Below are 57,671 nucleotides of genomic sequence, written 5' to 3'. Positions count from 1 at the left end.
CGGCGCCTGGGCGAGACGCGGCGGATCATCGTCGCGGCCCCCGGCTACCTCGCCCGCCACGGGACGCCGCGGGACCCGCGCGAGGTGACGGCGCATGCCATCATCCGGTTCTCGGCCTTCGAAGGGGCTGAGGAATGGCGCCTGTATCGCGATGGCCTGGAGGAACGCGTGCCCATCGCCCCGCGGCTGGTCACCAACAGCGCCGATGCGGCGCTTTGCGCGGCCGAGCGCGGAGGTGGCCTGACCATGGTCCTGGCCTATCAGGCGCGTGAGGCCCTCGCCGCCGGCCGCCTGATCCGAATCCTGGGCGACTTCGAGGCACCCGTGCTGCCCATCCAGATCGCATGGCCCGCGGCAAGGCTGATCCCGGCCAAGTTGCGCGCCTTCATCGAGACGGCCACCGACAACTGCGATTGGCACTTTGGCTGATCGGGCGAGCCTGATCGCGGCCAGACGGATCAGCGGCATGCGCACCGAGGTCGCGCGCCAGCAAATGAATTCAGCCTGCCCTCGAGGATCACGCTGGGCCAGTCGCGGGAGTGCCAACGTGCATCCACACGGCTTTGGGCGTGTTCAGATCGGGGCGCGACGTATATCGCGAGCTCGGCCGCAGCGGCGGTTCGAAGCCGGGCGTACTCCCTTCGCCATCACTCCGGTAGAGTGGTGCGCTGAGGTGCCGCACGTACCGCGCCCGCACAGCTTCGTCACGATGAAGCAAGCGGTGCCTCGACGCTTCCACGTGGTATCCCCCGTGTACCTCCAGGAGCCACGCTGCGGGCAGCGCAGGAGACGGATGTCGACGACCCCCGGATCGTCGCAGGGATGAATGCAGTCGTCGGGACGGGGCTGCTCAGAGCGGAGAGGGTTGGGGAGGTGCACAAGTGATCTCGGCCCCTCCGCAGATAGGCGCGCCACGACGACAGTCGCGTCAAAGTACAAGCATCAATCCCCTGCTCCCGAGCCGGGCGTGTGAACGCAGCGTAAAGTTAGACTTGGATCGCGCGCCCGGCGACGCGACCCTCCTCCGCCAGTCGCTGCCACCTGTGACCCAGGTTCCTGATCACGACCGAAACCCCGGATCCGATACCGATGCTGACGGCGTAGCCGAGCGCATACGGCGGGAGAAAGCGGACCCAGTAGTCGACGAACAGTTGCCACAGATTGCGGCTTCCTAACTCTGCGAGTTCGATCACGAGCATTGTCAGGCACCCGACGACAAGGCCGACACACGTCGCCAAGACCGCGGTACGCATCTCCTCAACCGGTGTCGACGGTAGGGACGGCCTCAGCAGGCCGGCCGCTGCCGCGGTCACGATCAACCCCGACCACCAGAGCGCAATTCGGCGAAGCGCGCTGCCGTCTCGGAACATGGCAGATGCTTCGTCATAACCCGGCTGCCCTATCGCGACCGCCAACAGGATCGCACTCAGGCTCACCCGCCAACCGAACATAAGGCCCACAATGATCGCGCCATGGAGCCAGATGCCAAACGGCATGGCGAGCGGCGGCGTAGGCATCGCGAAGGACGCAAGCAGGATCATCGTCGCGCCCGCGATCGCAAGAGGAAGAGTCAGCCCCCTTCGTGCGAGGCTCACTTGCAGCTCGATGAGCCTGCCCATCGCGGCCGTACCGCCGCGCTCGATGATCTGCCAAAGCGGAATCGTGAGGCTCACGCCGACCGCAGCGATGGTCGCAGTGGCGATGTCGGCGGCGATGTCCAACCGGTTCGTCTCGATCTCCGGCAGATGTGCAGACAGCCAGTCCGGCAGCGGGCTCATCAGCGGCCCGACAAGTGGTAGGGCAAGCATCACGTTGCCCGCCAGCCAGAGTAGGATCTGGCCAACGGGAATAGCGACGAATAGCGCAGCAATGCGCACTCCGAGCCGCAGATTCCGATACCGCTCCAGGCAGCGCAACCCGCTCCAGATGGCAAGCACCGAGATCATGAGGCTAAGCGTCAGGCCAAGGTGCCCGCTGGCTCCAACACCCAACACGGCCTCGCGCCAGATGAACCCAAGCGTTCGCACAGCCTCAGCCGCAAATAGATAGAGACCGTAGAGGCCCGCCATCAGAAGGGCGAACGCCAGCAGCTTGCCTAGCGCCTCGCCCCCTGCTCCTGCGACGCCCGCGCCGCTCGTTGGCGTGCCGGAGTTGCCAGGCGAGGTCGCCGACGCGGCCTCGATCGCTCGCCATGACGCTTCGGCGTGCTCGCGCTCAGCGACCCGGCTGTCGTAGTTCGCGACAACCTGCGATGAGGCGCCATGCTGGCTGATCAGCCGCCCTCGCTCCATGTCGGACATCAGGTCCCCCGCAACACTTGAGCCGGCGCGATCGTCGGCGGGTTTCCGGACGCGCGAAGCGCTCTGCTCGGTCGTCTTCCCAGTTCATGCCAGCCACAGGCTTCGCGTGGCTGACGCGCATTCCAAACCGAAGCAGTGGGCAGGCGGTCTGCCGGTCCAGAGGCGGTCATCGTCTCACCGCACGCAGTTGGACAGGTGGCGCTGAAACTCCCCGATCGACGAGCGCGGCGAAAACCGGATCACATGCGCGTTGTGGCGCGCGTCCCACACCCGCAGGATGACCCGGTCCGATCCCGACAGCATGTTCAGCAGCCAGGCGGAGTCCCAGGTTGTGGAGGCACGCTGCACCGAGGGCTCGAACATCCCGGCTAGTCCAATAAATCCTCCGACGCCGAACGGGTCGATGGCCGTGGTCGGATGCCGGTCGAGGATCTGCCAAATGAGACGCTGAACCACGCGATCGTCGAAGTTGATCTCCATCAGTGCCGCACGCAAACGGCTTTCGGACAACTCGTTGCGCAGGGGCAGACTGCCATTGGCAAACAGGAGTTCGAGGCGCGGACCCGCGCAGCGGGCCTGGATCATCTGGCCACCGGGACCGCCGCCTTCTGCAGGGTCAGCGGCGAGGTTGGCATATTGCGTCACCTCCCGGGTGACCGGATCCTGCGAGCGACCGAATCGCCAGCGAGTCGAACCGGAGGCCGCTGGCTGCGCAGGGCGCGCGGCGTTAACTTGCGGCGCGGGCCGGGGCGCCGTCGCCGCATCACGCAGCTTTAGCGTGGCGCGCTGCGCGGTCGGCATCCGCGAGGCGGTTCGGAGCGCGAGTTCCAGCTGCCGGACGTCCTCCGTAAGGATCGCCGCATCGCGCCCCTGGCCGCTGACGCGCAAGGCGAGCGCTTGCGTCCGAAGCTGCTGGTCCGCGTCAGTCGTCGGCCGCCAGGCCTCGATCGCCGCGCGGCTGAAGGGCAGAATCTGGACGATGTCGGCGGTCTTCTCGACGAAGACGTAGAGATAAGCGTCCTCATCGCCGACCGGCATTGCATCCAGTTGCCCGAACTGCGTCGCGCTGAAGCGAATTGCGAGGACGGAAGGACTGCCTGGTAGCGCGAAGTAGCGCGCCTGCATCACGATTTCTGTCGGCGCACTGCCGCGTGCCGCCGTGTTTCGAATGACGATCCGATGGCCCCCGGCGTCATCTACACGGATGGTCACGAGTTGAACGATGGCAATCGCCATCTGATTGACAAGATTGTTCGAGGAGGGGCTCAGGTGCTCGAAGCCAACGTGGCGAAAGGGAAGGCTCGGCGTCGCGTCAGGGAAATCGAAGCCGCGATTAGATCCACTGACCTGCAGGCACGCGGCTAAGGGGAATGTGAGGACCAACGCGGCAAATAGTGCGCGGGCGGTGCGGGCGATAATGCCGCGAACTCGTACCATCGGTCGCCTCCGTTCATTCCACGTTGTTGCGCGGACGATGTCGGGCGTTATTGCCGGCGGTGAGAGGCTAACGGGCATTAGACGTCGCGGTAAACTGTCAAGTGCTGGCTATGCGGCATACCGCGTGAAATACTTCTGATTCGAGATTTGTTGAGCAAGAACACACGGATTGGTTGCAACGAGAGCCGCAAGCACAATCATTTACGGCCAACGACTAGCGATATCTCGAGTAGCTTCGACTTGCTGAATTGATGCTCGTCGACTCCCACGCCGATGGCGCGGGTCGGCATGTTGCGGCACACGATCGTGCTGGTAAGCGGCTGCGGCGCAGAGATTTCCGATTGCCTGTTCCCGAGCGTGACGGAGGTCCTCGCCGAATTGAAGCAGCAGGCGGCGGTGGAGCTCGTCAACAGGAGCGCTATCCTCTGTCTGTATCACGCAAAAGGCTTGTCTAGCGGCATGTTCGAGACCTTGGTGCATGCAGATTGGAGCATGAGCCCGAAGAAGCGCTGGGCGGCACGCGCTCGTCGCGTTGCTGGAAACTGGCAGGTCGAAGACCCCTATCCGGTCGGAAGTTGCGCGGCGCTGCTCGACCACTGCTTTGGGGCGATCGCTGATGGACCAGTCCTGGTCGGCTTCGATTTTCCCATTGGTGTGCCCGCCGCGTTCGCGGCAAACGCAGGCATCACCAGCTTCCGGGACGCCCTACCACTACTCGGCGAAGGCAGGTGGAAGGATTTCTTCCACGTCGCGGAAACGCCCGGTGACATCTCACTGGAGCGACCATTCTACCCGCGGTCATCCGCCAAGGGAGCAACACGCGCCGCGCTCGTCGCTGCCTTGGGAATGAGCCGCTACGAGGAGCTTCTCCGCATGTGCGAGCGGCGGACGAGCGTTCGACGAGAAGCATGCAGCCTTTTCTGGACACTCGGCGGCAACCAGGTCGGAAGAGCCGCGATTTCCGGCTGGCGGGAGATCGTCGCGCCAGCCTTGCTGCGCGGCGCTCGGATTTGGCCGTTCGACGGCAACCTCGCAGATCTCGCGAAGACGGCGGCTGTGGTGATCGCTGAGACATACCCCGCCGAGGCCTATCGCATGATCGACGCGGGCTTCGCCGCAACCGAAAGCAAACGGCGTGTCGAAGACCGTCGGAGAAAAAGCACAGCGCATCCTGGATTGGGCAGCGCGACACGACGTGAAGCTATCAGCCAGTGCTCATGCCAGCATCCTCGACGGATTTGGATCCAAGTCCAACGGCGAAGACAAGTTTGACGCCCTGTTTGGCCTGATCAAGATGATCGAAGTTGTCGATGCGCGGCGCCCAGAGGCGACCGAGCCGCAGCGGGAGACGGTGGCGGTGGAAGGTTGGATCCTCGGTCGCTGACACTCGTCGCGCATTCCGACAGGCGCCGCACAACACGTGCGACAAGGTGCTTACTGCGTTGCGATGGCTGGGTGTGCAGCCGGATGCGACGCTCGGCGTTCCCGTCACGATGCGCCAAGCCTTCGATGCGGACCGGCGCGTCATCGGCGAGCGCATCCACGCGCAGACTGTCACGTCATGAGAGAGGCTGTTCAGTATCCTGCGCGCCGGAGTCGCCGATGCCGACTATCGCACCGCACATGACCTTTGTGACGTCGAACTACTGGACGACGGCGTGCGCGCACGACTCGCCAATGGCGTGACCGAACAGGGCGACCTGCTGGTCGCAGCCAACGGCTTCCGTTCGACCGTCCGTAGCCTGCTTATGCCTGCGACCGAGCCCGTCTACGCGGGCTACGCCGGCTGGCGCGGCTTGACGGACGAGGCGGAAATGGTGGCGCGCCTTGGTTCCGGCTTCTTCGCCAGGTTCGGCTTCGACCTTGCCTGCTCGTACCAGATGGTCGGCTATCCGGTCGCTGGAGTGGAGAATGATCTGCGCCCGGGCCACCGGCGCTACACCTTCGTCTGGTATCGACCGGTCGACGACGAACGGCTGAGGGAACTCCTCACGGACGCGAGCGGCCAGGTGCACGGCTTTCCATCCCGCCGCCGCTGATCCGTGCGGGGTTGCTGGCCGAGATGCGCAACACCGCCGAGCGGGAACTCTGCCCGCAGCTCCGGGAAGTCATCCGCCTGACGGCGCAGCCCTTCTTTCAGCCGATCTACGACGTGTGATCGGAGCGACTGGTGCAGGGCCGCGTTGCCCTCATTGGCGATGCGGCCTTCGTCGCGCGTCCACATGTTGGCGCCGGCGTGACCAAGGCCGCGGAGGACGTGCTTGCCCTCGCGCAGGCGCTCGATGTCGCCGGCGACATTGGGTCGGGACTCGTTGCGTACGAGCAGGCGCGGCTGGAATCGGGCCGCCAGATCGGCGCCTGGGGACGGCGTCTCGGCGGCTACCTGGCCCCGGGGCACGCCGTAACCATGGCGCCTGGCGAAATCTTCGACGTGCCGACGCGGCACGCAGTCCGGTCGCACCGGACGTGCCGAAATTCGCCGAGCAGGGCTTCGCGGGCGTCGAGGCCAGTTCCTGGTTTGGCATCGCCGCGCCATCCGGCACGCCCGCGCCTGTCGTGACGCGGCTGCAGCGTGCCATCGCCGCGGCCCTCGCGATGCCTGACATCCGCGCGCGGATCGAGGGCATCGGCTTCACCGCACAGGCCTCCTCACCCGAAGCGCTCGGCCAGATCATCGACGAGCATTCGCGTCTTTGGGGCGGCGTGATCCAGCGGCTGGGCATCCGTCTCCAACTTTGAACGACGGGGGAGCTGCCTGCGGTTACCTGTGCAGCTCCGCACTCGCGGCGACAGCGTTACGAAATCGCACCTCGCACCAGCCATCTGCCGCCCATGGGCGGACAACAGGATCTAGAGACGGTTCGAATTCGAGCGCACGCGCTCCGCCGTTAGCGATGGGCGCCATGGGCCTGTCGGGACGCCGCAACAGTCGCGACGCAGCACTTGCCGAAGCCGACGGCACCCTTCGGCGCATTGCTCACCCAAGCCGCAGGCACCGGATTCGGACGCCGAGAGTCATCCGGATATTGCGAATATGCGTCCAAAGGGACGCGCCGGGGCCGGGTCGATCCCCAGCAACGCCAAGGAGCCCCAGACGCCGGCCGAGGCCGAGTCGATCACCGGCACGCCAAGCTCCGTCTCGAGGCTCGCGGCGACCTCGAAGCCGGGCAGGTTCGTGCTCCAGACCAGGATCGCGTCGGGCTTCGCAGTCGCGACCTCCCGCGCCAGCGCGGCAATGTCGCCCGGTGCAACGCGAGCGGCATCGAGGTTGTCGGTCTGACCGAAGCCACGCACCGCCGCGAGCTCGCAGCCCAGCCCACGTGCGGCGTCCGCGGCATAGTCATGGTCACCGGGCACAACGAAGCCTAGGCGCTTCGCGCCGAGCCGCGCCAGAAGCGTGGCGGTGGCAAGGGAAGCAGTGGTGGCAGGCAGGCCAGTCGTCCCCGTCATCTCTGCACAGAGGGCTTCGTCCGAGGCGAGCCCGAACGTGGCTCCGCGGGAGCCGTTCCAACACAACACGGATACCTCAGCGTGGCTCAGTTGCCAGGCGGCGTTGCGGTAGGCCGCGGCATCATAGCCGTCCTTCGGCTGGCCGGTGCCAGCGCCGAAATATGTTATGCGCGCAAAGCTGGCATCCACATCCTCGAAGTTCCGGAGGATGGCGATCGTCGCGCGCTCGACGCTACGGTTCGACGAAGGGAGGATGGTGCCGATCGCGCGTCGCATGGCGCAGGTCCCGTTGTGGATGCGTCGTTAGACTAGGCCCCATGCGCGCGCGAGCCAATCACGCGGGCAGACGAGATGAAGACCGTCGAGCAACGAGCGAACGATCCGCCCTTGGGAGCCTTGCGACGGCGCGCCGGCAGGAGATCGCCTCGCGCAGCTCGTCGTTCGGAAACATGCAAGGTGGCCGGACCGCTTTGTTCAGCGGCACCGATCCGCGTCATGCGCCCCGCCCGGAGCGCGCATACCTAGGCGCGGCACGTTCCAAGGCAGTCTGGAATGCGGTTCACCGCCGCAGTGGGCACCAATGTTCGACCTGGAACACCGACGCGAGCTGGTCGCTGGCTCGATTGCAAGGCATCGCCGATGGTGCTGGGCTTCAGGTCCGGACCGCTGATCGAGGAGGATGTCCGTCATGCGATACTGGTCTCTGATGGCAATGCCGCAGTGGTCCTAGAACAACCGCTAAGCTTTGCACTGCGCGCCGCGACTGGCGCATTGCGGCCCGTCATCGCGGTCCCCGAGATCCGCCGCACCCGATCGTCCGTCCTGGTGCAACGATGATCGGAGCAAAGGCCGCCCGGGCACGGATCGCCCAGCGTGACGGCGCGATCCGCGCCTATGTGCATATCGGGGACAGCGCGTACGGAGGATCGGGGCTCCTCGCCGGCCTCGCCCTTGCGGTGAAGGACACGATCGATGTCGCCGGCTGGCCGACGGAGGCGAACTGTCGCCTCTTCCGAGGTCGCATCGCGCGGGAAGATGCGGCGGTTGTCGCGCGACTGCGGGCGCTAGGCGCGGTACCGCTCGGCAAGGTTTCCACATGGGAACTCGGCGCGGGAACCGGCGAGGTGCAGGAACTCGCGCTCGCGCCGCCTCCCGCCCACCCCTTCGTACGCGGCGCCTTCGTCGGCGGCTCTTCGAGCGGTTCCGCCGTCGCGGTCGCCGCTCGGATGGCCGATGTCGCGCTTGGCGGCGACACGGGTGGGTCGGTGCGCTGCCCGGCGGCGGCGTGCGGTGTCGTCGGCCTCAAGCCGAGCGCCGGTCTCCTGCCACGGGATGGCGTCCTGGCCCATTCCGGTACGCTCGACCACGTCGGGCTGATCGGTGGCGACGCCATGCTTCTCGCGCGCGTCGTCACATTTCTCGGGGCGTCCCTGCACGAGGCGCCGCGCTATCCACGGATTGCGGTCATCAGGGCCTGGGATCGCGAGACGCACCCCGACGTGGCGGCGGCATTGTCCCTTGCATCGCAGCACCTTGCGGATGCCGGAGCGAACCTGATCGAAGCGGAAGCTCCCATCGGAATCGACAGCGCCAGGACCCTCGTCAGCACCATTGCGCTACCTGAGTCTGCAGCACTGCATGGGAACGTGCTTGCTGCACCGGTCGGAATGGTGAGCGAAGGCCTGCGCGCTTGGCTCCGGCCTGGGCTCGCTATTGACCAAGTCGCGCGGAAAGCCGCCATGGCCCAACGTGCGGCGCTCACCGCCACGGTCGATGCGCTGCTGGCCAACTGCGATGCCATCCTCTGCGCGGGCCATCTGCACCGCCTACCCGACGCCAGTGATGAAGCTGCCTGCATTGCATATTGCCTGGCGTCGCCGAACTGCGTGTTCAACCTCACGGGCCATCCGGCGCTCTCGGTTCCTGCCGGTATCGACGGGCGTGGGCGACCGATCGGCCTTCAACTCGTCGGTGCGATGGGCGCTGATGCCGCGCTGCTCCGTATCGCAGCGCTTATCCAGGAGCCAAGCTGGGACGAAAATCTGGGGCTCGGGTTCTGACCCCAGGCCAAAGCAAGTAAAGTCAGCCGCCACGCGCGTGCTGCCCATACGCGCTACGACCATCACTGCACGCCACGGCAGACCGTGACAGCGCTTTGGACCAATGCCAAGCGATACCGCTTGTGGCAGCCGGCACCGCTCGCAGTTTCACGATGCGCAACAATGCGTCAGCGCCGTCGTGCTCGAGTCCCGCGTGTCAGTGCCGGGCGCCTGGTTTTCGCTTCCACATGGCAGCGCCGATCGCGAGATCGACCGCGCCGCCCGCGTGAAGGCAAACGTCCATGCCACGACCTTGTGCGCCCACGCCCGCAATACCCGGGCAGGACGCACATCATCACCCACTACCGATCCGCTATTCCATGCGGACCGGTGTCAGGTCCTGGGCCCAGTTCTGCGCCTGCACGAAGCCGCGAACTCGCGGCGACATCGCCCGCGGGTTCAGATCGTGCACCACAAAGAGCCAGGTCGCGTCCTCGACCATGCGCGCGTTCAGTTCCGCGATCAGCGCGTCTTGTTTCGCGGGATCGAATTCGGCGCGGATGGCATCGGCGAGCCGGTCGAATTCGGGGTTCCGGACATTCGGCCAGTTGATGCCGCGCGGGGGGATCTTGTCACTCGCCAGGACGGTGACGAAGGCGAGGTCCGGATCGAGCGAGGACGTGGAACTGGCCAGGCCATGCACCCCAGCCTGACCGGGCCCATGCGCGCCCTGGCTGCGGCGCTGGCCCATAACGTTCCAGTCGATCACCTCGAAGGTCACCTCAACGCCGACCTCGCGCAGCATCTGCTGCATCGCCTCATTGATCAGCATCGCCTGCATCTGGCCCGAGCCGGAGGGCGAAACCGTCACCCGCAGCCGCAGCGGATTGCGCGGGCCATACCCTGCTTCGGCGAGCAGCCTGCGCGCCTCGGCCGGGTCATATCGAATGCGCCAGCTGGGATTGCCGAACCAGGGATGGTCCTCAGGCACTTGGCCGACCGACGCCTGTCCGAGGCCCTGGAGCATGGTCACAATGCCAGCGCGGTCGATCGCCAAGTTGAGCGCCCGGCGCACGCGAAGGTCGGTCGTCGGCGCCCCCTCGAGCCGGCTGAGCAACCAGGGCCAGGTGTGTGGGTAGATGTTTGTGACGATCTGCATGCCGGCGCTGCGCAGCCGTGCGATGGCATCGGGCGGCGGGGCCTCGATGAAGTCACACTGGCCCGACAGCAGCGCGGCAACGCGCGTGTTCGGATCGGGGATCGGCAGCAGCACAAGTCGGTCGTGCTTAGGGATGCGGGTCGGGTCCCAGTAGTCGGGGTTGCGCACAAGCTCGAGCCGCTCGCGCCTGGCGGAGCGATCGAACTTGTACGGCCCGGTCCCGGACGGGTTGCGGTCATAGGCATCCCAGCTTCCGCCAACCCTGTCCCACTGGGCCGGCGAGGACATCATGATTCTGCTGAAGTAGTAGGGAACGAGCGCATCGACCGTGCGAGTGGTGATGGCCACGGTGAGGTCGTCAATCTTCTCCGTGCTGACGACCGCGGTCATGCGGCCGAACGTCTGCGCGATCTGGCGCGGGTCGTATTGCGGCGCGCGCTCGTCCGTCAGCTTCGCCATGTTCCACACGACGACGTCGGCATTAAAGGGGCTGCCGTCGTGGAACTTCACGCCCGGACGCAGCCTGAACACCCAGCGCCGTCGCTCCGCTGGGTCGGCCTCCCAGGACAGAGCGAGGCCCGGTATGAGCGTGCTCGACCTGTCTGAGCGGGTGAGGTCCCAGTGGATCAGGCTGTCGAACATCGTGATGCCGACGAACCGCCAGCCTTCGCCACCCTGGTCTGGCTGACCGCCAAGGTAGGGAATGTCGGAGACAGTCATCGCAACACGCAGCACCGTCTCCGCCTGAGCGGTCGCGTGGGCGGGGAGCATCGGCGCGGCAACGGCGGCGCTGAGAATGGCGCGGCGGGAGATATCTGTGCTCATGCCTGCGACACCGTCAGAAGCGCAGCGGCAGCGCGGCCAGCACGCGGAGTTCCTAGCTGCGGTAAGCGTTTGCGTGCGCCTGTCGCCGAGGCGGCCGACAGATCGTCACCGGCAACTATAGATGCAGCGCCGGCGCGCGGGCCGATGGATGTCTGACGTGCCAGTGCGGGGCCGTCATACGGGCAGTTCGTTGGCATCAGGCCTCGTTGCTCCTCAACATCGACTGTGACGAAGATGACCGCGATCATGGCGTAGAATTAATGAAATTTAAGCTGCTCGAACAGGCAAAGCATTGCAAGAAGTTTAATTTCTGCTGAAATACATAGCTTATTGCCGTGTAATTTGGCATATACGCGCTGTCTATGGGTCAGTCGGTCATCAGTCGCAACTTCGCGATGATCGTCACCGACCGATGAACCGCGCTTTCGGCGCACGGCGCCAAAACGTTGGACGCCGGCAAAGCGGCTCGGTGAGGTATCTCGCAGTCGCTCCACGGACGGGTGCGGGTCGACATGGAGGCTTCAATGGTACGCCGCGTCTGACAATGATCAGCGGGCTGGGGGGCGCAGGAGTGGGGCTGCCCGCGCACGGCCTCCGGTGCAGCTTCCGACGACGCTTGATGACGCTTGATGCAGGCGCGCCCGCGACGACCAAGCCGGTCACGCACGTGATGCCGATGTGGGAGCCGCCACCAATGGTGGCCGCGGTCAACGCGCTGGCTCGCTATGAATCGCTGGCGGCTGCGGCCGTTTCCGCCGTGGGGCAAACCCCCAGCGGACGCGCAAGTCAGCACGACGCGTCGCCGATCTGGTCTACGCCTCTGACCTTAGCGCGAGCTGCATGTGCTGCGTCTATGCGGTAGAGCCGGCTCGGTAGAGGCGCGGGCTGATGACGTGCCTCGCCGGCGGATAAGCAAGGCGCCCTACTTGCTTTGTCGGATATGGGCCAGGAGCAGCAGGGCTGGACTGGAGGGTCTTCTCGACCGCTAGCGGGCCTTCGCCGTTCGGAGCCGTAGTGTCCTTGGCCTGCCCTTCCCCAAAAGCTGTCTGCCGGGGACGTAGTCCGTCGGCAGCGATGGAAGGTTCGGGATGAGGCGGAAGAAGGCGCGCGAGTCGGGGCAGGCAGGAGAAGCACGCGGTCAACGCCACGGTGAAGGCGTAGCACCGCCACGTGATCCGCGCCTCGTCCGCGACAGACGGGGCCGCGCGCGTCCAGGCGCCGCCTGCCCCCGAGGCGTCGGCACGCCGCGTTCGTTCAGGGCGGGTGCGTGCCACCGACGATTCGCTGTATGGCGCTGCGAAGCTAGGCGAAGGCTGCATCCACCAGCAGATCAGACCGATTGCCCAAGCACGAAGAAGCATACGCCGAAGCCGAGCACGCTGCGCCCATTCCTGGCGGGGGCGGGCTTACCGCGCCTCGTCGCGCGGGGATTCGGCATCGCTATCTTCAAGCGTCGCGATCAACGTTGCACCCTGGCGCATGTCGCTGGTCTCGAAGCCTTCCGTGAAGCGCGCCACAACCGGCGCGAGGAGGGTTCGCGCCTCCGCACGGCGGCGCTGTGCCACGAGCAGCCTTGCGGCGCTCGTCGCTGCGCGCAACTCCCACGCGGGTACGCCCTGCCCACGCGCGAGAACAAGTGCTTCGTGTAGGAGCGGCTCGGCCCCCGGGCGCGCCAGGGCGATCAGCGCCTCCGCCTTGAGGCGCAGCAATTCGGGCAGGCACCAGCGCTCGCCAGTCGACTCGCAGCGCGCCAGCGCCTCCTCGACGACGGCGAGGCCGTCCGCGGCCTGGCCCTGCGCGATCAGGCAATCGCCTAGCGCGGCGAGGAACGCGGTCAGATACTGCGTGAACCGGGCACGGCGCAGCTCATCCACCGCAGCGCGCAGCATCGGCAGCCCGTCCTCGGGATGCCCGGTGCGGGCAAGGAACTCGCCCTCGAAGCCATCGGCATAGGCGCGCCAGACATCGAGCGCCAGTGCACCGGCATGGCGCCGCAGCAGCGTCAGATACCGCTCGGCAGCGGCGTGGTTTCCGGTGAGCAGCGCGAGCGGGCAGGCCGACTGCGCGAGCACATTGCACAGCGAGAGCGTGTGGTTGAGTGCGGTCGCGCGCGCCACGCTCGCTTCGACCTCCTGCATCGCCTGGTCGGGGAACCCTTGCAGCCACAGGATGCGCGCACGGGTGATGCGCGCGGTGACGAGCTGGTCGAACTGATAGCGCACCACGTGCGACCGACGCGACGGCGGGACGTAGCGTTCGATCATGTGGTCGATATGCGCCCGCGCACGGGCCTGCTCACCCAGGAAGTGCAGCGAGGCGCCGGTCATGCGCTCGCCGACCAGGCGGTCGGTCGCGTCGGCCTTCTCCAAGGCCATCAAAGCCCGGAAGCGGTCGGCGATGGCGAACGCCTCGCGGAAGGCGCCGTGGTTGATGCAGTCGGCCCATAGCGCCCAGAGCGCACGCTGCTGGTAGTCGCGGTCACCGAGCGCTTCGGCAAGCTCGAGCGCCGCCCGCCAGGCGGCCGTGCTGCGCTCCACGCGGCCGATCGCGTACATCTGCGTCCAGCCCAGCGCGGCGTAAAGCTGCATGCGCCGTCGGTCGTCGACCGGCTGGCCGGGACCAAGCGCATCGAGCGCGCGCTCCGCCCAGGCGATACCCTCGTCCACCAGGGAGAGCTGGAACCACAGCGGCACGGCCGCCACGGTCAGCGCCACGCCTAGGCCCGGATCGCCGTCCGGACCGAAGGCCCAGATCAGCGCGGCACGAAGCTCGTCGACGCGGCGGGCATAGGTGCCGAGCCATTGGGCCGTGGGCCGGGTCTCCCATTCGGCCGCAGCTTGCTCGAACAGGGCGCGATGAAAGGCGGCGTGCAATTGCGCCACGATCGCGGCCTCGCCACGCTCGTCCAGCCTTTCGCGCGCATAGGCGCGGGTGGTGTCGAGCAGCCGATACGTCACGCCGAGCTCACCCGCCTCCATGGCAACCAGCGACTTGGCGACCAGGCAGGCCAGGTTGTCGTCGAAACCGGCGCCATTGGCCGGCGGCTGCTGGGCCACGGCGCGCGCGGCGGCAAGGCTGAAGCCGCCGGCGAAGACCGCGAGGCGCCGCAGGATCGCCTTTTCCGGCTCCGTCAGGGTGCCGTAGCTCCAATCCAGCGCCGCGCGCAGGGTCTGGTGACGGGGCAGCGCGGTGCGGCGCCCGCGCATGAGCACGCGCAGCCGGTCGTCCAGCAGCATCGCGAGCTCGTGCAGGCCGAACGCATCCATGCGGCCCGCCGCGAGCTCGATGGCGAGCGCGATGCCATCCAGGCGACGGCAGATATCGGCGACCACCGGGGCCTGCGCATCAGTCAGCGTGAATCCGCCAAGGCACGCCGCCGCGCGCTCGACAAAGAGCTGCACCGCGGGGAAGCGCATCGCCTCGGCCGCGGTCAGCGCCGGGATCGCAGGCGGCAGCCCAAGCGGCGGCATGCGCTGCACCCACTCCCCCCCGGCGCGCAGCGCCTCTCGGCTTGTCGCGAGGATGGCCGAGCCGGGCGCGCCGCGCAGCAGCACCTCGGCGAGATGCGCCGCCGCCTCGACCACATGCTCGCAGCTGTCGAGCAGGATGAGGTGCCGCCGCCCTTTCACCGTGGCGAGCAGCCCCTCGGTGTGCCGCTCGGCCCGGACCGCCAGTCCCAGTGCCGCGGTGACGGCGCTCGACACGAGCGCCGGGTCGTTGACCGGCGCGAGGTCAACGAGGACGACGCCGTCGGGGTAGGCGTTGGCGAGCGTCTCCGCCACAGCGAGCGCGACCGTCGTCTTGCCGATGCCGCCCGGCCCAACGAGGGTCACGAGGCGCCGCTGGCGCAGATGCCCGGCGAGGTCGCGCACCATCTCCTCACGCCCGATCAGGCGCGTGAGTGGCGCGGGCAGCATTGCGCCAGACGAGGCAGCAGGCGACGGCACGGCGCGCGACGCGGTGAGTGAGCCGACAAAGCTGTAGCCGCGCCCCGGCACGTTCACCACGAAGCGGCGCCCACCCTTCCCGTCGCGCAGCGCCTTGCGCAGCGCGGCGACGTGCACGCGAAGGCTCGCCTCCTCGACCGTCGTGTCAGGCCAGGCGCGTGCGATCAGGTCGTCCTTTGGCACGACCTCCCCCGCCCGTTCGAGGAGGGCGACGAGGATGTCGAGCGCACGGCTGCCGATCCGCACCGGCCGCCCATCCTCGAGCAGAAGGCGACGATCGGGATCAAGTGTGAATTCGCCAAAGGTGAGCACGCGTTCCGACACGCCCGCCGTCATCCTTGCCCTTTCTGCTGCACGTGGATTTTGCGTCACCGCACACGGATTTGCATCGCTTAACTCGCACCGTGAAGGCCCATCACGGAAGGTTCTCTCGGCAACTAAGACAGAGGGGCCCGCCGCGGTGACCGGAACGGAGGCAATCTGCTGCGGCGCTGCCCATGTGCTCGACACTGCCGTCGTCGCCTTCCTGGCGGGGGCCGCGCGCGACGGGATCGGGCCGATGGCCGCGACGGATATTGCAGAAGCGCGCGCCGCGCTGGTGCGGCTGCAATCCGTCCCGGTTGATGCTCCGGATGTCGACATCGAGGACATCGATCTTCCAGCGGGCCCCACTGGGCGGGTCGGCATCCGCATCCTGCGGCCGCCGGTAGCGAACGGGCGGCCGCTGCCCTGCGTGCTCTACGTGCATGGTGGCGGGTGGATCATGGGCGGCAGGCAGACCCATGACAGGTTGATGCGCGAACTCGCGGCCGGGTCCGGCGCCGCGGTGGTGTGCGTCGACTACGCCCTGGCCCCCGAGGCGACCTTTCCGGTGCAGATCGAGCAGGCCTACGGGGTATTGCGGCACCTGGCAGCGCACGCGGCCGACCATCGCCTGGATCCGTCGCGCATCGCCGTGGCCGGGGACTGCGCCGGCGGCACGATCGCCGCGGCGGTCACGATGCTGGCCAAGCAGCGGCGCGGGCCGGAAATCGCTTTCCAGCTGCTGTTCTACCCCATCCTGGCCGAGCTCACGCAGACCGTCGGGTCGCCCATGCCGTGGCTCAGTCGCACGACGGTCTGCCGGTACATCGATGCCGCCTTCCCCGATCTGGCGAGCCGCCGCCAGCCCACCGCCTTCCCGTTGCTGGCGACGACCGAGGCGCTGAACGACCTGCCGCCGGCCCTGGTGATCGTGGCGGAGGCCGATCCGCTCTGCGGCCAGGGCGAGGCCTATGCACGGCGCCTGGTCAAGGCAGGGGTGCGCGCCACCGCCACACGACACCTCGGCACCATCCACGACTTCGTCGCGCTGAACGCGCTGGCGGAGACGCCCGCGACGCGCAGCGCGATCGCGGAGGCGACCGCGGCGCTGAACCAAGCCCTCTATGGACGATAGCGCGCCCCCGGCGCACCCACATCGAAAGGACGCAGACCATGCCGACCGCCACGCCGACCCCGGGGAAGCTGCTGCTCACACCCGGCGATCACACGCTGGTCATGATCGACTTCCAGTCGCAGATGTCCTTCGCCACCAAATCGATCGACGTGGTAAACCTGCGCAACAACGCCGCGCTTGTCGCGCATGCGGCCGCAGGGTTTGGCGTGTCGACCATCCTGACGACCGTCGCAGAGAAAAGCTTCTCCGGCCCGATGTTCTCCGAGATCACCGACGCCTTTCCAGGCGAGGCAATGCTCGACCGCACCTCCATGAACAGCTGGGAGGATGTGGGTGTGATTGCGAAGGTCAACGCGATCGGCAAGGCGCGCATCGTGCTAGCGGGGCTCTGGACGAGCGTGTGCATCGTGGGCCCGGCGCTCTCGGCCATCGAGCAGGGCTTCGAGGTCACGGTCATCGCCGATGCCTGCGGCGATGTCTCGGCAGAAGCGCATGACCGCGCCATGGACCGCATGGTGCAGGCCGGCGCGAAGCCGATGACTGCCTTGCAATACCTGCTCGAACTCCAGCGCGACTGGGCGCGCGCGGAGACCTACGAGCTCACCACCGGAATCGCGAAGCAATTCGGTGGCGCCTATGGCCTCGGCATCATCTACGCCAAGTCCATGTTCGGCGCCGCCGAAGGCCATTGAACCGAGGAGAAGCGATCATGCCCTTCGCAGCCACCGCCGACGGCGTCGAGATCTTCTATAAGGACTGGGGCCCGAAGGACGCCCAACCCATCGTCTTCCACCACGGCTGGCCGCTCAGTGGCGATGACTGGGACGCCCAGATGCTGTTCTTCCTCGGGAAGGGGTTCCGCGTCGTCGCGCATGACCGGCGCGGACATGGGCGTTCCACGCAGGTCGGCAGCGGGCATGACATGGACCACTACGCGGCCGATGCCGCTGCGGTGGTGCAGCAGCTCGACCTCAGCAACGCCGTGCATGTCGGCCATTCGACCGGCGGCGGCGAGGCCCTGCACTACACGGTGAGGCACGGCCAGCCGCAGGGCCGGGTCGCGAAGCTGGTGATGATCGGGGCAGTGCCGCCGCTCATGCTCAAGACGGCGTCCAACCCCGACGGCCTGCCGATCGAGGTGTTCGACGGATTCCGCGCCGCCCTCGCCGCGAACCGTGCGCAGTTCTTCGTGGATGTCCCGGCGGGGCCGTTCTACGGCTACAACCGGCCCGGCGTCGCGACGCAGCCCGGTATCGTGAACAACTGGTGGCGGCAGGGCATGATGGGCGGCGCCAAGGCGCACTACGACGGCATCAAGGCCTTCTCGGAGACCGACTTCACCGACGACCTGAAGGCCGTGACGGTGCCTACCTTCGTGATGCATGGCGACGACGACCAGATCGTGCCCATCGCCGATTCCGCGCTGCTGTCGGCAAAATTGGTCAGGGGCGCAACGCTGAAGGTCTACCCGGGCTATCCGCACGGCATGTGCACCACGCATGCCGATGCGATCAACGCCGACCTGCTGGCCTTCATCCAGGGCTGACACGTCATGCGGCTCTACCTCGCAGCGCTCGGCGCCGGCCTTGTGGTCGGCGTCGTCTACAGCCTGCTGCAGGTCCGCTCGCCGGCGCCGCCGGTGGTGGCGTTGGTGGGTCTGCTCGGCATCCTGATCGGCGAGCAGGTCCTGCCCGTCGCACGCCACCTCATCGCAGGCGAGGGCCTGTGGTCGGCGATGGGCCTTGCCGGCTGCAGGGAGCATCTGTTGGGCCGCCTGCCTGGCCGCGCGACACGGGACGAAGCCGCGCCACCCTCGTGACGGGAGCAAAGACGATGCCCGAGACCGCCGACCTGATCCTGCACAACGGCCGCATCACCACGCTGGACCGCAGCAACCCGGTGGCCGAGGCCATCGCCATCCGTGACGGCCGTGTGCAGGCCGTGGGCCGCACGGCGGACATCATGCCGCTTGCAGGTGCGCAGACCCGCCGGATCGACGCCGGCCGCCGCCGCGTCATTCCCGGCCTGATCGACAGCCACATGCACATCATCCGCGGCGGGCTGAACTACAACATGGAACTGCGCTGGGACGGCGTGCGATCGCTGGACCAGGCGATGGCGATGCTGAAGGCGCAGGTAGCCATCACGCCGCCGCCGCAATGGGTGCGCGTCGTCGGCGGCTTCACAGAGCACCAATTCGTCGAGAAGCGCCTGCCTACTCTCGACGAGATCAACGCCATCGCGCCGGATACGCCGGTCTTCATCCTGCACCTGTATGACCGCGCGCTGCTGAACGCAGCGGCGCTTCGCGCCGTGGGCTACACGCGGGACACGCCGAGCCCGCCAGGGGCCGAGATCCAGCGCGATCCCGCCGGCAACCCGACCGGGCTGTTGGTGGCGCGCCCCAATGCGGGGCTGCTCTACGCGACGCTCGCGAAGGGCCCGCGCCTACCGCCGGCGTATCAGAAGAACTCGACGCGGCATTTCATGCGGGAGGTGAACCGCCTCGGTGTCACCGGCGTGATCGATGCCGGCGGCGGGTTCCAGAACTATCCCGACGACTACGCCATCATCGAGGAGTTGCACCGCGAGGGCGACCTCACTGTCCGCATCGCCTATAACCTGTTCACGCAGACCCCAAAGGGTGAGCGCGAGGATTTCGCGCGCTGGACCAGCATGATCGCTCCGGGTCAGGGGGATGATCTCTACCGACACAACGGCGCCGGGGAGATGCTCGTTTTCTCCGCCGCCGACTTCGAGGATTTCCGCGAGCCGCGTCCCGACCTTCCAACCGGGATGGAGACCGACCTCAAGGGCGTGGTGCGCCTGCTGGCCGAGAAGCGCTGGCCCTTCCGGATGCACGCGACCTATGACGAGACAATCTCTCGCGCGCTGGACGTCTTCGAGGAGGTGGACCGCGAGGTCGGCTTCGAGGGGCTGCGCTGGTTCTTCGACCATGCCGAAACCATCAGCCCGCGCAGCATCGAGCGCGTGAAGCGGTTGAACGGCGGCATCGCCGTGCAGCACCGCATGGTCTACCAGGGCGAGGATTTCGTTGCGCGCTACGGCGCGGCCGCCGCCGAGCAGACGCCACCCATCGCGCGCATGCTGGAGGCCGGCATTCCGGTCGGTGGCGGCACGGACGCGACACGCGTCGCCAGCTACAACCCCTGGGTCGCGCTGTGGTGGCTGGTCTCCGGCAAGTCGATCGGTGGACTGCGCATGACGCGGCCGGACCGGCGGTTGGATCGCGATGCGGCGCTACGTCTCTGGACCGAGGGTTCCGCGTGGTTCTCGGGCGAGCAGTCCGTCAAGGGACGGTTGGTGCCTGGGCAGCTGGCGGATCTGGCGGTGCTCGGCGCCGACTATTTCGAGGTGCCCGAGGACGAGATCCAGGACATCGCCGCGGTACTGACGATCCTCGGGGGGCGCGTCGTGCATGGGGCGGAGGAATTTGCGCCGCTCGCCCCTCCGCTGCCGCCGGCCATGCCGGACTGGTCGCCGGTGCGCCGCTTCGGCGGTTACCAGTCCCGCCTGCGTGCAGAGGCAGCGATCACCGAGACCTGCGCCTGCGCAACCGCGTGCGGGGTGCATGGCCATGCGCACGCTTGGGCGCGGCTCGATGCGCCGGTGCGCGACCAGGCGGGCTTCTGGGGCGCACTTGGCTGCTCCTGCTGGGCCTTCTGATGGCGGACAGCGCCCTCGCGCCACTGCGGCACCGTGTCTTCGCCGTGCTGTGGACGGCCACGGTCTTGGGCAACATCGGCACGTGGATGCGGGATGTCGGGTCCGGCTGGCTGATGACCTCGCTGGCGCCATCGCCAGTAATGGTCGCGCTGGTGCAGGCGGCGGGCACGCTGCCGGTCTTCGTTCTGGCGCTTCCGGCCGGTGCGCTGGCGGACGTGCTCGACCGTCGCAAGCTGCTGATCGTGGCGCAATGCAGCTTGGGCGTCGTGTCGGTTCTTCTCGCGCTGTGCACCGCGACAGGAATCATGACGCCCTGGCTGCTACTGGTGCTCGTGCTTGCCGGCGGCGCGGGGGCGGCGCTGGCGGCGCCGGCCTGGCAGTCCTCGGTGCCCGAGATGGTGCCGCGCGCTGATGTGCGGGCGGCGATCGCGCTCAATTCGATGGGCGTGAACGTCAGCCGCGCCATCGGGCCGGCCCTGGGCGGACTGCTCGTCGCGACACTGGGGGTGACAGCGACATACCTTGCCGATGCGCTGAGCTACGTGCTGGTGATCGCGTCGCTGCTCTGGTGGAAGCGCGTCGCGCCGGAGACCGATGGCCCGCGCGAAACGCTGCACGGCGCCATGCGCGCTGGGCTGCGCTATGCGCTGCATGCGCGGGGCCTCCAGCGCGTGCTGCTGCGGGCCGTGGTGTTCTTTGCGCTTGGCGCCGCGCATTGGGCGCTGCTCCCGCTGCTGGCAAGGCATACGCTGGGCGGCGGGCCGGGGCTCTACGGGTTCATGCTGGCAGGCATCGGCGCAGGGGCGGTGGGGGGCGCGCTGGCCCTGCCATGGCTGCGCGAACGCCTCGGCGGCGCCGAGCGCGTCATGCTCGCCGGCGCGTTCGCGAATGCGGCGGCGCAGGCCGGGCTGGCGGTGGCGCCCAACGGTGGCATCGCGGTCGTCTTCTGCGTCCTGGCCGGCATCGCCTGGATCGCGGTGCTGACGACGCTGAATGCCGCGACGCAGGCCGTGTTGCCGAACTGGGTGCGGGGGCGGGGCCTCGCGGTCTACCTCACGGTCTTCTCGGGAGCGATGGTGCTGGGAAGCCTGTCATGGGGCCAGGTCGCGACCTGGATCGGCATCGTCGGCGCCTTGCTCGTGGCCGCCGCAGGCGGGGCTGCGGCCGCGCTGGTGGGCCTTGCGCTGCCGCTGCCGGCAGGCGAGGAGCCGCTCGATCCTTCGCGCCACTGGCCGGATCCGCACGCAGCGCATGCGACCGATCACGCGCATGGCCCGGTCGCAGTGCAGGTCGAGTATCGCGTCGCCCCCGAGCGCCAGGCGGCCTTCCGTCAAGCCATCGCGCCGCTCGGCGCCATCCGCCGGCGCGACGGCGCAACGGCCTGGGCGGTCTTCACCGATGCCGACGATCCGGCGCGCGTCGTCGAATGGTTCACCCTGAGCGACTGGGCGGAGCACATGCGCCAGCACGGGCGCGTGACGGTGGCGGACCGTGCGGTGCAGGAGAGCGTGAACGCACTGCACGAAAGTGCCGATCCACCGCGGGTGACGCATCTGTTCGGGCTGGCGGTGCGCCATCGCAGCTGACCTGCTCATTTCCCGATGGCCCGCCCGATGTAAGCGAGGCTGGGAAGCGGCAAGGGCCGTCTCGGGCTGTTGCGGGGCGTCGCCGCGGCCGCCTTCGCTCCCGGCGGCGAACGCATCACTGACTGGCTCGCCCGACCGCCAACTCAACCATTGCATCGTCGTCCCGGCCCGCGTCAGTCACGCAACAGGTCATCCCAAGGCAGTCTGGCATGAGCAGCCGTGTCGCCAACGCTCGCGCCCAGACGCCGGAGGACATCGATGCCGCACGCTCAGTCATCCGCGATTTCTACCGATGGGTCATGCCATCGATCGACGTCCCCCTGGCTCCCAATGCGTTCTCGGGGCATAGGTCGAGTTTGCGGGGGCGGCGGTCATGGACTGGCGGCCAGGCAAGTCAGCGGGGCCGTGGGAGCAGCACCGCTGCGGTCCCTCAAGCTGTCACCCCGCGGCTGCGGCCTGCGCCGAGAGAATTTCAGCGCCCGGTTCCCGAAGCTGCTCCGGTCTTCTTTCTGACAACGTGTCTCTCGCGGTCAGGGCACCGCGCTGAGGTGCAGGTTTGGCCGAGGTTTGCAGGCGGGCCATGTTGGTTCGGTTGCGCAACTACCGCCAAATCCGCGGCGCGGAGCGCGAAGGGTCTCCGGACCCTCACGGTGTGCCGAATTTACCCTCAAGCTCAAGTTATTGAATTCCGATCTTGTTATGCAGGCACCACTTTGGCACTTCAGTAAGCCTAACTACCCACCAATCTCCTATTGCGGCGAATCGTTGATCCGCTTCCAAGGTTCCACGGCGCTCGAGCGCCGCGCCGCTGCAAAGTTTGGATGTTCATGGACGACATCGACCGCGTTTTCGCCCGCTTCAAAGACGATAAGCCGGAACCGGCGGACCGGCGCGAAACGCTGAGCATTCCTCGCCGTAACGGGGCCGGCGGCAGCAGGACCGTGGAAGTCGTGCACGTGCGCTCGACCGGCGCGCCCGCAAGCAAGGGTCAGCCCCGGCGCCTGACGTTCACCGATCGCGCCGCGACGTGGGAGAACGGGTTTCCGGCCAGGCCTTCGACACAGCCCCCTGCAAAGGTTGGTGCCCAGCCGCCCACACGGGCGGAGCCGGTCACGCATGTGATGCCGATGTGGGAGCCACCACCAGTGGTGGCCAAGGTCACCATACCGATCTGTGCTGAAGCGCCCGTGGCTGCGGCCTCGTCTGCCGCAAAGGCCCGCCATCCGGCGACGCGCAAGGCAGCGAAACTCTTTGCTGATCCATTCGATGCATCCGACGACGGCGCGAATTGCATGCGCTGTGGCTACGCGGTCGAGCCCACGCGAGCGAGGCGCGGGCTGATGACCTGTTCGGCGTGCGCGTAGGCCTCGGGCTGGCAGGCCCTGCTCCGCACGGGCAGCAGACGAGGGTCGCGACCCTTGTCATGGCCTAGGGCCAGACCGCCCGGCATCGCAATGCCCACGGGCGCTTGCCGCCGCTGGATGGGAGGTGGCACACATCTCGAAAGGCCGGGAGATGTGCGATGAAACTCGTCATCCAGGATCAAGCGATGGCGCGCGCCCTGCAGCCGGGTCACGTGCTCCACTGGCGCGAGGGCGTGCCGCTCACCCTCGCCGCCCTGATCCGCGAACGCGTGCTGCTGGAACTGAACCGCGCCACGGATGCCGCCGGCGCAAGGCCGCTGGTTGAACTCGGCGCAGCAGCCACAGAGGATCCAGCCTTGAGCGAGCGTGCCGTGGCCCTCGCCCTGGATGGGTTCCGGCGCAACGCCTTCTTCGTGGTGGTGGACGACCGCCAGGTGACCGACCCCGACACCGTGATTGTTCTGAAGCCAGATACGGCGATCACCTTCGTCCTCCTCATGCCGCTGGTGAGCGGCTGAGCCCTTGGCGGAGGAGGCTGACCCGCCGGGCAACCCCTTCACCGCGTGGCTGCGCGGGCTGCTGACGCCGCGTGCGGCGCCGGCGGTGCCGGCGCCGCCCACAGCCCCGCTGCCCGACACCGCCATTTCTCCGCAGCGCATGCAGGACCTGGAGATGTGGCAGACCTGCCCCCTCGGACCGGGTCAGCGCCGGGCCCTGATGGGCGAAGCCTGGCCCGTGCTGCTGCGTGTGCTGGAGGAGGCGGATGCGACCGCGGCGGGCCTCTATCCAGTGCATCTCTTCGCCGCCATCGCGCCCGCCGTCGCGCGCCTCTCCCTGGCCGAGCGCGCGGTCCTCGCGGAGGAACTCGCCGAGCGCGTGCGCACGCGCCCGCCACTGACCGGGCGACCCAAGCTCGACGAACACGTGTTCCCGGCGCTGCTGGCGCACCTGCCGCCGCTCGACGCGCGCAGTGCAACGGCGCTGTTCGTGGTGTTTGGCCGTGGCGCCAACCAAAAGGGTTACGACGGCGGCAGCGGGCTGGGCGGCTTCGGCCGCCTTGTCGGCCGAATGGAGAAGATCGGCGGCTTCAAGAATCACCCGCCGCTCATCGACGCCTGGGCCGCGATCCGTGCCCGCCACCCGAAGATGCACCCCAACGCGGCCAAAGCGGCGGGGCTGAACGCCAGGGTGGAGGTCCTCCTCGGCATCACCCCCAAGGAGAAGGTGGCAGCGCCGCGGCCGGAATCTCCCGTATTCGTCTTCGAAGGTCTTGGCGCGCCCGCGGATGCGGCGCGCGTCCTCGCGTTTGCCGAGGCCTATGCGCTGCTCTGCGCCGAACTCATGGCGTGGCTGCGGCCACGGACCGGGCCCGGGCAGCCGGATTGGCGCCTGGAGGCGGCGGTCGCCTTTGAGGAACGTCAGACGGGGCAGCCCGTCCTGCTTCCGCCGGAAGGGACGCCGCACTATGCCGAGGCCAACAGGGCACGCCGGGAAGCGGTCGCCGAGTTGATCGGCCGTACGCCCCTCGCGGCGCTGGTGCCGCTCGATCCGCCCGCCTGGGTTATGGAGGCCGATGGCATCTTCGCGGCGGCGGTCGCGCGCCACGGCGCCACAACCATCTGCTGGCCGCCAAGTGCGAGAGGGCTCAGATTCCGCTTCATCGTCGCCGGCGATGCGCGCAGCCAGGCGGAGATCGACTTCTCAGACCGCGTCATTCGCGTGGCGCGCGGACGACGCAGCGCGGAGCGCCTGTTCGGCATCCGCTTCCGCAACTGGAACGCCGATGAGATCCAGGAGGCGGCGGCGCTCAAGGCTGCCGATGCCGGCCTCTTTGACCTTCTCTGGAGCGCGCGCGCCACCGAACCGTCCGGCGCCTGGCTGCGCAAGGCCGAGGCGCTGCTCGGCGGTCCAACCGCCGCCGCGTGCCGCGAGGCCACCCGTCGCTGGCTCGACCTCGCCGCGGAGGCATCTGCCGGAATGCCGAGCCCGGCCGAGTACCGGGAGGCGCTTCGCTACCGGCAATTCGAGAGCGCCGTGCTCGCCTTCCTCGACGTTTTCGACGGACCACGCGAAGCCGCAATCATGGCCTTGTGCACCTCGGCCAAGATCAAGCCGGGACGTAGCGACGCCTGGTTCCACCACGACTGGCAGGAACCGCCGGCCCGTTTGTCGAACGCCAACGACATCGTCCTGCGCGGCGCTGTCTGGTTCGTTAGTCTCGACGCAGCCGAGGTCCCGCGCCTGCTGCGCGTCGCGCTCGCGATGCTCGAGAAGGTGCCACTCCTGGGTGGCGTGACCTACCGCTCGCTGATCGGCGTCAATGCCTGCATCGGCGCGCTCGGCCGCATCGCGACGCCGGAGGCGGTGGTCGCGCTCGGTCGCATCCAGCGCCGCGTCCGCGACGAACGCCTCGCGAAGACCATCGCCAAGGCGCTGGCGACCGCTGCCGCCAAGGCCGGCACGACCATCGAGGAGCTCGAGGAACTGAGCGTCCCGGACGTCGCCCTCGAACCTGGCCCCGACCCCGTGCGCGTGGCCGAATTGGCCGGCGGCATCACCGCCACGCTTGGCATCGCGAGCAGTACGTCAGCCACTGTCACGCTGCGCCGCGCCGACGGCAGCGTACCGAAGTCCACACCCCTCGCGGTGAAGGGCGACGAGGACAGCACCGCTGCGCTCAAGGACCTGCAGGCGAGCGCGAAGGACATCGCCGCCATCCTGCCCGTGCAGCGCCTGCGCCTCGAACGCAGCTGGCTCACGGGCCGCAGCTGGAGCGGGCGCGATTTCCGGGAACGATACCTAGACCATCCGCTGCTCGGCTGGCTCGCCGCGCGCCTGGTCTGGACCATCACGCCGGCGAGCCGCGAGCCCTTCAGCGCCATGTTCCACGACGCCGCGACGCCGATGGATGCCCAAGGTCGGGTGCGGACGCTAGGCGATGCCGACCGTGTGGCGCTGTGGCATCCGCTCGCCCCCGTCGAGCCCGGCGCGGTCGGCGCCTGGCGGTCCCTGCTGCTGCGCGATGGCATCGTGCAGCCAATCAAGCAGGCTTTCCGCGAAACCTATCCGCTGACGGAGGCCGAGCGCGCCACCGCGACCTATTCCAACCGCTTCGCCGCCCACATCCTGCGCCAGTCGCAGGCGAACGCGCTGGCGCGGCTGCGTGGCTGGGTCTGCCGCACGCGCATGTCTGCCGACGTGCCGAACGACGAACCCACGCACATCAAACTACCCGCCCTCGGCCTGTCAGCCGAGTTCTGGACCAAGCCCGATGGCGAGGGCGACGAGATGACGGAAGGCGGCGCGCATCTGTTCCTCGCGACCGACCGCGTGCTGTTCCGACCGATGCGTGACGAGGGGGACTGGCGGCGCGACGGTGGCCGGGGCCTGCGCGTGGGCGTCGGCGCGGTGGCGCTCGAGGACGTGCCGGACATCGCCTTTTCCGAGGTGATGCGCGACGTGGACTTGATCGTCGGCGTCGCCTCGATCGGCCGCGACGAGGCCTGGGCAGATGCCGGCGCGCAAGCGCAGCACCCGAGCCAATGGCGCCGCGGCGCGGCGATGGACTACTGGCAGCGCTTCAGTCGCGCCGAGTTGCAGGAAAGCGGCCGGGTGCGGCGCGAGGTACTCGCGGCGCTGCTGCCGAAGCTTGCCATCGCCGAGCGTTGCCGGCTGGAGGATCGTCACCTGGTGGTGACCGGCGCGCTACGCCGCTACCGCATCCACCTCGGCTCGGCTCACGTGCTACTCGACCCGGAGGACCGTTATGTCTGCATCGTCCCGGCGGATCGCGATGCCGCTGCAGGCATCCGCCTGCCCTTCGAGGGCGATGCGGTGCTGTCGCTGATCCTGTCGAAGGCCTTCCTGCTCGCCGCGGACGACCGCATCACGGACAAGGGCATCCTGTCCCAGATCCGCTGAGTCACTCTGCGACGGCGCGGCCCATTGGCCATCGATGACCCACAGGCGGGCGCTGAGCCCCTCCGGCGTCTCGCCGCCGGTTCAGGCGGAAGCACCGCCAGTGAGCCTCCCTCGGGCGTTGCGGCGGCGGTGGCGGCTTCCGGAGGCTCAGCCGCGACGGCGCCTGCTGAATCTTGGCCGGCGCCGACGGCCAACATCGACATCACGGTGCAAGACGCGCAGCGGGGCGCCGTCGCCGACGCCTCGCAGCGCCTCGAGGGTCGACGGAATCGACTCGGCGTCGCGATGATCGATACCTGTTCAGTGGGAACATCTGGGTGTGCCGCTCGCGACGCACGGGAAGATCTTCGGGCGCCTGTCGGTCCTCTGCAAGCCTACCCGGGAGTGCTCATGACAATCGGACGGGGCCTAACGCATGCCAATCGAAAGCCGCATTTGCGTGCAGTTGGCCGAGCTGCCCCGGGACAAGGGGATCCAGGGTCAAATCCGGCGCGGTTGCGTTGCCCCGACTGCGCTGCCAAAGGTTAGGCGAGGTCTGCCGCCCGTCGCCGGCGCGGATGTTCATTGTTGAAGCTGGCTGCCACGCGGCGCAAGCTCACGCCTGTATCCGGAGAGGCTGGTGATGAGCGCTCCTGAACCACACACACGGCCACATGCCGCCATAGGGTTGTCGCCCGCGATAGACTCAGCGGCGAACGATGGCGCACGCGTCGAACGCCTGCGGCGTTTGCCGATACTCCGTTCGGCGTCGGTGGATGAACTGCGACGATCTGCCAAAGTCGCGACGTGGCGGACCTTCGGTGTCGGCGAACTCATCCTGGATTCCGACGACGCCTCGGGCGATGTCTGGTTCGTCCTGGAAGGGGTGGTCCGCATCCTGGTGCGTGCTCCGTCCGGACGCGAGCTGATCCTCACCGACATTGCTGCCGGTGGCATGTTCGGCGAGATCGCGGCCATCGACGGCGCGCCGCGCACCGCTTCCGCGACCGCACTGGTGCGCTCACAGCTCTGCGCGCTGCCCGGCTCCGCCTTTCTGGATGCCGCCTGCAGCACGCCGGCAGCCTGCCGCGACCTGCTGCGCCAGATGACCGAAATCCTGCGCCGCCAGTCAAAGCGCCTTCTCGAACGCGAAGCCTTGCCGGTGCGCCTGCGCGTGCATGCCGAACTGCTCCGGCTCTCTCGACCTCGGCTCGGCCGTGACGGCCAGACGGTGGGTGAGGAGCGGGTCGTCAGCCCGCCGCCGCGCCAACATGTGTTCGCCGCGCGGATCGGTACGCGCAGGGAAGCGGTGTCAAGGGAATTCGCGGATCTGCTTCGGCTGGGCGTGATCGCGCGCGAGCGAGGCGCGATCGTGATCCGCCAACCGAAGGCCTTGCGCGACGCCGTCGAGGCGGAGATCGAAGCTCAGATCGGCCTGTGAGCCTCGTACGGGACTGATCGCCACACCGCGAGATGCCCGGCCAGTTGCCTGGCCGGGCGATACGCGGAGTATCGTTCTTGGGTGCAAACAGGCACGCTCACATGGCGCTACTCGCCGGTGCCCCACGCCTCCGTGCCACGGGCCGCCCGTTCCTCGCCGCCATGCAGCGCCATCGCGGCCGGTGCCATGCCGAAGGCGCTGGCCGGAAGGTCGCTCGGGGCAGAGGTGGCCTCGAAGTAGTCGACGCCGATGCCATCGCCGCTCGCGACGAAGGTGGCGACGAGGGGCGACTTCGCCTGTGGCACGCCCAGCAGAGCGCTCCTGGCGCGCGGGTCACTCGGCGACACGTAGATCACCTCGGCACCTTCGCCGCTGCCAGTGAAGACGGCGATGCGATCCTGCGCGAGGGCCGGCGAACCAACCAGGATGCTCGCGAGCACGACGGAGCGCAGCCGATGAAGCCTGGACGTCATTGAAGTTCTCCTTCCTCGCTCGACGACCATTCGTCGAAGCGATGGGGAGAACCTGCTCGGCGTCGCGCCGGAAATCGGTGCAATTTCGCACGTGTTCCCGCCCTGCCGCGGGCGGCGCGCCACGCGGTGTGCGAGTTCCCACATTTGAGCGCCGTCCTACGCCGGCGCCTCCGGTGAAACCTCCGCAGAATCGGGAACCGCCAACGCGTCCTCGATCGTCTCCTCCAGGCCCATCAGCCGTCCCTTCAACCATGCGGCATCGAAGGCCGCCTCGCCGATGCTGGCCCGGGCCTCGGCAAGCGCGACTTCGCGCAGGGCTTCGACCGCCGGCCAGAAGGCAAGTCGGCTCGCTTGCTGCATGGTCGCGGCCCCCGCTGCGAGCCTGACGGACTGCTGTGGCGCGCCCAGCTGCTGCGTCAGCAGCGCCAGGTCCTGCACGGTCTCCGCGACGCGATCTCGCGCGCCGACATCGCGGAAGATCACAAGGCTGGTCTTGAGCTCCTTCGCGGCCAGGGCGGTCTCGCCACGCGCCAGTGCCGCGGCCGCCAGACCGGAATGCGCCAGCCCGATGCCCCAGCGGTCGGAGACCTGGCTGCTCAGTGTGAGAGCGCGTCTGCAAAGCTGCTCGGCACGCGCCGCCTCACGCATGCGCAGCAGTACCTTCGCCAGGTAGCCCAGTACCCGCGCCGCACCCCAGGTGTCTCCGATACGCTGTTGGACTTCGAGCGTTTCCTCATACAGCGTTGCCGCCTGATTGAAGTTCCCGCGGAAATCCTCGGCGATGGCGAGATGAAACAGCGAACGGGCAATGCCACGATCCTCGCCGCGCTGCCTACGCAGGTCGACACTCTGCCGAAGGATATCGACCCCGAGGTCCAGCTCCCCGAGCCACTGCTTGACGAGCCCGAGGTGACTGAGGGCCCACGCCAGGCCTTCTGCATCGTCGAGCCCGCGCCACATGGACGCTGCTTCCTCCAGCACGGCATCCGCTCTGTCAAAGTCGCCGACCATTCGGGCAAAGGTTCCGTCGGCCGTCAGCAAGGTGGCGCGACCGTGTGGCGAGGCAACGCTCTTGCTGGCGGCATGAACCTGCTCGATCCAGCGGCTCCCTTCACGGAGATAGGCGCGGCGGAACCAGAAGACCCACAACGCCGTGGCGAGCCGAGCCGCAAGTTGCCGGTCCTCGCACTCAGCCGACAGGGACCAAGTGAGCGCAGCGCGGAAATTCGGGTGCTCATTGTCCAGCCGGGCGAGCCATTCCGCCTGATGCGGGCCGCCGAGCTCCTTGCTGCCCTTCTCCGCAAGCGCGGCGAAGTACGACGCATGGGCTCGCATCACGGCGGGTCGCTGCGCATCTGCATTGAGCAGTTCGATGCCGTATTCGCGGATGGTCTCCAGCGCCGCGAAGCGCGCCTCGGTGCCGACACGTTCGACGCGCTGCAACAGGCTGTTTTCGACCAGCGTGCTGATGACATCCAGGATCCCTCGCGTCGGTTGTCCCGCCGTCACGCCGCAATCTGCCAGTGCATCTTCCACCGCAGCAGCCGCATCGAGGGAGAAACCGCCGACGAAAACTGACAATCGAGCGAAGACGGCGCGGTCGTCCCGGGCCAGCAGATCGAGGCTCCATCCGATGGCGCTGCGCAATGTCCGATGGCGCGACGGCGCGTCACGCTCGCCGCCCGTCAGCAGGACCAGCGAGCCTGAGCCCGTCACGTCACCCAACTGAGCAAGGATCTCCTGTGGCGTAAGGAGTCCGATCCGTGCGGCGGCGAGTTCGATCGCCAGGGGCAGGCCGTCGAGCCTGACGCAGATCCGCGCAATGGCCGTGAGGTCGCTGTCGTTTGCACTGAAGTGCACGGAGACGCTGCGCGCGCGGTCCACGAACAATGCGACCGCCGCGAACCGCGTGAGGGTTTCGACGGCGCCAAGTTCGGACGGATCCGGGACGCCAAGCGTGGGTACCGCATAGTCCCGTTCGCCGCTGAGCCGGAGGGGCGCGCGGCTCGTTACGAGGACCCGGACACCGGGGCAACTGGACAGAAGATCCGACACAAGTGAAGCGGCTGGGAGGAGATGCTCGAAGTTATCGAGAACGAGAAGCATCTCCCGCCGGCGCAAATGCCCGAAGAGCAGTTCCTCCGGCAGCGTCGGGCCCGACTCCTGCAAGCCCAATCGGCGAACGATCGCCGATGCGACGAGGGTCGGATCCGTGATCGCCGCCAGGGCGACGTAGCAGATGCCATCGCGGAAACTCTCCCGCGCGTGCCGCGCCACGGCAATGGCCAGTCGCGTCTTTCCGGTTCCGCCAGCGCCCGTCAGGGTCACAAGCCGCGTATCTTGGCGCGTCAGCAGGTCCTCCACCTCCCGCGTCTCGACAGCGCGGCCGAGCAGGGACGTACGCGGCACCGGCACGTCCGCATGAACCGGCTGGGCCGATCGCAATGGCGGAAAGCCGTGCTGTCCGCCAGGCATCAGAAGCTGGAAGATCGGCTCGGCTTCACCGAAGTCCCGGAGCTGATGCTCGCCCAAGGCGATGATCTGGATTCCTGCAGGAAGGTGGCCTGCCACCAGGGTGTGCGTGGCTGCCGATAGCAGCACCTGCCCGCCATGAGCCGCATCGCACAATCGTGCCGCACGATGGACGTCGAGCCCGACATACCCGCCTCCAGCCGAAGGATCGGCACGGCGCACGAGGGCCGTATGCATGCCAATGCGCACGCGAACCACCATGGCACCAGGCCAGGGCGTCGCGGCCAGCGACGCCTGGCACTCGATTGCCGCCGCTACGGCATCCAGCGGGCTGCGCGCGAAGGCGACGAAGAAGGAGTCGCCCTGACTGTCCAGGACACGCCCACGACGAAGCTTGAACACCCGCCGCAAAGTCGCGGATAGGTCTGCATGCATGCGGGTATATGCCTCGTCACCCAGCTTGCGCAGTAGACGTGTCGAACCCTCTACATCGGTGAAGAGCAGGGTGACCCAGTGTGGATCGTTCGTGCGCATGGGTCGAACCCGCAGGGCTTCCTGACGCGAAGCAATTTGCGTGACTTCCGGTGGGTATTTCGGACAAGATGTTCGAGTTCAGTACAGCGTAACGCATAGCCAAGACCGTAAGCCAAGCAAATCGTTCGACCTGGCAGAAGGAGGTGGTTGTGGGAGGATGCGGCGTACTCGACGAACCATGCGAAACGCCCGAGCCGGACCCCCCACCGGCTGGGGATGAAGCGGACGTCGTACGGGACTTTGTCCTGCGCGTCTGGAACCACGAATGGACAGCGGCTGAGAACGACGCGTTCCTGACGGCGCGGGAAGCCGGCGACAATACCTATGTGCCGCTGGCCATGGCGTCGGCACTCTCGGAATTACGGACCGCGAGCACCATTCGGCATCGCCACGATAGCGCCGGTGCACCCATACGCTCCTCGGGCGAGAGCGATTACCGCATCTGCGTGAACCGCGTGCACGAAGTCGCCCAGGACCTTCACCTCGCGGTCCTCGACCTGGCCGTAGCCGGCGAGATCGTTACGGCACACATTACCATGACCGGCGTGGATCGACGCGCAGATGGGATGAGCAATGCGACCGGGGCGTTCGGTGCCACCCGCCCGAGCGGCCGGCCATTCGAGTTGCCGATCACGACGATGTATCGCGTCGTCGACGGCAAGATTGCCGAGGACTGGCTGTTGCGTCGCGGCGAGCCTGCCTACGGGCCCCCATGATCTCGACGACCAGGAATCGCGAAAGGCTGGCCTACGATTCGGGTCCGGCATCATCGGACGAAGGATCGGTAGCGCTGGCCTAGGTTAACGGTCACCAACCTGGCCACGCGCCGGGAATGGAGAGGGATGCGTCGCATGATCCCCTTGGACCCCGCGCCACCGCAAGACGGCCCTTCCACCGTGGTCATCGCTCCCCTCGCAAGACGGGCGGCACGCCCCAAGCTGGATGCGCGTCTGGCATACCTTGCAGGGCTGTCGCCCGAGCAACTGCACCGATTGAAGGCCACGGAGGATGCCGTGTTCGCACGCTTCGCCGGCACGCAAGGCGGCGACACGTCGCCTTCGCCGTCCTTCGCCCCGTTGAGCGCCGGCGTGCTGCTTCCCGCGAGTACTGCCGCACCTTGGCGGGACGGTGGTCTGTGTGCCCGGCTCAGCGAGGCGACCTTCTCGGTCCTGATACTTGGGAGCGCGAGTGCACGTGATCTGATCGAGGTCGGGGTACGGCCACGCAGCCGCAGCGGCGATGTCGTGACGGCCCTGCTGCCGCTGTCGAGTCTGCGGCGTGTAGAGGCACTCGATAGGATCGCCTTCATCGAGCTCGCCCGAGCCTGGAGGCATGATCTGGACGAGGCCATCCCCTTCGCGGGGATCGATGCGCTGCACGGAGCCACGCCGTCGGTGGACGGATCAGGCACGATCATCGGCATCATCGATAATGTCATCGACATCTACCACCCGGATTTCCGCGACGCGCAGAACAAGACAAGGCTGCTGTCGATCTGGGACCAGACGCTGACGCCGACGGGCACCGAGACAGGCCCCCCGCTGCATCCAGCGCTGCCGGGCTTCCTGCCGGATCTCGGCGCGGCCTATGGGGTCGAATATCGTCGCGCCGCGATCGATGCCGAGCTCTCGGCCTTCAATCCACCTCCTGTGCCGCCGTATCAGATCGTGCGCCATGCGCCGCCAGACCCGGCGGTGACGCCGAAGCCGGTTGTCGACGCCGCCACGCACGGCAGCATGGTCGCCGGATGCGCAGCCGGAAACGGCCGAGGAGGCGGCGCGCCAGGCGCGGCGCCGGGAAGCTCGATCATTTTCGTGAGTCCGCTGAGCTATGATAGCGGCGTCATGCTGAACGCGGACAACACCGCCATACTGGACGGCTGTGCGTACATCTTTGCCCGCGCGCAGGAGACCGGGCGTCCCTGCGTCGTGAACATCAGCCTTGGCGACAATCAGGGGCCGCACGACGGGACCACGTGTGGCGAGCGGTTTCTCGACAGCCTGCTCGGCGTGCCCGGACGCGCGATCGTCCTGTCCGCCGGCAATTCGACCACGACAGCCGCGCATGCGGAGGGCATCGTCGCGCCCGGTGCGCCGGAGAGGCTGGTCCTGCGCTACGCCGCGAACCCGTCGGACCCGACCGACTTGCCGCGGAACAGCGATACGATCGAGATCTGGTACGCTGGCCTGGACCGCATCACCGCGACGCTAACCGTGCCGACGACACCGGCGACGGTCATCGGACCGATCGACGCAGGATCCGCCTCCGGCGATGTCATCGTGGGCGGCGTCACCGTCAGCATCACGTCAGCGGTGAACGACCCACGCAACGGGGACAACGTGCTCACGATCCTCATCGTCGTGCCTGACGGCGCGAGCGTTCCCCTCGGCGATTGGCAGATCCTGCTGACCGGCACGACGATCACTCATGGTGCCTTTCATGGCTGGGTCGATCGGAACAATCGTGGCAAGTCGATGTGGATGCCGCCCCATCGGCAGGAGTCCCGACGCACCATCGGCGTTCCGGCGACTGCCCGCCTGCCGATCACCGTCGGAAACCACGGGCCGACGGCGAATCCGCCGGCGATCTGGGGAACAAGCGGGCTCGGGCCGACACGCGATGGCAGGGTCAAGCCGGACATCGCCGCGATGGGGCGGAACATCTCAGCGCCGGTACCGCGGAACATGCGGACAGTCCCGCCCGGTGCGGCCACCTATGCGAGCGCGACGGGGACCAGCTATTCGGCCCCGATCGTGGCGGGCGCTGCGGCATTGCTGTTCCAGTGCCGCAGTCCAGCCGTGACGTGCGCGACGATCAAGCAGATCCTCACGCAAACGGCAGGCACCACAGGCCTGGCCATTCCAAGTAATGCATTCGGCCAGGGCTATCTGCAGATGGGGGCAGCCTGTGAGGCCACGATTGTGTAGGCGAGATGCCGGCTGACCGTTCAGTGCGCTGCGCCCCGGGGAGCGATCTGGGTCGAGAAGTCGAACATCGTCGGGTCACGACCGTTCTGCGCGGGCCGTAACATCGTCGCGAGTTCGGAGCAATCAGAGCGCGGGAACCGGATGGTCCCCTGAGAAGGTTCGAATTCCGGCGCGCCCCCTCCGCACGTTTTGCTTTGGTTCGCACCGCGACGCTGCTTTTCGCTATGGCTCTCGCATCCGCCCGGCGAGACCATCGACGTCTCGCGCCATCAAGCGGTGGGTGCATCGACAATCCGGCAACATGCGCACGGCGATGGCAGCTGGGTGACGCCTGCGTTGCTTACATTCGCGCGCACCGCAGCGCGCGTCTCCTGCAGGATGCCGACGGTGTTGACTGACGACCGGGCCAGCCAACAGGCTGTCATCGGCGGCGCGCTGACGGTCATCGACATGAACACTGGCGATGCGCCGCTGAAGGCGATCCCGCGCACCCTGCCGTCCGCGGCGGGCGCGAAAGACATCGGCCCGTGCGAGCAGGCAGACGGGCGAAGTCTTCCGTGAGACGACCTGGTTTTTTTGGCGGGTCCGCGCTCCGCACCGCCGTCATTGCCGCTACCGCTGTGGCTGTCTGCCCTGCCGATGGTCACCGCGGCCCTGATCCGGTTGGGTCACGGCGCTGACAGGCTGGAATGGTCAGGGGAATGCAAGCCTCCGGACGACCGATTCGCCCACAGCGATGGTCAGCAGCCAGGTGGCGACGACCGCGACGTCAGAGGCCAGCCCCGTGGGCGGTTCTCCAGTGACCAGGTAGACGGGGAACAGGACCAGCGCGACGGTTCCCGATCCCATGCCGATGACATATGCGCGGATCATCCAAGCGCGATGTCGAAGCATGGACTGCGCCCGCGCCGCCGCCACCCCCAACACGAGCACTGCGATCAGCGCCAGGCCAAAGACCCCCCGTGCGGCATCCAGAAGCCCGGTTGCCATGCTCTCGACCTGTAGCAGCAGCGCCAGCCCCGACAGCGCCAACACCAAGCCCGCAAGCACAAACACGCGCCCACTCACGCGATGCAGAGTCCCGAATTGGCGACGAAGGGCGCGGACGAACTGTAGCGGCCCGAGTATGCCGAACAGCACGCCCGCGAGTGCGTGAAGGAAGAATGCGACAGGAACAGAGGCCAGTCGCAGGCTGTCCTCCGGCACCGCACCAAGCGGGATCTGCACCACGCGGACAGCGGCCATCATCACGGGAATGAAGGTGCAGACGGCCAGAGCGAGAACGAGCCGAATCGGCCGGGTGAAGGCGCGGATCATGTCGACTTCGCTTCAGGGAAAGATCAGCACCGCCCTGCCGCCCGCAACAACGCATTGCACTCACCGCCGGCGCTCCGATCACGTTGGCCCGTTGCCGCGGGCCCCACACTGCCGCTCGCTCTCGGGCCACCCGCCATGGGCGTGCAGATGGCATCGGAATGCGGTGTCTGCCCGAAGGTCACGGCATTCTGCAGGCCGGTGGCTCCGTACAGGTAGCAGCGGTAGGCCGCACCGTCGCGCGTGTTGACGGTGTAGTTGATGCGGCCTCCGGCTTCTTCGCTGCGGTCGGTAATGGAGAACTGGCCGACAGTTCGCCCGATGGCCTGAGCAGTGCGCTGCTCCAGGCCATCCTGACTGATGGTGGCCGCACATGCTGCCAGGAGGAAAAGCGTGGCAGCGAGTGGTGCGATAGATCGAATGGGCATGGATGGCTCATCTCGGCGTTGTGAAGCTGGTCACCTACCCATGCAGCGATACGCGTGGAATTGGTGAAATCCGGCGATCACCCATACAAGGATGTATGGATTGGATTGCCACGAAGCTCGATTGGAACCGTATCCGCGCCTTCCTCGCCACCGCCGAGGCGGGTTCACTCTCCGCCGCGGCACGCGCGCTCGGCCTTACCCAGCCGACGCTCGGCCGCCAGATCGCAGCGCTGGAACGTGAGCTTGGTGTTGCCCTGTTCGAGCGGGCCGGTCGCGGCCTGGTGCTCACGCCCACCGCCGGGGCATTGCTCGACCATGTCCGCACGATGGGCGAGGCCGCCGGCCGCCTGGCACTGGCCGCCACCGGTCAGTCGCAGCGGATCGAAGGCGCGATCCGGATCACCGCCACCGAAGCCTGTGCAGCGCACGTCCTGCCCCCGATCATCGCGAGGCTGCGCGCAACACATCCTGGCATCACGGTGGACATCATCGCGACCGATCGCACGGCCGATCTGCTGCGCCGCGAGGCCGACATCGCCATCCGCAACCTCGACCCGCGTGAGCCGGAACTCATCGCCCGCAAGGTGGGGGAGGACCGAGGCCGGCCCTACGCGACCCCGGGCTATCTCAGCAAGCTGGGCCATCCGCGCGGCTGGGATGATCTGGCGCAGGCTGAATTCGTAGCGTTTGGCAAAACCTCGGACTTCATCGAGGGTATGCGCGCCTTAAGCCTGCCCGTGACGGCGCAGCAAGTGCCGGTTCGGGTGGACAGCCACTTGGTGCATTGGGAACTGGTGAAGCAGGGCGCGGGCATCGGCTTCAACACGGAAGCGGTCGGCGACGCAGAGCCACGGGTATGCCGTGTGCTGCCTGATACGGCGCCCATCGTCTTCCCCATCTGGCTCGTCACACATCGGGAACTGCACACCAGCCGGCGCGTGCGTGTGGTCTTTGATCTGCTGGCCGATGCGTTGTCGTCGCAGCACTGATCCGACTGGCCGAGGTGGTTTTGCATCTTGTTGCACCAAGCCGCCAGCTCCGACAGGGATCGCTGGGCGAAGCGGCGTTTCGTCGTGGCTCACGCGACCCGCTTCAGGCGTCATCGAGGCGCCCTGCCGATTGCACGTCAGCCCCCGGGGCCGTCCCTCATGACGTATCCCATCAGGTCACCCACGTTGCGCTCCAGGTCCCGAATGATGTCCTTGACGACGTCTCCGATCGAAATCACGCCCACCACCTTGCCAGCGTCCAGCACAGGCAGATGGCGAAAGCCGCGCGAAGCCATCATTGCCATGCAGCCTTCCAACTGGTCGCCCGGCTTCACCGTCACCGGGTTGCTCGTCATCACCTGACTCACGCGCGTCTGCTTCGCATCGAGCCCGGGCAGCAGCACTTTGATGGCGCAGTCCCCCTGGGTCACGATCCCGACCAGCACGTCGTCGTCGATAACCAGCACCGATCGGACGCGATTGTCGCGCATCTGACGCAAAGCCTCGACGACCATGTCGTCGGAACGCACATGGATCAGGGCGCCACTCTTCTGGGCCAAGGTGGTCTTGACTGTGTTCATCGACATCCTCCCGTGAGTCCTGTCCTTCCCCGCCTCGGCAGTCTGCATTGAAGGCAAGTGCATCGGCAACGTCGACGGCACGGATCCGGCTGCGCGGTGCCGCGACTTCGTCGATGCTGCGCGTCGCTCGACATCAGAAGCAGGGCCATCGGGCTCGGTCGCCAAGTGTGTGGTGGAACGACAGCGTGCGTGCGCCGGCGCCCAATGTCAGCGCCTCTGCGGCGGAGCTGGACGAGGCACCGCTGGCGGTGCCGTCCCGAAGCGAAACGTGCCGCAAGACTGAGTGCCCGTCTTCCTTCGACGGGCTCAAGCTCAGGGTGGGAACATCCAAGGCGACGGAGTCGCACATATCGCAGGTGCGACCGACCGACCAGCCGCCAAAATGTGTTCACTCCCCGATACCGCCGCGTGGTTGTCGTCGCAGGTGCCGCGTCCCAGGTGAATCCGACACGGTGCGTCCAGAGAAGGTGCAGGCCCCATGAGCCCTACCGTGCTGCATATTCGGCCCAGATACGTCGAGAGGATTTGGGGACGGCAGGATCTCGGCCAGTGGATTGCCGCACCCCCTTCGGCAGACCGTTCCGCCATAGGTGAAGCATGGCTTAGCGACCTCGGCTGTGAAATCGAAACAGGCGGCACACTGCGCGACCACCTCGCACGCAGCCGCACCGCTCGTAGCGGCCCGCCTCTCTTGGCCAAGCTTCTCTTCACGTCGGCGCCGCTGTCGGTTCAGGTGCATCCGACCGACACCGCCGCCCATGCGTCGCGCCGATTCGTGTCCGGCAAGGACGAGGCCTGGCACACCCTGGAGGCGGCACCCGACGCCCAGGTCTGGATCGGCCTTCATGCGCCCGTTGTCGCCGGTGCGCTTCGTGCGGCCGCGGTCGACGGCACGGTGCTCTCGCTGATGCGCCAGCACGCTGTGCGCGCCGGCGAAACCATACTTGTGCCCGCGGGCACCGTGCACGCGATCGGCGCTGGCCTGGTACTGCTCGAAGTGCAGGATCCCGTCGATGTCACGTATCGGCTGTACGACTACGGCAGGGCGCGCCCATTGCAGATCGAGGACGCCTTGTCTGTCGCCGATCTCGGCAGGTCGCGCGCTGTCATCGGTACAATGACGACCCTAGAGCGGCAGACGCTGACGGTTGGTCCGCGCTTCGTGCTGGAGCGACTTGCGGTGTCTCGCGGTGTCACACTCGCGCCGGATGGTCGACACGAACATATCCTTGTGGCGCTTGCGGATGATGCCACGCTGAACGGCCGTGCTCTGGCACGCGGCACCGCGGCGTTCGTTCCGGCCTCAGGCGACGCGGTATCCATCACAGGCACCGCCGTCGCCCTGCTGCATCCCGGGCCGGGCCCGAGCCCCTGCCTCGCGATGGGCTGATCGCGCTTCACCCCATGGCGTCGATCAACGACGCCACGGGTATCACGGCGAAACGTGTGGCGGTATCCGACGCCGCATACGGCAGGATCAACTGCCCCTCATGCACCATCGATCCGCAGGAATAGACGACGTTGGGAACATAGCCGTTTCGCTCGTCCCCGATCGCCGTGAGCATCGGCTTGCGCAGCCGCGCGATCATCCGGCTCGGATCATTCAAGTCCAGCAGCGCCGCACTGATGCAGTAGCGTCGCATGGCGCCCACGCCATGCGTGATGACGAGCCAACCTTCCGGCAGTTCGATCGGGCTACCGCAATTGCCGATCTGCACAAACTCCCACGGTTCCGCTGCGGCGAGGATTTCCGTCGCGTCGTTCCAGACATGCAGGTCATCCGATCGGACAACCTGCAGCGTCTCCCCATCCGAGCGCGCCAGCATCACATACCGCCCCGCGATGCGGCGTGGGAACAGCGCCATGCCCTTGTTGTTCACCGCGTCCCCGCGCAGCGGCACAAAGGAGAAGCGACGGAAATCGTCGGTCCGAAGCATTTCTGGTGCAATCTCCCGCCCGGAATAGGCGGTGTAGGTCGCGAAGTACGACACGTTCCCGTCGTCCTCCACGAAGCGCACCAGTCGCGCATCCTCGATACCGTTGCGCTGCTGCTGGGTGATCGGGAAGATCACGCGCTCGCCGAGCTCGGTGCCGGGAGAAAAGGTGACGTCATAGTCATCCGCCAAACGCACCGCAGTGCTCCGACGCGGCGTCCTCGCGAGGCGGCCCGGCGGATCGAGACGTATCGTACCCGCCGCGGTGACGATCCCCGAGCTAAAGCAGATCGAGCTGATGTGCCCCTCGCCTGTGGCGCGCAGGCTCATCACGAAGCGAACCTCACCCGCATCAAGCCCTGCCTGGTCTGGATGCGGGACGATCGACGGGTTGAACAGCGCCGTGGACTGGAAGCTGTACTCATTGCTGAAGAACGCTCCGATCAACAGCCGGCGCGCCTCGCTCGCGTCGTCCTCAAGCCCCAACAGGTCGCGGATCTGGGCGTAGCGCTCGGTCAGGATGGTCGTGAGGTCGGCATGGCGCGTGCCGAAATCATCCAGGATCGTCGCCATCTCCGCTTCGACCGTCGCCGTGTCCATCGCCAGGATTCGGTCGATCAGGCGCGTCGCGCGTAGCAGGTCCGATCGGTGCAGGTCCCGCGGATCAAGGGCCGAGAGAAACGGACGCAGGATAACCCGTGAAGCGTCCGGCTCGATCAGGATCGGGAGCCTCACCACACCCGGATGGCACCTGCTCATTCGGCGACCTGCACGAAGTCGGCAAAGAGGCTCGGTTTTGACGCAGCCACTGCCGCACGGAGCTCCGTCGCGGACATCAGGTAGGCGAGAGTCGATTCCGCACCCTGGTTGCCGTTCACGCGGTCACACAGCAACCCGTCGCAGCAGCCGCCCGTGTTCGGGTCGTACAGCGGCTGACCCAGGTCATTGTTGCCCAGGAACCAGGCGAAGGCGCGCTGCGCCTCGGTGAGCCAGGCGCCGTCGCCGGTCACGCGCCAGGCCTCGAGGCATGCGCCGATGGTGGCCGCTGCCTCGAGAGGCTGCTGGTCGTACAGCGCGCGTTCCCCACCGCGACGCCAGAAGCCTCCGGAACCGATCGGGCGGAAATGGCCGGCCTCGGCCGTCTGGACCTGGCAGAGCCACTCGAGCGCTTCGATCCCGCACGCGACCCACGCCGCACGGCCAGCCTGATGGCCGGCGGCGATCAGTGCCTGCGGCAGGCGGGCGTTGTCGTAGGAAACGATGTCCTCGAACCAGGTCCAGCCCGGCCGCCGATTGCCGCGCAGGTGATCGTAGAGGCGTTCCGCCAGGCTGGTCCTTAGCCTTGCGAGGCGCAGATCCTCCGGCCGTACCGCAAGGACCTCGACAATGCCCAGAAGCGCGAAGGCCCATGCGCGCTGAGACGTCAGCGCGAGCACCGGCGGTGCAGAGCGTTCAAGCAGCCCATAGGCCCAGGCGCGGTACGATGCATCGGCTGCCTTCGCCGCGACGGTGCCGACAGCCCAGACCGCGCGCCCGTGACTGTCGTCGGAGCCGACGGCTTCCAGCCAGCGACGATCATAGGCCATGAAGTTGCGGAACCGCCCGGCGCCGGCATCCCAGGCATGCTGCACGAAAGCTGCGGTCACGCCGAACAGATCGGCCGCAGGCGCCGGCGCGGTTCGACCAGCGGTCAACTGAGTGGCGAGTATCAACCCGCGCGCATTGTCGTCGACGCAATAGCCATGCGCACGATCGACGATCGCCAGCGTCGCGTGCTGCGCGAGGCCCGTCGGGTCCAGCAGCTGCGCGAGATGCGCAAGGTTCACCGTCGGTACGACAGCCCGCTGGGACATTACGGCCGGGCGCAGAGGGGCAACGACGCCAGTACCACCTGCCTTCCCGACCATCTCGCGCGGTCCCGACCTGGTGCGGTTCGACGCTTCCCGTCGCACCTGGTCGAACACGTCGCGGTACCGCTCGCCGATGCGCGACCATCGCATGTCATTGCCCAGCGCATAGGCGGTCTCGCGCATCGCCTGTAGGCGGCCCGGGTCTGCAAGCAACCCCACGACTGCCTCGGCAATGGCCGGGGGATCGGCGAAGGGCACCAGCACACCGCGCCCGTCCGCGAGCAGTTCCGCAGCATGCCAGTAGGGTGTCGAAACCACCGCCTTGCCCATGCCGAAACTGTAGACAAGCGTCCCCGAGACGCTCTGCTCCTCGTTCAGGTAGGGCGTGAGGTAGATATCCGCCGCGGCGATGGCGCGGGTCAGCGTCGGCAGATCGACGAAGCGGTCGAGGAACCGCACATGGTCGCCGACCCCTAGTTGCGCCGCGAGGGTCTTGAGGAAGTCGCGATGCGCCTCGCCCGCGTGCCGCAGGATGTTCGGGTGCGTGGCGCCGAGGACGAGGTAAAGCGCGTCAGGCCGGCGCGCGACGATCGCCGGCATGGCGCGGATGGCCTGTTCGATGCCCTTGCCCGGCGACAGCAGCCCGAATGTGAGGAGCACGGTCCGCCCGGCGGCGTCGAATTCAGCCTTGTACCCGGATGCCGGATTGTCGGCCGGGATCTCAGGGATGCCGTGCGGAATGACCGATATCCTGCCGGGCTCGACATCGTGCACGCTGCTCAGGATCCGCCGTGACCGTTCAGTCATTACGACAAGGCGATCAGCGTGGCGGATGACGTCGCGCATGACGCGGAACTGACCCCGCGTCGGGCGATCCAGCACGGTGTGCAGCGTCGCGACGATCGGCATCGTCGCGGCTTCAAGGAGGGCAAGCACACGCTCTCCGTCCCGATCGCCGAAGATGCCGTATTCGTGCTGGACGCAGAGCACATCGGCATTCACCTCGCCGAGGAATTCGGCTGCGCGGACGAAGGCGCGCGTGTCGTTCTCTGGAATCTGGAACCAGACCTCCGGCGGATAGGCGTGGCTGGCCACCGTCTCCGTCATTGCCATGACGAAGCATTCGGCGCCCGGCACTGCACCGGCGACGGCAGTCCGCAGGTCGCCTGTGAACGTGGCGAGGCCACACATCCGCGGCGGATGGTTGCCAAGGAAGGCGATACGGTGAAGCGGCGGGGCGGGGGAACTCATGTGTCGCGGCTCCTGCTGCTGATCCGCCTGGCGGATGGTGGTGAAAGCACGACGCGCGCGCGACCTTGCGGTCCTGTGGAAGCACCTCCACCCACCGACGGCGTTCACGCGATCGACGTGCGCAATCAGATCCAACGTTCGGCATCGTAAATCGGTCGACCGCGTGATGCGTCCGAGCGATCACCAATGGTTCATCCGCGGCACTGTCCGCCCCGGGCATCGTGGACGATGGTGATGCGCCAGGTGCAGCGGGGCCGTTTGGCCCTCAAATCGCGTGCCCACCGCACGACTCATGAACCGATCGCGCAAATCGCGGTGACGTCGCCGCGCTGGCGGTCGGCATGGGTGCGCGGCCCACCGCGGGAGCGTCCACGACGACGCATGGCGGCCACGGTGCACCTCCACCCAGGCCAGAACTATCGGTAGCGACGCCACGCCGACAGGCTCGGAAACTACCTAGGCACGGGCTGCGCTTGAGCGTCACTCCCCAGTCGAGACGCGACAAGGGCACGGCAGCGGCATGCGAGAGGCGGTCGATGCGCCCTGCGGCCGGCACATGACCGTCGCATTCACCACCAGGTCAGGGTTCCGCGATCGCCGCCTGGGCCAATCGAGCGAGAGCCGGAAGGGACGTCGCACCGGTCTTCTGCATGATTGCGGCGCGATGGCTCTCGACGGTGCGCTGGCTGATGCCGAGATCGGTCGCGATGTTCTTGCTGGGCTGCCCCGCGAGCACGGCATCGAGTACCTCGCGTTGCCGTGCCGTCAGTGTTGCCAGCAGACCAGCGGCGCGATCGCGCCACGCCTGGCGCGTCCTGGCGTCCCGCGCCAGCTCGAGGGCCCTGCCGATACTTGCCAGCAGGTCCTCCCGGCTGACCGGCTTCTCGACGAAGTCAGTCGCGCCCGCCTTCATGGCCGCGACCGCCATCCGGACATCGCCATGCCCCGTGATCACGATGCCCGGCAGACGGTGGCCCGCCGCCCTGAACCTGGCCAACACCTCGAGGCCAACCATACCAGGAAGGTTGGCATCGATCAGCACGCAGCCGAGTCCACCGGACCGATATGCCGCCAGAAACGCTGGACCGTCGCCATACTCCGCGACGGTCATTCCGGCGTCCTCGAGCACCTCCTTGATGGCGTCGCGGACGCGCCTGTCGTCATCGATGACGTGAACGGTCGGTGTCTCGTCGGCTGACGTGCCGGCGGGCATCACATGCGCAGGATTCGCCTCGAGCAGCCGCTGGATCGTCGCTGTCAACTCCGGCAGCTTCGCTGGCTTGTGCAGGCGATCGCATCCCAGCAGCGCGATCTCCCGCAACGTCTCGGTCGATATGTCGCCGGTCAGGATGATGAGCGGGATGGTGTGGTTCAGTCTCTGCCGCAGCGTCGCGGCCAGTTGCAGGCCGTCCATCCCGCCCGGAAGATTGTAGTCGGCAAGGATGATGTCCGGCCGCAGGCCGCCGCTTGCCACGAGCGCGAGCGCCGACGTGCCATCGGCGGCCGCGATCACGCGATGGCCCTCGCCTTCCAAGGCCCTGGACAGCACGTAGCGCACTTCGGGGTCGTCCTCCGCCAGCAGGATCACGCCCTGACGATGCTGCCTGCCGACATCACCGGCAGGCGCGGCCGCCGTGGCCTTGGGACGCACGACAGGTCCGGCGGCGCGCGCCACCTCGATGCTGAATACGGAGCCCTGGCCCGCCCTGGAGCTTACCTCCACGGCATGGCCGAGGATCAGTCCCAGCCGGCGGACGATCGACAGGCCGAGCCCGAGCCCGCGGCTTCGTTGACGCGCGGCATTATCGACCTGGTGATACTCATCGAAGATGGAGTGCAGCGCATCGGGCGCGATGCCGATCCCGGTATCCCGGACCTCGATGCGCAGCGAACCGGCGTGCCGTCGGCAGCCGACCAGCACCTTCCCCTGTCGCGTGTACTTGAAGGCGTTCGACAGCAGGTTCCGGAGCATTTGTTCGAGCAGTCGCGCATCGGTCCTGACCACCAGCCCGCACGGCACGACGCGAAAGGCGATCCCCTGCGCTCGCGCGTGGTGGGTGAACTCCTCCTGCAGCCTGACCAGGATGTCGTCGAGCACAACGTTGTCCACCTGGCTGGCAACGGTACCCGTCTCGATCTGGTTGATGTCGAGCAAGGTGTTCAGCATGCCCGACATGGCGCCAAGGGTCGGATCGAGCAGTGACACGAGCTCCTGCCCCGGACCGCTTTGCACTGTCTTGGCCAGCAGGCCCTGCAGCAGCACCAGTGTCTGGAGCGGCTGGCGGAGGTCGTGGCTTGCAGCAGCCAGGAAGCGCGACTTGGTGATGTTGGCCTGCTCGGCCTCGTGCTTGGCGGCCTCGAGCGCGGACGTCACGTGCCTGCGGTCGGTGACGTCCGTGAAGGTGATGACGACGCCCGCCACCCGATTGCCATGGGTACGATAGGGCAGGATCCGGCGCAGATACCAACCGACCCCCGGAACCTCGATCTCGCGGTCCCCCACCACCGCCGACTTGAGCACCGCACCGGCATCGGACAGCAGCGTCTCGTCGGAGGACAAGGAGCGCAGATCCGCCAGGGGCCGTCCTATATCGCCCGCGATGACGTGGAATAGCGCCTCCGTCGCTGGCGTGAAGAACCGGATGTGCAGGTCGGGATCAAGGAACACCGTCGCCACATCCGTACTGTACAACACGTTCTGCAGGTCGTCCGAAGTGGTGCGCTGCCGTTCCAGCGTCTCCTGGAGCTGGCTGTTGAGCGCTGTCAGCTCCTCGTTGAGCGATTGCAGCTCCTCCTTCGAGGTCAGCAGCTCCTCATTGGCGGACTGGTATTCCTCGTTGATCGACAGTGCCTCGTCGTGGACCGTTCTCTGGTCGTCCGCGGCGATCTCGAGTCTGCGTATCGCCCCGTGCAGTTCGTGGCGTGTCGTGTCGAGCTCCTTTTCAAGCTCGTCAACGCGCGGGGCGTCGCCGGCCGCAGCTCGGCGACTGGCAGCCGGCAAGGCGGCCGCCTCGACGAAGCAAATAAGGAAGTACGTCTCCCCCGCATGCACGACCGGCTGGACCTCGATCGTGAAGCGCCGCCGCTCGCCGCCGGTCAGCCTGCGGCTGGCGGGAAGACTCACGCGGGCTCCGGCCTCGATCGCCTTGTGTATCGCGGTCTGCAGACGCGCGCGGACCGTCGGCGGGGCCAACGCCAGAAGGTCGTGCGTCGGATGTCCCGATGGCAACCTCAGGTAGCGTTCGGTCGGCCCCAAGGAATAGACGCACGCGTTGTTGCGATCGACCAGGATGGCGGCCGGCGCGAAGGCGTCGATGACCAACTGGCGACACAGCTCCGCCAGGGCCGAGGATCGCGTGGTTGCGACGGCGAGACCCGCACGCGGCGGCGCGCGGGCGCTATCCCCGGTGCTGACCGCTGCACGAACCGCGTTGGACCGGCTGCGGCCTACGCGACGATAGATCCGCTCGCTGCCCGCGACGGGCGTGAAGCTGTCGTCGGCGCTTCCTACGGTCTCCGCGCTGCCGAGCATCAGAACGCCGCCAGGCCGCAGCGCGAAGTGGAACAGGCCGATGATGCGCGCCTGCGCCTCGAGGCCGAGGTAGATGAGGACGTTCCGGCAGGACACCAGGTCGAGTCGCGAGAAGGGCGGGTCCGCCAGTATGTCCTGGACAGCGAAAACGACCATCCCGCGCAACTCCGGCACCACCCGGTATCCGCGATCCTCCTTCGTGAAGAAGCGCGCGAGTCGTTCCGGCGATACGGCGTCCGCGATGGACGCCGGATAGATACCCTCCCGTGCGGTCGCGATCGCATCGGCATCGATGTCGGACGCGAAGACCTGCAGCCGCGCGTGGGCGCCCGCGGCGCTGATCTGTTCGAGCAGCAGCATGGCCAGCGAATAGACTTCCTCGCCGGTGCTGCACCCGGCGATCCAGATGCGCAGCGGCTGGTCCGGCTGCCTGTCGCGCACCAGGTCCGGGAGAACCGTTTCCGCCAGTGCCTCGAAGGCCTTCGGGTCACGGAAGAAGCTGGTGACGTGGATGTGCAGGTCCTTCGCGAGTGCGTCGAGTTCCTCGGCGTCGCGTCGGAGGATATCGAGGTAGCGATCGACAGCCGTTCGGTCCATCGCCCGCATGGTCATGCGGCGCTCGATGCGTCGGCGGAGCGTGCCCGGCTTGTGCAGCGCAAAGTCGTGCCCGGTCCGCGCTGCTAACAGCCGAATGACGTCGGGCAGACGGTTGCGGCTCGTCTTGGGCAGAGACGACCTGGCGCGTGGGCGTGAGAGGGCTGCAGGGATCTCCGCCACCGGCAGGATTTCATCCACGACACCCGCGGCGATCGCAGCGCGAGGCATGCCGTCGAAGGTCGCCTCGATCGGATCCTGGGCGATGACCATGCCACCCGCCGCGCGCACCGACTCTGCGCCCAGCGTGCCGTCCGCCCCGGTGCCGGACAGGATCACGCCAACGGCGCGAGGTCCAAATTCGGTCGCCAGGGAGTGCAGCAGGAAGTCGAAGGGCAGCCGCGCGCCGTGTCGCGCCTGCGGCGGCAAGAGATGCAGGGTGCCGTCACCAACGGACAAGTAGGTACCCGGCGGGATGAGATAGAGGTGATCCCGTTCGATCCGCATGCCGTCGGTTGCCTGGAGCACCGGCATGGCGGTGTGCTGCGCGAGTAGATCAACCATCATGCTTTGGTGCGTCGGGTCGAGATGCTGGACCAGGATGAAGGCCATGCCGGTCGCGGCCGGCAGCGCATCCATGAGGGCGCGACAGGCTTCAAGCCCACCCGCGGACGCACCGATCCCCACGACGTTGAAGTCGCGCACGTGCACGCAGTGAGCCGGGGTCCGGGATGCCAACGGATCGCTCATGCCCAGGCATATCCCCGATCGTCTCCCGTGGCGTGCGGCGAAGATCAGGAGGTTCTTGGTCTTAGCACATCGCGCGGATTGCGTTGATTCAATCGGCCTGGACACGCGATCCGGCGGTTCTGCGTAGTTTCCGATCCTTCCGCCGTGCACCAGGAGCAACGACATTCGGCAGGCACAGCATAGTCACGGATCGAGGACCCCACGGTGCTCACTGCGAACCGCGTGCTGATTCTCGAGGACGAACCGATCCTTGCGATGCTTCTCGCAAGGATTGTGGCCGATCTCGGCCACGGCGTGCTGGCAACCGTGGGAAGCGTCGCCCAGGCGCTCGTCGCGGTGCGGTGCGTGCGGCCTGACCTGATGATCGTCGACAAGCGCTTGCGCGACGGCAGCGGTGTCGCTGCGGTACAGCAGATCTCCCTCGCCGGTTTCGTGCCGCATGTTTTCGTGAGCGGCGAGACCTGTAGCGTCGTCGCGCCACGGCCAGGTTCGGTGACGCTCGAGAAACCCTATGTGATTGCTGAACTCGCTCACGCGATCCAGACGGTTCTCAGCGACTTCCCGTCGCCTTCGGTGCCCTAACGGACGGAACGGGCCGGAGACGCGCAGTCACGGCACTCTTGGCTGCCAGAGGCTTCAGTCCCCGGAACCCACCACGTTAGCGGTGGGAACCAAGGAACGACGCTCTCCGGGTCCCGGGAACGAGAACGCGACTGTACGTCCCGACCGGGCCACGGGCCAGGCACCCCATCCAGACCGGACCCGCCCGTACTCCCCGCCCACGGCCCAGCCGACGCTGCCTAGTCCAGGCGAATGTTCAGGCTGCGCACAATCGGGGCGAGACGTTCACGGTCTGCGGCAATGAAGGCGCGAGTCTCCACGGGCGGCAAGCCGACGGGCAGGATCCCCTGGGCGCGGAACACCTCCTGCACGGCAGGCGTGCGCAAGGCTTCGGCCGCGACCGTCGCGACCCGCGACACGACGTCCTGTGGCGTGCGCGCCGGGCTGAGCAGCGCGAACCAGTTCGCCGCATCGAGCGGCATGCCGAGTTCGCGCAGCGTCGGCACCGCGGGCAGCAGCGGCACGCGCTCCGGGGACCCGATGCCGAGGATCTTCACACGACCATCGCGCGCCAGCCCTTCGGCTGGCCCGGCGTTCATGAACATGGCATCTACCTGCGCCGCCACGAGCGCCGTATAGGCCGGGGCAGCCCCGGTGAAGGGCACGTGCAACAGATCGAGCCCAGCGTTCTGGATCACGCTGGCCGCAGCAAGCTGCGAAGTCGAGCCGATACCCCAGGAGGCGTAGGTGAGCTGCCCAGGGCGGCTACGCGCCAGGCGGATGAAGGCATCGAGCGTATCCGCGCCGAGCCCCGAGCGGACCACCAGGGCGAAGGGCCCGCTGGCGAAGACCGTAATCGGTTCGAACCCGGCGACCGGATCGTAGGCGAGGCGCGAGTAGACCAGCGGATTCACCGAATGCGTTTCGGCGCTCGCGACAAAGAGCGTGTGCCCGTCCGGACGCGCGCTGGCGACGAACTGCGCGCCGACTGCGCCATTCGCGCCGGGCCGGTTGTCCACCACCACCGGCTGCCCCAGAGGCTGTGCCATGGCAGTGGCCAGGGCGCGCGAGATGACATCGGTCGCGCCCCCCGCATTCCACGGCACCACGATGCGCACGGGCTGATCCGGGAAGGCTAGCGCGGGGGCAGCGATCGCCACGGTAGCGCCGGCGCCGAGCACGGCGCGCCGCGAGAGCAGTGTCCTCATGGGATGTCCTCCTCCGATATCGCTGCGGCGCGGCGCGCGTCAGCATCCGACCTGGCCCGGTCCCCGCATCGCGCCCGCGGACATCGATCACGGTCACCTGCCCACTCGTCACGGCGGCCCGGGATGCACGGCCCCGGCAAGGAAAGCCGGCACCACCCGACGACGGGACGCAGGGATGCATATCAGCGGCGGCGACCGACGGTGTCAATAGACTGGGATCCCAGTTGTGTGGCAGAAGGATCAACGATGACAGTCGCAACGAACCAGCACGGAGGCGCGCAGATGAAACCCTGGGACGGCATCATTCCCGCCGAGGAGCAAAGGGCCTACGGCGCCGCGGGCTTCGGCCGCGCATCGGGTCTCGGCCGGCGCCCGGCGCTGCTGGTCATCGATGTCCAGTACCGCACCGTCGGCACGCGCCCGATGCCATTCTGGGACGCCATCAAGGAGTTTCCGACCTCCTGCGGCGAATGGGGCTGGCAGGCGGTGGGACGGATCGAGATGCTGCTCGCGCAGTTCCGTGCCCGCGGCTGGCCGGTGCTCTACCCGCACGTCGCGCCGAAGGAGAGCTTCGACCAGGGCCGGCTTGCCGAGAAGGTGCCGGCGCTGATGACGGTGGCGCGCAACGGCTATGACTTCGTCGAGGAGATCCGGCCGCAGCCCAACGATATCCTGCTGCCGAAGAAGCACCCCAGCGCCTTCTTCGGCACCCCGCTCGCGAGCTACCTGATCGACCTCGGCGCCGACACGCTGGTTGTGACCGGCTGCACCACCAGCGGCTGCGTGCGCGGCTCGGTGGTCGACGGCTTCGCGTACAACTTCAAGGTGGTCGTCCCACATGACGCCGTCTACGACCGCAGCCGCGTCTCACACGCCGTGAACCTCTTTGACATGGCATCGAAATACGCCGACGTCATGAGCACCGAAGAATGCCTGGCCGCGCTTCACGCGCTGCCGGCGGCGGGATGACGGCAATGTCCTGCGACCTGCTCCTGGCCGGCGCGACCGTCGTGCTGCCCGGCGCCTCGGAGCCCGTGGCCTGCGACATCGCCGTGACCGATGGCCGCATTGCCGCGCTGCTGGCGCCAAGCACGGACCTGGCGGCGCGCGAACGCGTGTCGCTCAGCGGCCTCGTGGTGCTGCCGGGCGCCATCGACGCGCATCTGCATCTCGGCCACGGCAAGGACATCTCGCGCCCGCGCGTACCGGGCGACGCCGACCAGGAGAGCGCGGCCGCAGCCGCCGGTGGCATCACCTGCTTCATCCCCTACCTGATGGCGACCGAGCCCTTCGGCACGCTCCTCGGCGACGTGATCGCGGTGACCGAAGCGGGGGCGCGGATCGACTTCGGCTACCACCCGATCATCTCGACCGAGGCGCAACTCGCGGAGGTCGAGGCCTGCATCCGCGACTGGGGGGCGCCGAGCTTCAAGATCTTCATGAACAACCGTGGCGGCGAGGGAAGGCGCCTCGGCCTGCCCGACATCGACGACGGCTTCCTGCTCCGCCTCTGCGAGGCCGCCGCCGCGCATGGTGGCATGGTCTGCCCGCACCCAGAGACGATCGAGATGGCCTGGGTGCTGCGCGAACGCGTCATGCGCGACGATCCGGAAGGCATCGGCGGTCTGGCAAGCTGGAACGCGACGCGCCCGCCCTTCGTCGAAGCCGATGCCGTGCAGCGCGCAGCCTATGTCGCGCGGATTTCCGGCGCGCCGCTCTATGTCGTGCACACCTCCTCGGCCGAGGCGCTCCATGCCGCGCTGCGCCAGCGCGCCGCCGGCGCCCGCGTCTTTGTCGAGACCTGTCCGCACTACCTGACGCACGACATCACCTGGCCGGCCGGCGCGATCGGCAAGATCAATCCCCCACTGCGCGAGCCTTCGGACCGGGAAGCGCTGTGGCGCGGACTGCTCGACGGCAGCATCGACACCGTCGCGACCGACCACGTGCACCGCGACATCACCTCGAAGGACGGTGGCATCTGGGCGGCATCGCCCGGCTGTCCCGGCATGGAGACCATGCTGCCGATCCTGCTCAGCGAGGGACATGCGAAGCGCGGCCTGAGCCTGCCGCGCATCGCGGCGTTGACCGCCAGCAATCCGGCGCACGCCATGGGCCTTGAGCATGCGAAGGGAGCGATCGCACCCGGGATGGACGCGGATTTCGCGATCGTGGATCCCGCGGCGCGCTGGACCGTGACACGGGAAGGCGTGCGAAGCTCGGCCGGCTATTCGATCTACGAGGGCTGGGACCTGACCGGACGCGTCGTGCATACGCTCGTGCGGGGCCGCTTCGTCCTGCGCGAGGGGCTGCTCGACGACGCTGCCGTCGCGACCGGGCGATACGTGCGTCGCAGGATCCGCCATGCCGCGCGCGCGTAAGCCGCTACGGAGCCTGCGGGAACGCGCGCTTGCCACCATCCGCGAGCGAATCCTGGATCTGACCTACCCCCCCGGCAGCCTGCTGTCGGAGAACCAGCTCGCCGACGAGCTGAAGATCAGCCGGACGCCGGTGCGCGAGGCGTTGCGGGAACTGGCCGCGACCGGCCTGGTACGCATCCTGCCCCAACGGGGTGTCGAGGTGTCCGAGCCCTCGGTCGAGGACATCATCGAGGTCTATCAGCTGCGCGAGCAGCTTGAATGCTTCGCGGCTCGCCTGGCCGCCGAACACCTGACGCCGGCCGATGCCGATACGCTCACGGCGGACCATGCCGATGCGTTGGCGCATCTTGCCGCGGGGCGGCTGCAGGACGCCTATGCCGCATCGGTCCGACTGCATGAGCATGTGATCGCGCTTACGCGGAATGCCCGGCTGGCCCGCTTCATGCGCCAGCTCGGCGACCAGGTTCATCGCTTCGGGCTCATCACTCTGCGGCAGGGTCGCGCCCCACGCGCGCTTGAGGAACACGGGCGGATCATCGAAGCCATCCTGGCCAGGGATGGCGCCGCAGCCGAGACGCTGATGCGCGCGCACCTGCACGCCGACCGCGACATCGCGCTGCAGGCAATCCTGCCGACCGGTTCACGGGGTTAGAGCAGATCCCGACCAGATGGAATCAGCTGGTCGGCCGAAGATGCTCGCGAAAACAACGGGCTAGGGTCGTTACAGTGAGCCAAGGCGAACGAAAGCGGCTGTAGCGTCGCCAGCACGCAACGCGCGATGCCCAACTGCTGGTTCGGACAAAGCCACGGCTGACGCACGCACGCCGACACTCGGCGGCCAGGCCGGCACGCCAGGACGCTCAGGCGGGGTGCTTGGTGACGTGCTCGATCATCAACGCGGACACCCGGTCCGGCATCTGGTCGGGTGCGTAGTGACCGCCGCCCCGCAACACCTCGAAGCGGTAGGGCGCGGCCACGAACTCAGCTGTGCCTTCAGCGGCCATGCGCCCGACGGTGTCGTCTGCATCGCCCCAGATGAATAGGGTCGGTACCCGGACCGGACCGATCTGGCGATAGACCTTCCCTCGCGCACGGTACCAGGCCAGGGCGGCTTCCATGGCCGGCGGAGAGCCCAGGACCGTCAGATGCCTCGCGGTCGCCGACGGCGGCACACCATTCGCCGCATGACGCACGCGGATCCACGCGGCGTCGTTGGCGAGCAGGGTCTCAGCGGCACCAGGGTCCTGGAAGGCCTTGTGATGCTTCGAGCGTTCCGGCTGCTCCGGGTCCTCAAGCAACGCCTTCGCGAAGGCTGCGGGATGCGGTCGCGACAGCATCGTCAGTGATGCCAGCCGTTCGGGAAAACGGGAGGCAATGTCCCAGGCGAGGCTGCCGCCCCAGTCATGCCCGACAAGGTGAAAGCGGCGATCGCCGTGACCCATCGCCGTTGCCAGGGCCATGGCATCGCTGATCAGCAACTCGATGTCGTAGTTGGCGAAGTGCGCTGGATCGGGGCGTGCGCCAGGCGAATAGCCCCGCTGGTTGGGCGCAACCGCCAATAGCCCCGCGGCTGCCAGCGCCGGCAGCTGCGCGTCATAGAGATGGCGCGAAACCGCGAAGCCGTGCAGCAGAAGCACCAGGGGCGAATCGGCTGCCCCGGCCACGGAGACGTCGAACACCAGCCCGGGCTGAAGCTCGATGCGGCGATCCTCGATCACGGCGAATCCTTCCCGGGACTGCATGGGTCTTGCCCCGGCAGCATCGCAGCAGATCAGTGCGACGCAAGCGAGCGTCCGTCGCCGCACCTGCCCTGCGGTCAGCGCCGGCGCGATGCCCGAACCGGAGGTTGGCCGCCGCGCACCGGACCGGCGCTCATGCTGGCCGCGCCACGACGCGGCAGGGTTTGGAGTCTTCATTCGTGGGGCTGAATGCAGTCGATGCGGCTGTGATGGGCGCTAATTCCGCGCAGTTGGCATCGCCCTGGTCGATGGCTGGAAGCGCCATCGTGCTGTCGCTTTGGCGCCGTCGCACCTTATGCTCGCGCACCCGGAATGCCAGGAATTCCGGATCGACGGAGACGGTCCATGCTGAAGACGATTGGCGGCCAGGCGGCGGCCGGTGTTCGTCGATACCACGATCACGATGCCTTCGCCGCCGCGCTGCTCGGCGGGGATGTCGAGTATCTCCCGGTGCCTGGGCAGCCCTTCGAGGCAACCCTGCGCGTGCTGCAGGTGGGCGATGTCGTGGTGCAGCACGCGGCGGATTCGGCGCATGTTACGCGCGCGGCCATCCAGCCCGGACTGTCCGCGCTGATTGTGCCCTTGAGCTGCGATGGCCTGATGCCCGCCGCGAACGGCATGGAGATCGGCGCACGCAACGCGATACTGGTGCCCGGCGGCATGGAGTTCATCGTGGCCTGCCCGGGCCCACAGGTCTGGGGGGCCCTGGCGGTGCCGACCGCCGTGGCGGAGGAACTGGCCGATCTCCAGAGCCGCCGGCATCGCGGCGCCATGCCCGGCGTGCTCGACATGACGCCCGAGATCATGGGCGAACTGGCGGGCGCATTCGATGCTGCGGGCCGGCTGGCGCAGGAAGCGCCCGACGTACTCGCCATGCCCGGTTGCGCGGTGGGACTCGCCGCATCGCTGAAGGAACTGGTGGCGACGGCCCTGGCGCCGGGCCTTGGAAGCGACCCGCGTGGGCGCGCCCAGCGCGAGGCGACACGGGTGGTGCACGCCGCCGACGAATACCTGCGATGCAACCTCGGCCGCCCGATCTATCGGGACGAACTCTGCGCGGTGGTCGGCGTCTCGCGCCGCAAGCTGCACGACGCCTTCGTCGCGGTGGTCGGCATGACCCCGCCCGCCTACCTCAAGGTCCGCCGCCTTGTGCTGGCGCGCAGGGCACTTCGCGCCGGCAATGGCGGAGAGCGCCTCGTGAAGTCGGTCGCGCTCTCGCACGGCTTCTGGCACCTCGGCTACTTCGCCAAGGACTACCGCGCGCTGTTCGGCGAGTTACCATCGCAGACCGTTGCGGCGACGAATCTTCGATAACTCCCACCCCCGGTACGAATTCGCCCATTTCGGATATCGGTGACTTCCTTTTAACGCAAGCGTGATCGTGCACAGTGTTAGCGTTCTAATAGGGCGAGGCCGCGCGGGGCGGCTTTCTGGGAGCGAACGCATGGCCGTAACGTCGAGGATGGGTTTCGCGCTGCTTGCGGCGACGGCCATGGTGCTGGCCACGGGCGCGGGCGCTGCGGCACAGGAGATCCGTGGCACGCCCGGCGCGCCCAGTGCGGTGATCACGCCCCAGGGGCTGCAACTGCCGCCACCTTCGCCGCCCTTCTCCGGCCAGATCCTGCCCAACGCGATCGACAGTCAGCCGGCCTGGCCACCGCAGGTCATGCCGCCGCAGAACGCGCCCAACGTACTGCTGATCCTGACCGACGATGTCGGCTTCGCAGCCCCCTCCACCTTTGGCGGCGTGATCCCCACCCCCACGCTCGATGGCGTGGCGGCGGCGGGGCTGCGCTACACCACCTTCCACACGACCGCGCTGTGCTCGCCCACGCGTGCCGCGCTGCTGACCGGGCACAACCACCACCAGGTCGGCTTCGGCAATATCGGCGAGCTGTCGACCGGCTTCCCCGGCTACAATTCGGTCATCCCGCGCGAGACGGCGACGATCGGCGCCATCCTTCAGGCGAACGGCTACGCCACCGCCTGGTTCGGCAAGAACCACAACGTGCCGGCCTGGGAAGCTTCCGCCGCAGGGCCGTTCAGCAACTGGCCAATCGGCATGGGGTTCGACTACTTCTTCGGCTTCGTCGGCGGCGACACCAGCCAGTGGCAGCCGGGCAACCTGTTCCGCAACACCACGCCGATCCACCCCTACAACGGCAACCCGGGCTTCAACCTGATCACCGCGATGGCCGACGACGCCATCACCTATATCCGCACCCAGACCGAGATCGCGCCGAACCGGCCGTGGTTCATCCACTACGCGCCCGGCGGCACCCATGCGCCGCACCACCCGACCCGCGAATGGGTGCAGCGCATCGAGGCGATGAACCTGTTCAACGACGGCTACGAGAAGCTGCGTGAACGCATCTTCGCCAACCAGCAGCGCATGGGCGTGATCCCGGCGAATGCGCAGCTGACGCCCTGGCCCGACGACGTGCCGCGCTGGGACAGCCTGTCGGATGTCGAGAAGCGGCTGTTCATCCGCCAGGCCAATGTCTACGCGGCCTACCTGGCCTACACCGATGCCGAGATCGGCCGCGTCATCGCCGAGGTCGAGCGCCTCGGCCAGCGCGACAACACGCTGATCATCTACATCAGCGGCGACAACGGCAGCAGCGCCGAGGGCTCGCTGAACGGCACGCCGAACGAGGTGATGTACTTCAACGGCGTGGCGCTGACCGCCGAACAGCAGATGCGCTGGTACGACGTCTGGGGCACCGACCAGACCTACAACCACATGGCGGTGGGCTGGACCTGGGCGTTTGGCACGCCTTATCGCTGGACCAAGCAGGTGGCGTCGCATTTCGGCGGCACCCGCAACGGCATGGCGGTGGCTTGGCCGCGCGGCATCGCCGAACGCGGCGGCACGCGTACCCAGTTCCACCACGTGGTCGACATCGTGCCCACCATCCTCGAGGCGGCCGGCATCCCGGCGCCGCAGAGCGTCAACGGCATCACGCAGCGGCCGATGGCCGGCACCTCGATGGCCTATACCTTCCCCGCGGCCGCGGCCAATGCGCCGTCCCGCCGCCGGACGCAGTACTTCGAGATCCTGGGCAACCAGGGCATCTATCATGATGGCTGGTTCGCCAACACGACACCGCCTGCACCGCCGTGGAACTCCCTGGCGCCGCGCCCGACCGACGTCGCGAACGGGCTCCAGTGGGAACTCTACAACATGGCGGAGGACCCCACGCAGATGCGCAGCGTGGCGCCGCAATTCCCCGACCGGCTGCGCATGATGCGCGAGATCTTCGCGATGGAGGCCACGCGCAACCAGGTCTATCCGCTCGACATGTCGACGCTGACGCGGATGATCGACCCGCGTCCGGGTCCCGCCGCCGGTCGCCGGCAATTCGTCTACACCGGCCCGTCCTGCTGCACCCAGGCCAATGCGGCGCCGAACATCCTCAATCGGTCCTACCGCATCACGGCGGAGATCGAGGTTCCCGCCGCCGGTGCCAATGGCGTGCTGGTCACGCAGGGCGGCCGCTTCGGTGGCTGGGGCCTGTATCTGAAGGACGGCAAGCCGGTCTTTACCCTGAACCTGCTGAACCTGGAGCGGGTGCGCTGG

General features: G+C 67.6%; 42 protein-coding genes and 1 pseudogene (2 of these 43 running past the window's edge). 28 read left to right on the top strand and 15 right to left on the bottom strand.

The window, feature by feature from the left end:
- On the top strand, window positions 1-429 hold the end of the coding sequence (locus MWM08_RS02135) for a LysR family transcriptional regulator (RefSeq protein ID WP_244457829.1). It extends 465 nt beyond the left edge of the window; only the last 429 of its 894 coding nucleotides appear in the window; its start codon lies beyond the left edge, outside the window; the stop codon is at window positions 427-429.
- A 557-nt stretch (window positions 430-986) separates the two neighbouring features.
- Here the strand turns inward: MWM08_RS02135 and MWM08_RS02130 are convergent.
- A complete protein-coding gene (locus MWM08_RS02130; RefSeq protein ID WP_244457828.1) occupies window positions 987-2,300 on the bottom strand; it encodes a hypothetical protein in 1,314 nt (437 codons plus the stop codon).
- Between the two features lie 174 nt (window positions 2,301-2,474).
- Window positions 2,475-3,737: a hypothetical protein gene (locus MWM08_RS02125; protein ID WP_244457827.1), complete on the bottom strand. Its 1,263-nt coding sequence runs from the start codon at window positions 3,735-3,737 to the stop codon at window positions 2,475-2,477.
- Between the two features lie 273 nt (window positions 3,738-4,010).
- Here MWM08_RS02125 and MWM08_RS02120 point away from each other — a divergent pair, with 273 nt between their 5' ends.
- The 4 genes and pseudogenes from MWM08_RS02120 to MWM08_RS26280 all read left to right on the top strand — a co-directional run bounded on the left by MWM08_RS02120 (window position 4,011) and on the right by MWM08_RS26280 (window position 6,476).
- Window positions 4,011-5,009: a hypothetical protein gene (locus tag MWM08_RS02120; RefSeq protein WP_244457826.1), complete on the top strand. Its 999-nt coding sequence runs from the start codon at window positions 4,011-4,013 to the stop codon at window positions 5,007-5,009.
- A 386-nt stretch (window positions 5,010-5,395) separates the two neighbouring features.
- Complete coding sequence (locus MWM08_RS02115) at window positions 5,396-5,776, top strand: FAD binding domain-containing protein (protein WP_244457825.1); 381 nt, start codon at window positions 5,396-5,398, stop codon at window positions 5,774-5,776.
- A gap of 131 nt (window positions 5,777-5,907) precedes the next feature.
- Window positions 5,908-6,075, top strand: a pseudogene (locus MWM08_RS26485) (FAD-dependent monooxygenase); the annotation flags it as partial.
- Complete coding sequence (locus tag MWM08_RS26280; RefSeq protein ID WP_423816062.1) at window positions 6,075-6,476, top strand: Bug family tripartite tricarboxylate transporter substrate binding protein; 402 nt, start codon at window positions 6,075-6,077, stop codon at window positions 6,474-6,476. The pseudogene MWM08_RS26485 and the gene MWM08_RS26280, both read left to right, overlap by 1 nt.
- A gap of 276 nt (window positions 6,477-6,752) precedes the next feature.
- Here the strand turns inward: MWM08_RS26280 and MWM08_RS02105 are convergent, their stop codons facing one another.
- Window positions 6,753-7,463 (bottom strand): maleate cis-trans isomerase family protein, encoded by a 711-nt coding sequence (locus MWM08_RS02105; RefSeq protein WP_244457823.1) that lies wholly within the window; start codon window positions 7,461-7,463, stop codon window positions 6,753-6,755.
- Window positions 7,464-7,739: 276 nt separating this feature from the next.
- Between MWM08_RS02105 and MWM08_RS02100 the strand changes: the two genes are divergently transcribed.
- Window positions 7,740-8,024: a hypothetical protein gene (locus MWM08_RS02100; protein ID WP_244457822.1), complete on the top strand. Its 285-nt coding sequence runs from the start codon at window positions 7,740-7,742 to the stop codon at window positions 8,022-8,024.
- Complete coding sequence (locus MWM08_RS02095; protein ID WP_244457821.1) at window positions 8,021-9,247, top strand: amidase; 1,227 nt, start codon at window positions 8,021-8,023, stop codon at window positions 9,245-9,247. Before MWM08_RS02100 ends, MWM08_RS02095 begins: the two co-directional genes overlap by 4 nt.
- 352 nt (window positions 9,248-9,599) lie before the next feature.
- Here MWM08_RS02095 and MWM08_RS02090 read toward each other — a convergent pair whose 3' ends face one another.
- Both MWM08_RS02090 and MWM08_RS02085 read right to left on the bottom strand, forming a co-directional pair.
- Entirely contained in the window at window positions 9,600-11,210 is a 1,611-nt protein-coding gene (locus MWM08_RS02090) for an ABC transporter substrate-binding protein (RefSeq protein ID WP_244457820.1), read from the bottom strand.
- A 1,406-nt stretch (window positions 11,211-12,616) separates the two neighbouring features.
- The gene (locus MWM08_RS02085) at window positions 12,617-15,481 is read right to left on the bottom strand and encodes an ATP-binding protein (protein ID WP_244457819.1); all 2,865 of its coding nucleotides are present in this window, start codon (window positions 15,479-15,481) and stop codon (window positions 12,617-12,619) included.
- On the opposite strand from MWM08_RS02085, the gene MWM08_RS02080 reads away from it, so the two are divergent.
- The 10 genes from MWM08_RS02080 (at window position 15,462) to MWM08_RS02035 (ending at window position 28,573) form a co-directional block, all read left to right on the top strand.
- Complete coding sequence (locus MWM08_RS02080) at window positions 15,462-16,595, top strand: alpha/beta hydrolase (protein ID WP_244457818.1); 1,134 nt, start codon at window positions 15,462-15,464, stop codon at window positions 16,593-16,595. The two genes, MWM08_RS02085 and MWM08_RS02080, sit on opposite strands and share 20 nt — an antisense overlap.
- 38 nt (window positions 16,596-16,633) lie before the next feature.
- Window positions 16,634-17,287, top strand: coding sequence for a hydrolase (locus tag MWM08_RS02075; protein ID WP_244457817.1), 654 nt, complete (start codon window positions 16,634-16,636; stop codon window positions 17,285-17,287).
- 17 nt (window positions 17,288-17,304) lie between these two features.
- Window positions 17,305-18,141, top strand: a complete 837-nt coding sequence (locus MWM08_RS02070) for an alpha/beta fold hydrolase (RefSeq protein ID WP_244457816.1) — start codon at window positions 17,305-17,307, stop codon at window positions 18,139-18,141.
- Window positions 18,142-18,147: 6 nt separating this feature from the next.
- On the top strand, window positions 18,148-18,414 hold the full coding sequence (locus MWM08_RS02065) for a XapX domain-containing protein (protein WP_244457815.1): 267 nt from the start codon (window positions 18,148-18,150) through the stop codon (window positions 18,412-18,414).
- A gap of 14 nt (window positions 18,415-18,428) precedes the next feature.
- Window positions 18,429-20,282, top strand: coding sequence for an amidohydrolase (locus MWM08_RS02060; RefSeq protein WP_244457814.1), 1,854 nt, complete (start codon window positions 18,429-18,431; stop codon window positions 20,280-20,282).
- Entirely contained in the window at window positions 20,282-21,868 is a 1,587-nt protein-coding gene (locus MWM08_RS02055) for an MFS transporter (protein ID WP_244457813.1), read from the top strand. Before MWM08_RS02060 ends, MWM08_RS02055 begins: the two co-directional genes overlap by 1 nt.
- An 827-nt stretch (window positions 21,869-22,695) precedes the next feature.
- Window positions 22,696-23,232: a hypothetical protein gene (locus MWM08_RS02050; RefSeq protein WP_244457812.1), complete on the top strand. Its 537-nt coding sequence runs from the start codon at window positions 22,696-22,698 to the stop codon at window positions 23,230-23,232.
- 185 nt (window positions 23,233-23,417) lie between these two features.
- On the top strand, window positions 23,418-23,750 hold the full coding sequence (locus tag MWM08_RS02045) for a hypothetical protein (RefSeq protein WP_244457811.1): 333 nt from the start codon (window positions 23,418-23,420) through the stop codon (window positions 23,748-23,750).
- Between the two features lie 4 nt (window positions 23,751-23,754).
- Entirely contained in the window at window positions 23,755-27,153 is a 3,399-nt protein-coding gene (locus MWM08_RS02040; RefSeq protein ID WP_244457810.1) for a DUF4132 domain-containing protein, read from the top strand.
- A gap of 751 nt (window positions 27,154-27,904) precedes the next feature.
- On the top strand, window positions 27,905-28,573 hold the full coding sequence (locus MWM08_RS02035) for a Crp/Fnr family transcriptional regulator (protein WP_244457809.1): 669 nt from the start codon (window positions 27,905-27,907) through the stop codon (window positions 28,571-28,573).
- Window positions 28,574-28,680: 107 nt separating this feature from the next.
- Here MWM08_RS02035 and MWM08_RS02030 read toward each other — a convergent pair whose 3' ends face one another.
- On the bottom strand, window positions 28,681-29,046 hold the full coding sequence (locus MWM08_RS02030) for a hypothetical protein (RefSeq protein ID WP_244457808.1): 366 nt from the start codon (window positions 29,044-29,046) through the stop codon (window positions 28,681-28,683).
- A gap of 156 nt (window positions 29,047-29,202) precedes the next feature.
- Entirely contained in the window at window positions 29,203-32,052 is a 2,850-nt protein-coding gene (locus tag MWM08_RS02025; protein ID WP_244457807.1) for an ATP-binding protein, read from the bottom strand.
- Between the two features lie 149 nt (window positions 32,053-32,201).
- Here MWM08_RS02025 and MWM08_RS02020 point away from each other — a divergent pair, with 149 nt between their 5' ends.
- From MWM08_RS02020 to MWM08_RS02010, 3 genes are all read left to right on the top strand, one after another.
- Window positions 32,202-32,768 (top strand): ester cyclase, encoded by a 567-nt coding sequence (locus MWM08_RS02020; RefSeq protein ID WP_244457806.1) that lies wholly within the window; start codon window positions 32,202-32,204, stop codon window positions 32,766-32,768.
- Window positions 32,769-32,903: 135 nt separating this feature from the next.
- On the top strand, window positions 32,904-34,979 hold the full coding sequence (locus tag MWM08_RS02015; RefSeq protein ID WP_244457805.1) for a S8 family serine peptidase: 2,076 nt from the start codon (window positions 32,904-32,906) through the stop codon (window positions 34,977-34,979).
- Between the two features lie 387 nt (window positions 34,980-35,366).
- A complete protein-coding gene (locus MWM08_RS02010) occupies window positions 35,367-35,540 on the top strand; it encodes a hypothetical protein (RefSeq protein WP_244457804.1) in 174 nt (57 codons plus the stop codon).
- Between the two features lie 132 nt (window positions 35,541-35,672).
- Here MWM08_RS02010 and MWM08_RS02005 read toward each other — a convergent pair whose 3' ends face one another.
- Both MWM08_RS02005 and MWM08_RS02000 read right to left on the bottom strand, forming a co-directional pair.
- Window positions 35,673-36,296 carry a DUF2306 domain-containing protein gene (locus MWM08_RS02005; RefSeq protein ID WP_244457803.1) on the bottom strand — a complete coding sequence of 208 codons (624 nt, stop codon included), beginning with the start codon at window positions 36,294-36,296 and terminating at the stop codon, window positions 35,673-35,675.
- A gap of 23 nt (window positions 36,297-36,319) precedes the next feature.
- Complete coding sequence (locus tag MWM08_RS02000; protein ID WP_244457802.1) at window positions 36,320-36,721, bottom strand: hypothetical protein; 402 nt, start codon at window positions 36,719-36,721, stop codon at window positions 36,320-36,322.
- 95 nt (window positions 36,722-36,816) lie between these two features.
- Between MWM08_RS02000 and MWM08_RS01995 the strand changes: the two genes are divergently transcribed.
- Window positions 36,817-37,710, top strand: a complete 894-nt coding sequence (locus MWM08_RS01995; protein WP_244457801.1) for a LysR family transcriptional regulator — start codon at window positions 36,817-36,819, stop codon at window positions 37,708-37,710.
- 137 nt (window positions 37,711-37,847) lie between these two features.
- Here the strand turns inward: MWM08_RS01995 and MWM08_RS01990 are convergent, their stop codons facing one another.
- Entirely contained in the window at window positions 37,848-38,291 is a 444-nt protein-coding gene (locus MWM08_RS01990) for a CBS domain-containing protein (protein ID WP_244457800.1), read from the bottom strand.
- Window positions 38,292-38,769: 478 nt separating this feature from the next.
- On the opposite strand from MWM08_RS01990, the gene MWM08_RS01985 reads away from it, so the two are divergent.
- Entirely contained in the window at window positions 38,770-39,681 is a 912-nt protein-coding gene (locus tag MWM08_RS01985) for a class I mannose-6-phosphate isomerase (protein ID WP_244457799.1), read from the top strand.
- Between the two features lie 7 nt (window positions 39,682-39,688).
- Here the strand turns inward: MWM08_RS01985 and MWM08_RS01980 are convergent, their stop codons facing one another.
- The 3 genes from MWM08_RS01980 to MWM08_RS01970 form a co-directional block, all read right to left on the bottom strand.
- Window positions 39,689-40,960, bottom strand: a complete 1,272-nt coding sequence (locus MWM08_RS01980; protein ID WP_244457798.1) for a glycoside hydrolase family 130 protein — start codon at window positions 40,958-40,960, stop codon at window positions 39,689-39,691.
- 20 nt (window positions 40,961-40,980) lie between these two features.
- Entirely contained in the window at window positions 40,981-43,326 is a 2,346-nt protein-coding gene (locus MWM08_RS01975) for a glycosyltransferase family 4 protein (RefSeq protein WP_244457797.1), read from the bottom strand.
- Between the two features lie 580 nt (window positions 43,327-43,906).
- Window positions 43,907-48,202: a chemotaxis protein CheB gene (locus MWM08_RS01970; protein ID WP_244457796.1), complete on the bottom strand. Its 4,296-nt coding sequence runs from the start codon at window positions 48,200-48,202 to the stop codon at window positions 43,907-43,909.
- Between the two features lie 204 nt (window positions 48,203-48,406).
- On the opposite strand from MWM08_RS01970, the gene MWM08_RS01965 reads away from it, so the two are divergent.
- Window positions 48,407-48,784 (top strand): response regulator, encoded by a 378-nt coding sequence (locus tag MWM08_RS01965; protein WP_244457795.1) that lies wholly within the window; start codon window positions 48,407-48,409, stop codon window positions 48,782-48,784.
- Window positions 48,785-49,002: 218 nt separating this feature from the next.
- Here the strand turns inward: MWM08_RS01965 and MWM08_RS01960 are convergent, their stop codons facing one another.
- Entirely contained in the window at window positions 49,003-49,881 is an 879-nt protein-coding gene (locus MWM08_RS01960) for a Bug family tripartite tricarboxylate transporter substrate binding protein (protein ID WP_244457794.1), read from the bottom strand.
- A gap of 372 nt (window positions 49,882-50,253) precedes the next feature.
- Between MWM08_RS01960 and MWM08_RS01955 the strand changes: the two genes are divergently transcribed.
- The 3 genes from MWM08_RS01955 to MWM08_RS01945 are packed head-to-tail and all read left to right on the top strand — an operon-like array spanning window position 50,254 to window position 53,004.
- On the top strand, window positions 50,254-50,940 hold the full coding sequence (locus MWM08_RS01955; RefSeq protein WP_244457793.1) for an isochorismatase family protein: 687 nt from the start codon (window positions 50,254-50,256) through the stop codon (window positions 50,938-50,940).
- Between the two features lie 5 nt (window positions 50,941-50,945).
- Window positions 50,946-52,352, top strand: coding sequence for a dihydroorotase (locus MWM08_RS01950; protein WP_244457792.1), 1,407 nt, complete (start codon window positions 50,946-50,948; stop codon window positions 52,350-52,352).
- On the top strand, window positions 52,336-53,004 hold the full coding sequence (locus MWM08_RS01945) for a GntR family transcriptional regulator (protein WP_244457791.1): 669 nt from the start codon (window positions 52,336-52,338) through the stop codon (window positions 53,002-53,004). Before MWM08_RS01950 ends, MWM08_RS01945 begins: the two co-directional genes overlap by 17 nt.
- A gap of 208 nt (window positions 53,005-53,212) precedes the next feature.
- Here MWM08_RS01945 and MWM08_RS01940 read toward each other — a convergent pair whose 3' ends face one another.
- Window positions 53,213-54,070, bottom strand: a complete 858-nt coding sequence (locus MWM08_RS01940; RefSeq protein WP_244457790.1) for an alpha/beta fold hydrolase — start codon at window positions 54,068-54,070, stop codon at window positions 53,213-53,215.
- 366 nt (window positions 54,071-54,436) lie between these two features.
- Here MWM08_RS01940 and MWM08_RS01935 point away from each other — a divergent pair, with 366 nt between their 5' ends.
- Both MWM08_RS01935 and MWM08_RS01930 read left to right on the top strand, forming a co-directional pair.
- On the top strand, window positions 54,437-55,405 hold the full coding sequence (locus MWM08_RS01935) for a helix-turn-helix domain-containing protein (RefSeq protein WP_244457789.1): 969 nt from the start codon (window positions 54,437-54,439) through the stop codon (window positions 55,403-55,405).
- Window positions 55,406-55,553: 148 nt separating this feature from the next.
- A protein-coding gene (locus MWM08_RS01930; RefSeq protein ID WP_244457788.1) for an arylsulfatase crosses the window boundary here: on the top strand, window positions 55,554-57,671 show its 5' portion. The gene runs 417 nt beyond the window's last position; the window shows 2,118 of its 2,535 coding nt (coding positions 1-2,118); its start codon is at window positions 55,554-55,556; its stop codon lies off the right edge, out of view.

It is taken from the genome of Roseomonas fluvialis (assembly GCF_022846615.1).
Classification (GTDB): domain Bacteria; phylum Pseudomonadota; class Alphaproteobacteria; order Acetobacterales; family Acetobacteraceae; genus Neoroseomonas; species Neoroseomonas fluvialis.
This window is presented reverse-complemented; position numbering and strand designations above follow the sequence as displayed.

What these genes read in the sequence shown, in the direction of transcription:
- MWM08_RS02065 (WP_244457815.1), top strand. Translation starts at nt 18,148, where the DNA reads ATGCGGCTCTACCTCGCAGCGCTCGGCGCCGGCCTTGTGGTCGGCGTC.
- MWM08_RS02095 (WP_244457821.1), top strand. Translation starts at nt 8,021, where the DNA reads ATGATCGGAGCAAAGGCCGCCCGGGCACGGATCGCCCAGCGTGACGGC.
- MWM08_RS01955 (WP_244457793.1), top strand. Translation starts at nt 50,254, where the DNA reads ATGAAACCCTGGGACGGCATCATTCCCGCCGAGGAGCAAAGGGCCTAC.
- MWM08_RS02025 (WP_244457807.1), bottom strand. Translation starts at nt 32,052, where the DNA reads ATGCGCACGAACGATCCACACTGGGTCACCCTGCTCTTCACCGATGTA.
- MWM08_RS02100 (WP_244457822.1), top strand. Translation starts at nt 7,740, where the DNA reads ATGCGGTTCACCGCCGCAGTGGGCACCAATGTTCGACCTGGAACACCG.
- MWM08_RS02105 (WP_244457823.1), bottom strand. Translation starts at nt 7,463, where the DNA reads ATGCGACGCGCGATCGGCACCATCCTCCCTTCGTCGAACCGTAGCGTC.
- MWM08_RS02070 (WP_244457816.1), top strand. Translation starts at nt 17,305, where the DNA reads ATGCCCTTCGCAGCCACCGCCGACGGCGTCGAGATCTTCTATAAGGAC.
- MWM08_RS02005 (WP_244457803.1), bottom strand. Translation starts at nt 36,296, where the DNA reads ATGATCCGCGCCTTCACCCGGCCGATTCGGCTCGTTCTCGCTCTGGCC.
- MWM08_RS02015 (WP_244457805.1), top strand. Translation starts at nt 32,904, where the DNA reads ATGATCCCCTTGGACCCCGCGCCACCGCAAGACGGCCCTTCCACCGTG.
- MWM08_RS02030 (WP_244457808.1), bottom strand. Translation starts at nt 29,046, where the DNA reads ATGACGTCCAGGCTTCATCGGCTGCGCTCCGTCGTGCTCGCGAGCATC.
- MWM08_RS02045 (WP_244457811.1), top strand. Translation starts at nt 23,418, where the DNA reads ATGGCGCGCGCCCTGCAGCCGGGTCACGTGCTCCACTGGCGCGAGGGC.
- MWM08_RS02000 (WP_244457802.1), bottom strand. Translation starts at nt 36,721, where the DNA reads ATGCCCATTCGATCTATCGCACCACTCGCTGCCACGCTTTTCCTCCTG.
- MWM08_RS02050 (WP_244457812.1), top strand. Translation starts at nt 22,696, where the DNA reads ATGGACGACATCGACCGCGTTTTCGCCCGCTTCAAAGACGATAAGCCG.
- MWM08_RS01990 (WP_244457800.1), bottom strand. Translation starts at nt 38,291, where the DNA reads ATGAACACAGTCAAGACCACCTTGGCCCAGAAGAGTGGCGCCCTGATC.
- MWM08_RS01945 (WP_244457791.1), top strand. Translation starts at nt 52,336, where the DNA reads ATGCCGCGCGCGCGTAAGCCGCTACGGAGCCTGCGGGAACGCGCGCTT.
- MWM08_RS02090 (WP_244457820.1), bottom strand. Translation starts at nt 11,210, where the DNA reads ATGAGCACAGATATCTCCCGCCGCGCCATTCTCAGCGCCGCCGTTGCC.
- MWM08_RS02130 (WP_244457828.1), bottom strand. Translation starts at nt 2,300, where the DNA reads ATGTCCGACATGGAGCGAGGGCGGCTGATCAGCCAGCATGGCGCCTCA.
- MWM08_RS01985 (WP_244457799.1), top strand. Translation starts at nt 38,770, where the DNA reads ATGAGCCCTACCGTGCTGCATATTCGGCCCAGATACGTCGAGAGGATT.
- MWM08_RS01970 (WP_244457796.1), bottom strand. Translation starts at nt 48,202, where the DNA reads ATGAGCGATCCGTTGGCATCCCGGACCCCGGCTCACTGCGTGCACGTG.
- MWM08_RS02055 (WP_244457813.1), top strand. Translation starts at nt 20,282, where the DNA reads ATGGCGGACAGCGCCCTCGCGCCACTGCGGCACCGTGTCTTCGCCGTG.
- MWM08_RS02120 (WP_244457826.1), top strand. Translation starts at nt 4,011, where the DNA reads ATGGCGCGGGTCGGCATGTTGCGGCACACGATCGTGCTGGTAAGCGGC.
- MWM08_RS01935 (WP_244457789.1), top strand. Translation starts at nt 54,437, where the DNA reads ATGCTGAAGACGATTGGCGGCCAGGCGGCGGCCGGTGTTCGTCGATAC.
- MWM08_RS01995 (WP_244457801.1), top strand. Translation starts at nt 36,817, where the DNA reads ATGGATTGGATTGCCACGAAGCTCGATTGGAACCGTATCCGCGCCTTC.
- MWM08_RS02060 (WP_244457814.1), top strand. Translation starts at nt 18,429, where the DNA reads ATGCCCGAGACCGCCGACCTGATCCTGCACAACGGCCGCATCACCACG.
- MWM08_RS01950 (WP_244457792.1), top strand. Translation starts at nt 50,946, where the DNA reads ATGTCCTGCGACCTGCTCCTGGCCGGCGCGACCGTCGTGCTGCCCGGC.
- MWM08_RS02125 (WP_244457827.1), bottom strand. Translation starts at nt 3,737, where the DNA reads ATGGTACGAGTTCGCGGCATTATCGCCCGCACCGCCCGCGCACTATTT.
- MWM08_RS01975 (WP_244457797.1), bottom strand. Translation starts at nt 43,326, where the DNA reads ATGAGTTCCCCCGCCCCGCCGCTTCACCGTATCGCCTTCCTTGGCAAC.
- MWM08_RS02075 (WP_244457817.1), top strand. Translation starts at nt 16,634, where the DNA reads ATGCCGACCGCCACGCCGACCCCGGGGAAGCTGCTGCTCACACCCGGC.